53 protein-coding genes, 2 tRNA genes, 1 pseudogene and 2 riboswitches (1 of these 58 cut by a window edge) are annotated in these 56,262 nt (G+C 59.6%); of the genes and pseudogenes, 28 read left to right on the top strand and 28 right to left on the bottom strand.

Annotated features, from left to right (window positions below; translation table 11 throughout):
- Positions 1-518, bottom strand: partial view of a thiamine pyrophosphate-dependent enzyme gene (locus LRK71_RS05405; RefSeq protein WP_232401645.1) — the start only. Its footprint begins 1,672 nt before the window's first position; the window shows 518 of its 2,190 coding nt (coding positions 1-518); it begins with the start codon at positions 516-518; the stop codon falls past the left edge of the window.
- Between the two features lie 245 nt (positions 519-763).
- On the opposite strand from LRK71_RS05405, the gene LRK71_RS05400 reads away from it, so the two are divergent.
- Together LRK71_RS05400 and LRK71_RS05395 are read left to right on the top strand one after the other, a co-directional pair.
- Positions 764-1,405 carry a 3'-5' exonuclease gene (locus LRK71_RS05400; RefSeq protein WP_232401643.1) on the top strand — a complete coding sequence of 214 codons (642 nt, stop codon included), beginning with the start codon at positions 764-766 and terminating at the stop codon, positions 1,403-1,405.
- 169 nt (positions 1,406-1,574) lie between these two features.
- Positions 1,575-2,288: a substrate-binding periplasmic protein gene (locus tag LRK71_RS05395; RefSeq protein WP_232401641.1), complete on the top strand. Its 714-nt coding sequence runs from the start codon at positions 1,575-1,577 to the stop codon at positions 2,286-2,288.
- A gap of 127 nt (positions 2,289-2,415) precedes the next feature.
- On the opposite strand, the gene LRK71_RS05390 is transcribed toward LRK71_RS05395, so the two are convergent.
- A tRNA-Lys gene (locus LRK71_RS05390) sits at positions 2,416-2,491 on the bottom strand.
- A 186-nt stretch (positions 2,492-2,677) separates the two neighbouring features.
- Between LRK71_RS05390 and dapF the strand changes: the two genes are divergently transcribed.
- Entirely contained in the window at positions 2,678-3,517 is an 840-nt protein-coding gene (gene dapF, locus LRK71_RS05385) for a diaminopimelate epimerase (RefSeq protein ID WP_232401639.1), read from the top strand.
- Position 3,518: 1 nt separating this feature from the next.
- Complete coding sequence (mtaB, locus tag LRK71_RS05380; protein WP_232401637.1) at positions 3,519-4,775, top strand: tRNA (N(6)-L-threonylcarbamoyladenosine(37)-C(2))-methylthiotransferase MtaB; 1,257 nt, start codon at positions 3,519-3,521, stop codon at positions 4,773-4,775.
- A 156-nt stretch (positions 4,776-4,931) separates the two neighbouring features.
- On the opposite strand, the gene LRK71_RS05375 is transcribed toward mtaB, so the two are convergent.
- The 4 genes from LRK71_RS05375 to LRK71_RS05360 all read right to left on the bottom strand — a co-directional run bounded on the left by LRK71_RS05375 (position 4,932) and on the right by LRK71_RS05360 (position 8,455).
- Positions 4,932-5,723: a cytochrome c1 gene (locus tag LRK71_RS05375; protein WP_232401636.1), complete on the bottom strand. Its 792-nt coding sequence runs from the start codon at positions 5,721-5,723 to the stop codon at positions 4,932-4,934.
- 19 nt (positions 5,724-5,742) lie between these two features.
- Positions 5,743-7,074: a cytochrome b gene (gene petB / locus LRK71_RS05370; protein WP_232401633.1), complete on the bottom strand. Its 1,332-nt coding sequence runs from the start codon at positions 7,072-7,074 to the stop codon at positions 5,743-5,745.
- Positions 7,075-7,085: 11 nt separating this feature from the next.
- Complete coding sequence (gene petA, locus LRK71_RS05365) at positions 7,086-7,646, bottom strand: ubiquinol-cytochrome c reductase iron-sulfur subunit (protein ID WP_232401631.1); 561 nt, start codon at positions 7,644-7,646, stop codon at positions 7,086-7,088.
- 206 nt (positions 7,647-7,852) lie between these two features.
- The gene (locus LRK71_RS05360; protein WP_232401629.1) at positions 7,853-8,455 is read right to left on the bottom strand and encodes a glutathione S-transferase; all 603 of its coding nucleotides are present in this window, start codon (positions 8,453-8,455) and stop codon (positions 7,853-7,855) included.
- 147 nt (positions 8,456-8,602) lie between these two features.
- Positions 8,603-8,811, top strand: a riboswitch (FMN riboswitch).
- Positions 8,812-8,899: 88 nt separating this feature from the next.
- Between LRK71_RS05360 and LRK71_RS05355 the strand changes: the two genes are divergently transcribed.
- Positions 8,900-9,367, top strand: a complete 468-nt coding sequence (locus LRK71_RS05355; protein WP_232401627.1) for a 6,7-dimethyl-8-ribityllumazine synthase — start codon at positions 8,900-8,902, stop codon at positions 9,365-9,367.
- 59 nt (positions 9,368-9,426) lie between these two features.
- Here the strand turns inward: LRK71_RS05355 and LRK71_RS05350 are convergent, their stop codons facing one another.
- The 3 genes from LRK71_RS05350 to thiB are packed head-to-tail and all read right to left on the bottom strand — an operon-like array spanning position 9,427 to position 12,615.
- The gene (locus LRK71_RS05350; RefSeq protein ID WP_232401625.1) at positions 9,427-10,119 is read right to left on the bottom strand and encodes a thiamine ABC transporter ATP-binding protein; all 693 of its coding nucleotides are present in this window, start codon (positions 10,117-10,119) and stop codon (positions 9,427-9,429) included.
- The gene (locus tag LRK71_RS05345) at positions 10,106-11,662 is read right to left on the bottom strand and encodes a thiamine/thiamine pyrophosphate ABC transporter permease ThiP (RefSeq protein ID WP_232401623.1); all 1,557 of its coding nucleotides are present in this window, start codon (positions 11,660-11,662) and stop codon (positions 10,106-10,108) included. The genes LRK71_RS05350 and LRK71_RS05345 overlap by 14 nt, the downstream gene beginning before the upstream one ends.
- Complete coding sequence (gene thiB / locus LRK71_RS05340) at positions 11,638-12,615, bottom strand: thiamine ABC transporter substrate binding subunit (RefSeq protein ID WP_232401621.1); 978 nt, start codon at positions 12,613-12,615, stop codon at positions 11,638-11,640. The genes LRK71_RS05345 and thiB overlap by 25 nt, the downstream gene beginning before the upstream one ends.
- A 32-nt stretch (positions 12,616-12,647) precedes the next feature.
- Positions 12,648-12,743, bottom strand: a riboswitch (TPP riboswitch).
- 261 nt (positions 12,744-13,004) lie between these two features.
- Between thiB and aroC the strand changes: the two genes are divergently transcribed.
- The 4 genes from aroC (at position 13,005) to LRK71_RS05320 (ending at position 16,834) form a co-directional block, all read left to right on the top strand.
- Positions 13,005-14,111 (top strand): chorismate synthase, encoded by a 1,107-nt coding sequence (aroC, locus tag LRK71_RS05335; protein WP_232401619.1) that lies wholly within the window; start codon positions 13,005-13,007, stop codon positions 14,109-14,111.
- Positions 14,108-14,821 carry an HD domain-containing protein gene (locus tag LRK71_RS05330; RefSeq protein ID WP_232401618.1) on the top strand — a complete coding sequence of 238 codons (714 nt, stop codon included), beginning with the start codon at positions 14,108-14,110 and terminating at the stop codon, positions 14,819-14,821. Before aroC ends, LRK71_RS05330 begins: the two co-directional genes overlap by 4 nt.
- Position 14,822: 1 nt before the next feature.
- A complete protein-coding gene (locus LRK71_RS05325) occupies positions 14,823-15,767 on the top strand; it encodes an AEC family transporter (protein ID WP_232401617.1) in 945 nt (314 codons plus the stop codon).
- Positions 15,768-15,892: 125 nt separating this feature from the next.
- The gene (locus LRK71_RS05320) at positions 15,893-16,834 is read left to right on the top strand and encodes a DMT family transporter (protein WP_232401616.1); all 942 of its coding nucleotides are present in this window, start codon (positions 15,893-15,895) and stop codon (positions 16,832-16,834) included.
- Between the two features lie 65 nt (positions 16,835-16,899).
- Here the strand turns inward: LRK71_RS05320 and LRK71_RS05315 are convergent, their stop codons facing one another.
- Positions 16,900-17,337, bottom strand: a complete 438-nt coding sequence (locus LRK71_RS05315; RefSeq protein WP_232401615.1) for a MarR family winged helix-turn-helix transcriptional regulator — start codon at positions 17,335-17,337, stop codon at positions 16,900-16,902.
- Between the two features lie 123 nt (positions 17,338-17,460).
- On the opposite strand from LRK71_RS05315, the gene LRK71_RS05310 reads away from it, so the two are divergent.
- The gene (locus LRK71_RS05310; RefSeq protein WP_232401614.1) at positions 17,461-17,889 is read left to right on the top strand and encodes an organic hydroperoxide resistance protein; all 429 of its coding nucleotides are present in this window, start codon (positions 17,461-17,463) and stop codon (positions 17,887-17,889) included.
- A 114-nt stretch (positions 17,890-18,003) separates the two neighbouring features.
- Here the strand turns inward: LRK71_RS05310 and LRK71_RS05305 are convergent, their stop codons facing one another.
- Positions 18,004-18,870, bottom strand: a complete 867-nt coding sequence (locus tag LRK71_RS05305; protein ID WP_232401613.1) for a branched-chain amino acid aminotransferase — start codon at positions 18,868-18,870, stop codon at positions 18,004-18,006.
- Between the two features lie 172 nt (positions 18,871-19,042).
- Here LRK71_RS05305 and LRK71_RS05300 point away from each other — a divergent pair, with 172 nt between their 5' ends.
- From LRK71_RS05300 to LRK71_RS05270, 7 genes are all read left to right on the top strand, one after another.
- Positions 19,043-19,579, top strand: coding sequence for a MarR family winged helix-turn-helix transcriptional regulator (locus tag LRK71_RS05300; protein WP_232401612.1), 537 nt, complete (start codon positions 19,043-19,045; stop codon positions 19,577-19,579).
- Positions 19,576-20,277 (top strand): response regulator, encoded by a 702-nt coding sequence (locus LRK71_RS05295; protein ID WP_232401611.1) that lies wholly within the window; start codon positions 19,576-19,578, stop codon positions 20,275-20,277. The genes LRK71_RS05300 and LRK71_RS05295 overlap by 4 nt, the downstream gene beginning before the upstream one ends.
- Before the next feature lie 130 nt (positions 20,278-20,407).
- Positions 20,408-21,334 (top strand): histone deacetylase family protein, encoded by a 927-nt coding sequence (locus tag LRK71_RS05290; RefSeq protein WP_232401609.1) that lies wholly within the window; start codon positions 20,408-20,410, stop codon positions 21,332-21,334.
- On the top strand, positions 21,331-21,576 hold the full coding sequence (locus LRK71_RS05285; protein ID WP_232401607.1) for an exodeoxyribonuclease VII small subunit: 246 nt from the start codon (positions 21,331-21,333) through the stop codon (positions 21,574-21,576). Before LRK71_RS05290 ends, LRK71_RS05285 begins: the two co-directional genes overlap by 4 nt.
- 4 nt (positions 21,577-21,580) lie before the next feature.
- The gene (locus LRK71_RS05280; protein ID WP_232401605.1) at positions 21,581-22,462 is read left to right on the top strand and encodes a polyprenyl synthetase family protein; all 882 of its coding nucleotides are present in this window, start codon (positions 21,581-21,583) and stop codon (positions 22,460-22,462) included.
- 42 nt (positions 22,463-22,504) lie between these two features.
- The gene (dxs, locus tag LRK71_RS05275; RefSeq protein WP_232401603.1) at positions 22,505-24,433 is read left to right on the top strand and encodes a 1-deoxy-D-xylulose-5-phosphate synthase; all 1,929 of its coding nucleotides are present in this window, start codon (positions 22,505-22,507) and stop codon (positions 24,431-24,433) included.
- A gap of 22 nt (positions 24,434-24,455) precedes the next feature.
- Entirely contained in the window at positions 24,456-25,373 is a 918-nt protein-coding gene (locus tag LRK71_RS05270; protein ID WP_232401601.1) for a restriction endonuclease, read from the top strand.
- Here the strand turns inward: LRK71_RS05270 and LRK71_RS05265 are convergent, their stop codons facing one another.
- The 5 genes from LRK71_RS05265 to LRK71_RS05245 form a co-directional block, all read right to left on the bottom strand.
- Positions 25,374-26,246 (bottom strand): SDR family oxidoreductase, encoded by an 873-nt coding sequence (locus LRK71_RS05265; RefSeq protein WP_232401600.1) that lies wholly within the window; start codon positions 26,244-26,246, stop codon positions 25,374-25,376.
- Positions 26,247-26,450: 204 nt separating this feature from the next.
- On the bottom strand, positions 26,451-27,251 hold the full coding sequence (locus LRK71_RS05260) for a carnitinyl-CoA dehydratase (protein WP_232401599.1): 801 nt from the start codon (positions 27,249-27,251) through the stop codon (positions 26,451-26,453).
- Entirely contained in the window at positions 27,248-29,284 is a 2,037-nt protein-coding gene (locus tag LRK71_RS05255; RefSeq protein WP_232401598.1) for an acetate--CoA ligase family protein, read from the bottom strand. Before LRK71_RS05255 ends, LRK71_RS05260 begins: the two co-directional genes overlap by 4 nt.
- A 6-nt stretch (positions 29,285-29,290) precedes the next feature.
- A complete protein-coding gene (locus LRK71_RS05250) occupies positions 29,291-29,599 on the bottom strand; it encodes an Rdx family protein (protein WP_232401597.1) in 309 nt (102 codons plus the stop codon).
- A gap of 1 nt (position 29,600) precedes the next feature.
- Positions 29,601-30,764, bottom strand: a complete 1,164-nt coding sequence (locus LRK71_RS05245; RefSeq protein ID WP_232401596.1) for an acyl-CoA dehydrogenase family protein — start codon at positions 30,762-30,764, stop codon at positions 29,601-29,603.
- A gap of 78 nt (positions 30,765-30,842) precedes the next feature.
- Here LRK71_RS05245 and LRK71_RS05240 point away from each other — a divergent pair, with 78 nt between their 5' ends.
- Positions 30,843-31,799 (top strand): GlxA family transcriptional regulator, encoded by a 957-nt coding sequence (locus tag LRK71_RS05240; RefSeq protein WP_232401595.1) that lies wholly within the window; start codon positions 30,843-30,845, stop codon positions 31,797-31,799.
- 4 nt (positions 31,800-31,803) lie between these two features.
- Here the strand turns inward: LRK71_RS05240 and LRK71_RS05235 are convergent, their stop codons facing one another.
- Complete coding sequence (locus LRK71_RS05235) at positions 31,804-32,559, bottom strand: class II aldolase and adducin N-terminal domain-containing protein (RefSeq protein WP_232401593.1); 756 nt, start codon at positions 32,557-32,559, stop codon at positions 31,804-31,806.
- Between the two features lie 277 nt (positions 32,560-32,836).
- On the opposite strand from LRK71_RS05235, the gene ade reads away from it, so the two are divergent.
- From ade to LRK71_RS05215, 4 genes are all read left to right on the top strand, one after another.
- Positions 32,837-34,651: an adenine deaminase gene (gene ade / locus LRK71_RS05230; RefSeq protein ID WP_232401591.1), complete on the top strand. Its 1,815-nt coding sequence runs from the start codon at positions 32,837-32,839 to the stop codon at positions 34,649-34,651.
- Positions 34,648-36,132: an AMP nucleosidase gene (locus LRK71_RS05225; RefSeq protein WP_232401589.1), complete on the top strand. Its 1,485-nt coding sequence runs from the start codon at positions 34,648-34,650 to the stop codon at positions 36,130-36,132. The genes ade and LRK71_RS05225 overlap by 4 nt, the downstream gene beginning before the upstream one ends.
- 142 nt (positions 36,133-36,274) lie before the next feature.
- Positions 36,275-36,568 carry an HU family DNA-binding protein gene (locus tag LRK71_RS05220; protein WP_232401587.1) on the top strand — a complete coding sequence of 98 codons (294 nt, stop codon included), beginning with the start codon at positions 36,275-36,277 and terminating at the stop codon, positions 36,566-36,568.
- A 213-nt stretch (positions 36,569-36,781) separates the two neighbouring features.
- Positions 36,782-37,693 (top strand): DMT family transporter, encoded by a 912-nt coding sequence (locus LRK71_RS05215; RefSeq protein ID WP_232401585.1) that lies wholly within the window; start codon positions 36,782-36,784, stop codon positions 37,691-37,693.
- A 215-nt stretch (positions 37,694-37,908) separates the two neighbouring features.
- On the opposite strand, the gene LRK71_RS05210 is transcribed toward LRK71_RS05215, so the two are convergent.
- Positions 37,909-38,319, bottom strand: a complete 411-nt coding sequence (locus LRK71_RS05210) for a GFA family protein (protein ID WP_232401582.1) — start codon at positions 38,317-38,319, stop codon at positions 37,909-37,911.
- A gap of 308 nt (positions 38,320-38,627) precedes the next feature.
- Between LRK71_RS05210 and msrB the strand changes: the two genes are divergently transcribed.
- Both msrB and msrA read left to right on the top strand, forming a co-directional pair.
- Entirely contained in the window at positions 38,628-39,077 is a 450-nt protein-coding gene (msrB, locus tag LRK71_RS05205) for a peptide-methionine (R)-S-oxide reductase MsrB (protein WP_232401580.1), read from the top strand.
- Complete coding sequence (gene msrA, locus LRK71_RS05200; RefSeq protein ID WP_232401578.1) at positions 39,074-39,583, top strand: peptide-methionine (S)-S-oxide reductase MsrA; 510 nt, start codon at positions 39,074-39,076, stop codon at positions 39,581-39,583. The genes msrB and msrA overlap by 4 nt, the downstream gene beginning before the upstream one ends.
- Before the next feature lie 81 nt (positions 39,584-39,664).
- Here the strand turns inward: msrA and LRK71_RS05195 are convergent, their stop codons facing one another.
- From LRK71_RS05195 to LRK71_RS05165, 7 genes are all read right to left on the bottom strand, one after another.
- Positions 39,665-41,707: a hydantoinase/oxoprolinase family protein gene (locus LRK71_RS05195; protein WP_232401576.1), complete on the bottom strand. Its 2,043-nt coding sequence runs from the start codon at positions 41,705-41,707 to the stop codon at positions 39,665-39,667.
- Positions 41,708-41,746: 39 nt separating this feature from the next.
- The gene (gene queG, locus LRK71_RS05190) at positions 41,747-42,829 is read right to left on the bottom strand and encodes a tRNA epoxyqueuosine(34) reductase QueG (RefSeq protein WP_232401574.1); all 1,083 of its coding nucleotides are present in this window, start codon (positions 42,827-42,829) and stop codon (positions 41,747-41,749) included.
- Positions 42,830-42,910: 81 nt separating this feature from the next.
- Complete coding sequence (gene fzlA, locus LRK71_RS05185; RefSeq protein WP_232401572.1) at positions 42,911-43,576, bottom strand: FtsZ-binding protein FzlA; 666 nt, start codon at positions 43,574-43,576, stop codon at positions 42,911-42,913.
- Between the two features lie 69 nt (positions 43,577-43,645).
- A complete protein-coding gene (mtgA, locus tag LRK71_RS05180) occupies positions 43,646-44,389 on the bottom strand; it encodes a monofunctional biosynthetic peptidoglycan transglycosylase (protein ID WP_232401570.1) in 744 nt (247 codons plus the stop codon).
- A gap of 141 nt (positions 44,390-44,530) precedes the next feature.
- Positions 44,531-49,078 (bottom strand): glutamate synthase large subunit, encoded by a 4,548-nt coding sequence (gltB, locus tag LRK71_RS05175; RefSeq protein ID WP_232401568.1) that lies wholly within the window; start codon positions 49,076-49,078, stop codon positions 44,531-44,533.
- Positions 49,075-49,512 carry a GFA family protein gene (locus LRK71_RS05170; RefSeq protein ID WP_232401565.1) on the bottom strand — a complete coding sequence of 146 codons (438 nt, stop codon included), beginning with the start codon at positions 49,510-49,512 and terminating at the stop codon, positions 49,075-49,077. Before LRK71_RS05170 ends, gltB begins: the two co-directional genes overlap by 4 nt.
- A 32-nt stretch (positions 49,513-49,544) precedes the next feature.
- Positions 49,545-50,990, bottom strand: a complete 1,446-nt coding sequence (locus LRK71_RS05165; RefSeq protein WP_232401563.1) for an NAD(P)-dependent oxidoreductase — start codon at positions 50,988-50,990, stop codon at positions 49,545-49,547.
- 292 nt (positions 50,991-51,282) lie between these two features.
- Between LRK71_RS05165 and LRK71_RS05160 the strand changes: the two genes are divergently transcribed.
- The gene (locus LRK71_RS05160; RefSeq protein ID WP_232401561.1) at positions 51,283-52,089 is read left to right on the top strand and encodes an undecaprenyl-diphosphate phosphatase; all 807 of its coding nucleotides are present in this window, start codon (positions 51,283-51,285) and stop codon (positions 52,087-52,089) included.
- An 85-nt stretch (positions 52,090-52,174) separates the two neighbouring features.
- Here the strand turns inward: LRK71_RS05160 and LRK71_RS05155 are convergent, their stop codons facing one another.
- Complete coding sequence (locus LRK71_RS05155) at positions 52,175-53,164, bottom strand: complex I NDUFA9 subunit family protein (protein WP_232401559.1); 990 nt, start codon at positions 53,162-53,164, stop codon at positions 52,175-52,177.
- A 259-nt stretch (positions 53,165-53,423) separates the two neighbouring features.
- Between LRK71_RS05155 and LRK71_RS05150 the strand changes: the two genes are divergently transcribed.
- Positions 53,424-53,834, top strand: a complete 411-nt coding sequence (locus LRK71_RS05150) for a globin (RefSeq protein ID WP_232401557.1) — start codon at positions 53,424-53,426, stop codon at positions 53,832-53,834.
- A 118-nt stretch (positions 53,835-53,952) separates the two neighbouring features.
- Positions 53,953-54,039: transfer RNA gene (locus LRK71_RS05145), tRNA-Leu, on the top strand.
- Between the two features lie 867 nt (positions 54,040-54,906).
- On the opposite strand, the gene LRK71_RS05140 is transcribed toward LRK71_RS05145, so the two are convergent.
- Positions 54,907-55,131, bottom strand: a complete 225-nt coding sequence (locus LRK71_RS05140) for a hypothetical protein (protein WP_176248750.1) — start codon at positions 55,129-55,131, stop codon at positions 54,907-54,909.
- On the opposite strand from LRK71_RS05140, the pseudogene LRK71_RS05135 reads away from it, so the two are divergent.
- Positions 55,109-55,510, top strand: a pseudogene (locus tag LRK71_RS05135) (transposase); the annotation flags it as partial. The gene LRK71_RS05140 and the pseudogene LRK71_RS05135 sit on opposite strands and share 23 nt — an antisense overlap.
- 297 nt (positions 55,511-55,807) lie before the next feature.
- Here LRK71_RS05135 and LRK71_RS05130 read toward each other — a convergent pair.
- Positions 55,808-56,260 (bottom strand): hypothetical protein, encoded by a 453-nt coding sequence (locus LRK71_RS05130; RefSeq protein ID WP_217902974.1) that lies wholly within the window; start codon positions 56,258-56,260, stop codon positions 55,808-55,810.
- Between the last annotated feature and the right edge of the window lie 2 nt (positions 56,261-56,262).

Below are 56,262 nucleotides of genomic sequence, written 5' to 3'. Positions count from 1 at the left end.
ATGATCTTATGCTCGGGCGCATGGCGTTTGGCTGCCCCGATGGAATAGGCGGCACCTACCGCCTTGGGCAGGTGGCTGGCGATGGTTGAGGTCTGCGGCGGGATCATCAGCGCCTTTGATCCCAACACCTTGTGCCGCCCACCCGAGGTAGGATCTTCAGAAGAACAGGCAAAGGACAAAAGCATGTCCCAGGCGATGCGCTGCCCGGGCACCTGATCGGCACGGGCAATCTGAAAGGCAGCATCGCGGTAATGCAGAAAGGCCATATCATCCGGGCGCAGCGCCCTCGCCACAGCCGCCATACCCTCGTGCCCCGACGAGCCGATGGTATAAAACCCCTGCCCCGCCTTTTGCATCGACCGGCTGGTGATATCCAGCGCCCGGCTCAGCACCTGGGCGCGGTAGATACCCACGGCCTGCTCTGCTGGCAGATCACCGGTCGGCGCGGCGCCCTGCGGCAGTTGCCCGGCGCCAACCCGGTCCAAAAAGTTCTGATGCACGATCTGAGCGCGGTCCATTGGCTATCCTTTTGTCATATCTGTGCCCGTTATCAGCGAGAACAGCCATGACTTCCAATGACAATATTCGCCCAACACATGCAATTTTGGCATGAATAAGCCAGCGCAAACCAGGCAATTGCGCAATGCACCCCCGCAGCAGAACGACGGCAGCAGGGGCCAAAGCGGGGCGTGGGACAATATCTTTTTGCCGCAAGATCGCGTAGTCCTGCTATATCCGTGCAATATCGCAGCCAAGGACCACGATGCCCCACGCCCAACCGACCTCTCGCCCTGGATCGCCTGACCGCAAGCACGGCGGATCGCTGCCAAACGGGACCTTTAGGTTTATCGCGCTGGATGTGGAAACCGCCAGCCGTGACAGTGCCAGCATTTGCCAGATTGGGCTAGCCTGTGTCACCGCCAGCAGCCAGATCGTGACCTATAGCACCTATGTGAACCCCGAGCAGAGCTTTTCCCCCTTCAACACCGAACTGCACGGTATTGACGCACAGACGGTGACCTCTGCGCCCTGCTTTCCAGAGGCCTGGCAACGCCTGAAGCCGCTGCTGCAACTGCACCACTTGGTGCAACACAGCAGCTTTGACAGCAGGGCGTTGGACGCTGCCTGCCGCGCCTATCGCCTGCCCAATGCCGACCTCAGCTGGAGCGATAGCGTTCGAATCGCCCGCAAGGCCTGGCCCGAGTTCAAGGGCAATGGCGGCCATGGGCTGGCCAACCTAAAGCAGGAACTGGGGCTGTCTTTTTACCATCACGACGCCGAGGAAGACGCCCGCGCCGCAGCCCAGATCGTGCTCTTGGCAGAGGCGCGTCTGGGGCAGAGTTTTGACCAGATCAGCGGCACCGCGCGCAGAGCCCAGTTCAACCTGCCGCTAACAAAACCATAAGGCGCCGTGCCTGGTCCACGGTCCAAAGCGTCAACGCTGTCGATCTTGCCTCTAATTTGAAGTTCATTTTTGACGATCAACCGGGCTGCATTAACTCCGCGCTCGTTTTCCGCACATATCCTTTGCAAATGCTAACCCCCAACCCGGGCGACAAATTGCGGAGACAAGAATGAACCTTGGTAGAATAACATGCTCACTGGCGGCAACAATTGCGTGCAGCGCCTCGCTTCTGGCCACCCAGGCTATGGCCGACCCGGTGCAGCTCACCACATTGGAATGGCCCCCTTATGTGAATGCAGACGGGTCCGGCACCAGCACGGACCGGGTTGTTGAGATCCTGAAAGGTGCAGGTATCGAAGCAACAGTACGGGTTTTCCCCTGGAACCGAGCCGTCAATCTGGCCGCCAAGGATCCGGCATGGCTTGGCGTGTACCCCGAATACTACTCCGCGACCGATGATGCTGACAAAGGTGGCGAACGCTGCTTGTTTTCCAATTCGTTCGGGACCAGTCCGGTTGGCTTTGTCCAGCGTATCGATGCTCCGATCAGTTGGTCTGACCATGCTGACCTGACCGAATATTCCATCGGCGTTGTCGCGGGCTACCTGAACGAAGAGCGTTTCGACACCATGGTCGCCAATCGGGAAATCAAAACCGAGGAGGTGGCCTCGGATGAGGCAAATCTCAAAAAGCTTGGTGCAGGCCGCATTGATGCCGCCGTGATTGACCGTGAAGTCATGGCGCATCTGCTTGCCACCATGCCAGCGCTTGCAAGCCAATTGGAATTCAACGCCCAGCCGCTGGCCGAGCACGGGTTGCATATCTGCTTTGAAAACTCAGAAGCGGGCCGCAATCTGCGGGATAAATTCAACGCCGCATTTTAACGCAGGCGACACACTGTCCTACAAGGGGCCCGGATTCGTCTGGGCCCTTTCGACTTTGAGATTTGCGCAAAATCCATGGCTGAAAATGAGAAAGCCTCAGGCGTTTCCGCCTAAGGCTTTGATAAAGTGGTGAGCCGTGATGGGTTCGAACCATCGACCTACTGATTAAAAGTCAGTTGCTCTACCAGCTGAGCTAACGGCCCACTTTATAATCGCTGCTTAAGTGCTTTTTCTAAGGTGATCAAGCACTTAATTTGCTATCGTCTGACAAGTCCGTATCGTTCTTGCCGTCTCGATTGGCGGCTGTCTACGGTTAGCAGGGTAAGGGGTCAAGCCCTTTTTTGAACTTTATACGTCACAGACTGGATTCATTTTCATCGCAGGTCTATATGCCCGGTATGAGTATGTATTCAGATCCCCAATTTCCCTTCATGAAGATGCATGGGCTTGGCAATGATTTTGTCGTTGTTGATGCGCGCGCGCGAAAGCTGGCGATCACCCCGGCTCTGGCCAGGGGAATCGCCCACCGCCAGTTTGGAGTCGGCTTTGATCAGTTGGCGCTGATTGAACAGGGCACCGGCGATGCGCATCTCACCTTTTATAACGCTGATGGCTCGACTTCGGCGGCCTGTGGCAATGCCACCCGCTGCATCGCCCGCCATCTGATGGATGAAACGGGCAAGGATAGCCTGCATCTGACCACCGATCGCGGTGATCTCTTTGCCCGCGATGCCGGCGATGGGCTGACATCGGTCAATATGGGCCTGCCGCAGCTTGCCTGGGATGAAATCCCCCTGACAGAAGCGATGGATACTCTCGAACTCCCCATCGAAGGCAGCCCAACCGCCACTGGCATGGGCAATCCGCATTGCACCTTCTTTGTCGAAGACGCCGATTTGATTCCGCTGGCCGAATTTGGCCCACGCTATGAACACCACCCGCTGTACCCACAACGTACCAACGTGCAGGTCGCCCATGTGGTCGGCCCCGATCACATCCGCATGCGCGTCTGGGAGCGTGGCGTTGGCGTCACCCTGGCCTCTGGCTCCTCGTCCTGCGCAACCGCCGTGGCCGCGCATCGCCTTGGCCTGACAGGGCGCAGGGTGCAGGTTGATCTGGATGGCGGCCGCCTCTGGATCGACTGGCGCGATGATGGTGTCTGGATGACCGGCCCCACCATGCATGTCTTTACCGGCAGCTTCACCACCGCCTTTCTCGAAAGCCTCTGACATGTCCGCACCCAAGTTCACCACCCTGGGCTGCCGCCTCAACGCCTATGAAACCGAAGCGATGAAAGAGCTGTCCCAGCATGCCGGTCTCGACAATCTGGTTGTGGTCAATACCTGCGCGGTGACGGCGGAAGCGGTGCGAAAATCGCGCCAGGAAATCCGCCGCCTGCGCCGCGACAACCCAGAGGCCCGCATCGTGGTCACCGGCTGCGCCGCCCAGACCGAACCGGAAACCTTTGCCCAGATGGCAGAGGTCGACACCGTCCTGGGCAATACCGAAAAGATGCAGCCGGAAACCTGGGCAGGTATGGCCGCTGATTTCATTGGCGAAACCGAAAAGGTCCAGGTCGATGACATCATGTCGGTGACTGAAACCGCCGGCCATTTGATTGACGGCTTTGGCACCCGTAGCCGCGCCTATGTACAGGTGCAAAACGGCTGCGACCACCGCTGCACCTTCTGCATCATTCCCTATGGCCGCGGCAACTCCCGCTCGGTCCCGGCTGGCGTTGTGGTGGACCAGATCAAACGGCTGGTGGATAAGGGCTACAACGAGGTTGTGTTGACTGGCGTTGATCTCACCAGCTGGGGCGCCGATCTGCCCGCCACGCCAAAACTCGGCGATCTGGTGATGCGTATCCTGAAACTGGTCCCCGATCTGCCGCGCCTGCGGATCTCCTCGATCGATTCGATTGAGGTCGATGACAACCTGATGCAGGCCATCGCCACTGAACCGAGGCTGATGCCGCACCTGCATCTGTCGCTACAGCACGGCGACGATCTGATCCTCAAACGCATGGCCCGGCGTCATCTGCGCGACGACGCCATCCGCTTTTGCGAAGACGCACATCGCCTGCGCCCCGAAATGACCTTTGGCGCCGATATCATCGCCGGCTTTCCAACAGAAACCGAAACGCATTTTGAAAACTCTCTGAAGCTGGTTACAGACTGCAACCTCACCTGGCTGCATGTCTTCCCCTATTCAAAACGCGACGGCACCCCAGCGGCTAGGATCCCCAATCAGGTCAATGGCAATACCATCAAATCCCGCGCCGCCCGCCTGCGCACCGCCGGAGAGACCCAGGTGGCCCGCCACCTTGCCAGCCAGGTCGGCAGATCACACCAGGTGCTGATGGAAAATCCCCATTTGGGCCGCACCGAACAATTCACCGAGGTGAAATTCGCCACCCCCCAAACCGAAGGCAATATCATCTCCGCCCGCATTCTTGGCATCGACGGCTCCCGGCTCACCGCCTGACGCCCGCAAAGCCTTTCATCTTGCCAAAAATACCTCGGGGTGAATGGGCGTTCACGCCCAGAGGGGCGGCGCCCCTGCGCCCGCCTGCCGCCCGGCCAAACAAAAGGCCCCTGCAAATTATCTTGCAGGGGCCTTTCCTAATCTTAAACCAGCCTATCAGGCGGTTTTCTTATTCTTATGCGGTGCCCAGAGCTTCTTGTTGGTCAGATAGAGCAGAACCGACAAGACAGTCAGAATCAGCACGCCAACGAATCCGGCCTGCTTGCGCGCCATCATCTTGGGTTCAGCTGTCCACATCAGGAAGGCCGCAACGTCCTGCGCCATCGCCTCGACATTATTTTCATGCCCATCGGCGAATTCGACCTGCTCATCAAACAGGGGCGGTGCCATTGAAATCCAGCCGCCAGGGAAGGCAGTGTTTTCATAAAAGAGCGTCCCCGCCTCTTCCTTTTCTTCGCCGGTATAGCCGTGCAGCAATGACGCGATATATTCCGCGCCGCCAATGCCTTTGAACAGCTGGTTGATACCGGATCCATAGGGACCATGGAAACCGGCCCGTGCCTTTGCCATCAGGCTCAGGTCAGGGGCGCCAGCGGCGGTATTGGCCGGAAAATGGTCAATCGGCTTTGCTGGACGATCTTCATCTAGTTCCGCGTCATAGACCGAGAAATTATCGGCAGCATAGGCGCGGACCTGGTCCTCGGGCAGCGCTGGGCCGCCCTCATCCGCCAAGGTGCGCAGCGGCACGAATTTCAGCCCGTGGCAGGCAGAACAGACCTCGGTGTAGATTTGTAGGCCGCGCTGCAGCTGGTTTTGATCATAGGCGCCGAATGGTCCTTCGAACGAGAACTGAAAGTCCTCGACGTGGCCGCTTCCGCCTGCCGCATGGGATGCGACAGGGGCAAGGGCAACAGCGAAGGCGGCACCGATTGCGAGTTTCTTCAACATTGGTAGCTGTCCTTCTCAGTTACTCGGCAGGAGTGGCTGCGTCGGATTTCTCGCCATAGTGGGCGTCGAAATCTTCTTCGATTGTAGCAGGCTCTGCCAGTGGCTTCTCGATGACACCCAGGATCGGCAGGATCACCAGGAAGTAGCCGAACCAGTAGGCCGATGCGATCAGTGAGAAAGAGGCATAGGGCTCTTCCGCAGGCATCGCGCCCAGCCACATCAGGGCAAAGAAGTCAAAGACCAGCAGGTAGAACCACCACTTGAACATCGGACGATAGCGACCGGAGCGCACGCGGCTGGTATCCAGCCAAGGCACCAGCGCCATCACGGCAATCGCACCAAACATCGCCAGAACCCCAAAGAACTTGGCGTCGACAATGCCACCGGTCACAAAGGAGGCAATCTGCACAACCCAGACTTCCGAAGTGAAGGCCCGCAGGATCGCGTAGAAGGGCAGGAAGTACCATTCAGGAACGATATGCGACGGGGTCACCAGCGGGTTTGCCTCGAGATAGTTATCGGGGTGGCCCAGGTAGTTTGGCATAAAGCCGACAATAGCCCAGAAGATCACCAGAACCACGGCCAGGCCGAGGAAATCCTTGATCACAAAATAGGGCCAGAACGGCAGGGTGTCTTTCTCGGCTTCCGCTTTCGACCCCTTGCGCACATCAACCCCGGTTGGGTTGTTGTTGCCAGTGGTATGGAAGGCCCAGATATGGACCACAACCAGCGCCGCGATGACAAAGGGCAGCAGATAGTGCAGCGAGAAGAAGCGGTTCAGCGTGGCGTTGTCCACCGCAGGCCCGCCCAGCAGGAAGGTCTGCAGCGCGTCGCCAACAAAGGGAATCGCGCCGAACAGGCCAGTGATCACGGTCGCACCCCAGAAGGACATCTGCCCCCAGGGCAGAACGTAGCCCATGAAACCAGTGGCCATCATCAGCAGGTAGATGATCATGCCGATAATCCAGGTGATCTCACGCGGGGCCTTGTAAGAGCCATAGAAAAGGCCGCGGAAGATGTGGATATAGACGGCGACAAAGAACAGCGAGGCGCCGTTCGCGTGCACATAGCGCAACATATGGCCACCATTCACGTCGCGCATGATGTGCTCAACGGAGGCAAAGGCCATATCGGCATGGGGGGTGTAGTGCATCACCAGCACAATGCCGGTTACAATTTGCAGTACCAGGCAGAAGGCCAGCACAATGCCCCAGATCCACCACCAGTTCAGGTTCTTCGGGGTGGGGATCATGATGGTGTCATAAACCAGGCCGACGATGGGCAGGCGGCTATGCAGCCACTTTTCTGCGCCCGTCTTTGGTTCGTAATGGTCGTGCGGAATACCGGACATTTGGCGTCTCCTTATCCCAGCTTAATGGTTGTTGCGTCGGTGAACTCTGCGACGGGAACGTGCAGGTTCTGGGGCGCGGGGCCTTTGCGGATCCGGCCAGCGGTGTCGTAGTGCGACCCGTGACAGGGGCAGAACCAACCGTTGAAATCGCCAGAACCGTCGCCCAGCGGCACACAGCCGAGGTGGGTACAAACACCCATCATCACCAGCCATTCGCCGTTCTCATCCATGGTGCGGTTTTCATCCGCAGCATCGGTGCCAGGCTTGTTGGGGTTCTCCGACGAGTCGTCGATCAATACGGACACATCGACAGCGCGGGCTTCGTCGATCTCTGCCTGAGAGCGACGGCGGATGAACACGGGTTTCCCCAAGAACATCACACTGATCTGCGTTCCAACCTCTACGCCACTCACATCCACCAGGATCGAGGACAGCGCCTTGACGTCAGCCGAGGGGTTCATCTGGTTGACCAAGGGCCATACGGCGGCACCCGCGGTCACTGCCCCGGCGCCGGCAGTGGCGTAGTAGAGGAAATCTCTCCGGGTTCCTTCGTTGTCTTCTGCGTGGGACACGAGGTTTTCTCCATTTCCAGCGCCCGTTTAGGGCAAACATGCGCATGCACCACGAAAACGCGGTGATCATCGCGGGTCATAAACAGGTGAAAGGCGTTCGTCCAGCGGTCAAAGCCGCGCAGGTCCCTACAGTTTCAAGTTTCTTTGCAACGGCGCTTTCAAAGCAACAGCCAGCTGCCGCCAGCTGTCGCGAAATAAAGATGGCTTTAACCTTTTGGCGGCCGCGTGGCCTGCATAGAGGCGCGCGATTCGAAGCCTTCGAACCAAGCGGCCAGCGCTAGATTGTCGGCCCGCCAATCAAGTGTTGGATGGCGGAAATCCACATAGCCAAGACCACAGGCCACCGCGATCTGTCCGATATCCAGCATCCCCTCCAGATGTGGCATCCACTGCGCATTCAGCGCCGTGCAGGCCGCCAGGACCTTACCGTGCTGCGCCTTGATCCAATCCTGCGACTGCTGATCTTCGGGGCGCAGGCGCAGTTCATAAGCGGCAAGAACAGCCGCATCCATCAGGCCATCGGCCAGGGCCTCTAGCACTTTGCTGTCCCAGCCCTTGTTATAAAGATCCGCCCCAGCGCGCATATTCAGGTAATCACAAATCACCCGGCTATCAAAAAGCACCCCACCGTCTTCACGCTCCAACGCCGGGATTTTTGCCAGTGGGTTCTGTGCCTGCACATCAGCGCTGGGGGCAAAGGGCGAGGTCACCACCTGGTTAAGCGTAACCTGATCCAGCGTTTCGGTTTCGTGCAATAGCACCATAACCTTGCGCACAAAGGGGGAAGTCGGGGCATAGTGAAGTTTCATCGCGCTCTCCTTGTCGATTGGTCGCAGCCTAGCCACTTGGCGGCAAATGGAAAACCCAACAGACCATGATCCTGCCAATTCCCCAAAAGCCCTGCGTCACATCTGCACTTCCTGTCTTGCGCGCCGCGCAACTTCTTGGCAGGGTCATGCTGTTCTCAGGGCGGGGTGAAATTCCCCACCGGCGGTAAGCGGGGTTTCCCCGTAAGCCCGCGAGCGGCTTTTGCGTTTGACGCCTCCACAGCCCGAAAAGTGGGAACCGGTTTTCGGACTGTGCTGTGGAGCAAACAAGGAAGTGTCTAGCAGATCTGGTGAGATTCCAGAGCCGACGGTCATAGTCCGGATGGAAGAGAACGTACGACGAAACTGCCTTTGGCTGCCGCCAGATGTGGTTTGTGTTGTTCGTTATCGCCTTGGGTGACGTGTCAAAACCTATAGGAGAGACCCATGACACACACCCGCTATGCCTTTATCAAGGCGCAATGGCATGCCGATATCGTAGACCAGGCGCTGACTGGTTTCACCCAACTCATCCCAGCTGAACAGGTTGATGTCTTTGACGTGCCCGGCGCGTTTGAGATGCCTCTGATGGCGCAAGAGCTGGCCAAGACAGGCAAATACGCCGCTGTGGCCTGCGCCGCACTGGTGGTCGATGGTGGTATCTACCGCCATGATTTTGTCGCCCAGGCCGTTGTCGACGGGCTGATGCGCGCCGGCATGGACAGTGGGGTGCCGGTTCTGTCGGTCTCGCTGACACCGCATCATTTCCAGGAAACAGATCACCATAGCGCCATCTACCGCGCGCATTTCATCGACAAGGGTCGCGAAGCTGCCCAGGCCGCGCTGATGATCACCAAGACACGGCAGCAGGCGCTGGCAGCTTCTGTCGCCGAAACCGGTCAGGTCGCCGCCTGATCCAGCGGCGCGCATCCAGAACCGGTGCGCGCCCTTTTCTGGCCTCTCAGCCCAGGACATTAACCCAGATAGGCCTTCAGGGCGGGTGGCGGGTTGTCCAACAGGGCAGCTGTGGGCTGCGGCGCATGGGCCTGCCCCTCTGCCACCAAGATCACCTGATCAGCGATTCGGCGGGCATCCTGCGGGTCATGGCTGACCATCAGCACCGTGGCACCGGTTTCGCTGGCGATTTCCGCCACCAGATCCAGCATTTCCGCCTTCAGCGCCGGCCCCAATGCGGCAAAGGGTTCATCCAGCAGCAGCAGATCGCGCCGCTGCAACAAGACCCGCGCCAGCGCCACCCGGCTTTGCTGCCCACCCGACAGCGCGGCGGGTTTACGCGCGGCCAGATCAGCCAGGCCAACCCGATCCAGGGCGCGTTGCACCTTTGTCTGCTCTGGCAGGGTCAGGCGCAGATTGGGTCGCAGCCCAAGCCCCGCGTTCTGCGCCACAGTCAGATGCGGAAACAGATTGCCATCCTGAAACAGCATCGCCACGGGACGCTTGCCCGGATCCATTGCGCTCAGATCCTGCCCCTGCCACAGAATACGCCCCTGTGTCAGGGGCAAGAATCCCGCGATTGCTTCGATCAGGGTTGTCTTGCCCGCCCCCGAGGGGCCAACCACCGCCACCCGTGATCCAGCCGCGATCTGCAGATCTGCGCTGACCTTAAAGACACCATTGGCGATCTCACAATTCTCAAGCCTCAGCATGCCAGCGGCCTCCGCGATCCAATAACCAGAATGCCCCCATCGACAGCAGCAGCAAAAGCAACGCCGCGCCCGCTGCGGCCTGCATCTGATAGGCCCCCATCAGGCGATAAACCTGCAGCGGCAGGGTCGCAACCTCCGGGTCAGCAAAAAGGGCGATCACCCCCAGATCCCCCATCGACAGCGCCGCAGCCAGCCCCGCAGCAAAGCCGATCTGCGCCCGCATCCGCGGCAAAAACACCCGCCAGACAAACGCCGTGCCCGCCATATCAAGCGAAAGCGCCAACCGGCCGTAGCGCATCGTGATCTCACGCGCACGCGGTACTAGAATGCGCAGCGCAAAGGGCAGCGCCATCACCGCATTGACCAGCGCCGTCACCGGCAAGGCCAGCAAGAACGGGTCTGCAATCGGATAGATCACAATGAACAAACCGGTCCCGATCACCAGGGGCGACGCCGCCAGCCCCAGAATACCCGCGCCCTCAATCGCTTTCCACCGCCCCAGCGCCACAGCCGCCGCCATCGGCAGCGCCAATCCCAGCAACAACAGGGTGCTGATCACCGCCACCAGCACCGAGGTCAGCGCCGCTGCCCAGACTCCGCTTGGCAAAAGCAAAAGCCCCGGCAGACCAGACAGGACAACCGCCGCCAGCGGCAGAACAAGGAACAGCCCCGCCAGCGCGATCCATCCTGCATCCAGCAGGCGCGCCGTGACCCCCGCGCCATCCCAGCGCCGCAGCACCCGGTCCAGACCGGCCCCCATGCCCTCCCCGGCAGAGACCCGCAGCGCCACATAGGCGGCACAGCCCGTCAGCCCCAGCTGCAACACCGACAAGAGCGCCGCCCGGCCCAGGTCAAAATCAAAGCGAAAAGCCTGATAAATCGCCAGTTCGATCGTGGTGGCCCGCGGCCCGCCCCCAAGGGTCAGCGCCACGGCAAAACTGGACAGACAAATGGCAAAGACCACCGCCAGCGCCCCCGGCACCACGCGCCGCAGCATCGGGGCCTCCAGAAGCTGCCACATGGCCCCAGGCCCCGCGTTCAACTGGGCCGCCAGGCGAAAGCGCTCCGCCGGAATTTCCTGCCAACCCTGCAAAATCAGCCGCGTCGCCAATGGCAGGTTAAAAAACACATGCGCCAGCACCACGCCGTGCAGCCCGTAGATCTGCAGGGGCTCCGCACCAAAATAGATCATCACCTGGCTGACCCAGCCCGCCCGGCCAAACACCGCCAGCAGACCCAGGATCGCCACAATCACCGGCAGGATAAAGGGCGCGCCCAGCAGGGCAATCAGCACCGATCGGCCCCAAAACCGCCGCCGCGCCAGCGCCCGCGCCAGACCAGTGGCAAGACCCACACTAATGCCAGCCGACAACAGCGCCTGCACCAGGGTAAAGCGCAGTGCCGCCCAATCACTGGCAGCAAAGCCGCGACCAGGCTCCGCCCGTAGGGCCACCGCCGCCAGCGTTCCAAAGATCAGCGCGGCCACCAACAGGGCCGCGCCAATACCCGGAAATGCGCCTATTGGCTCAGCGCGTCGAGCCATTCGTCCAATGCACCATCACGCAGGGCTGCAGCATCCTCTGCCGACAACAGCAAAGACTTGGCCGGGGTGATCAGGGTCTCAAACCCAGCTGGCAGGCCGCCAGCCGGTGTCACCGAAGGATACATCCAGTTGGTGGTTGGGATGACCGACTGGAACTCTTCACGCACCATGAACTGCATGAAGTCACGCGCCAGCTCCGGCTGATCGCTCCCGGCAAGAATACCGGCGACTTCCACCTGCATATAATGCCCCTCATCAAAGGCAGCCGCCGCTTTTGAGGCATCTTCCTCAGCGATCAGATGATAGGCGGGCGAAGTGGTATAGGACAGGACCATATCAGCCTCCCCATCCAGGAACAGACCATAGGCCTCGGACCAGCCCTTGGTCACGGTGACCACATTGTCCGCGAGATCCGCCCAGATCACTGGTGCTTCATCACCATAAGCGGCCTTCACCCACATCAAGAGCCCCAGGCCAGGGGTCGAAGAGCGCGGATCCTGAATGACAATCTTCATATCGCTGGCACCCAGCGCCTTGAAATTGGTTGGCGCCGTGGCATCGACATTGTGAACAAAGGCAAAATAGCCCCAGTCATAGGGCGCAAAGATCGCATCATCCCAGGCAACCGGCAGGTCATATTCAGCGCTGACACCATGTTCGGCAAACAGGCCGGTGTCCTTGGCCGCTGCGGTCAGATTGGTATCCAGCCCCAAGACCACATCCGCATCCGATCGCGCTCCTTCCAGCTTGATCCGGGCCAGCAAGGCCGCGCCATCGCCTGCCCCCACCAACTTCAGATCGCAGCCGCACTGCGCCTCAAAGGCTTTTTCCACCAGCGGACCAGGGCCCCAGTCGGAAACAAAACTATCGTAGGTATAGACAGTCAGCTCTGGCGTATCGGCATAGGCCGCCGTCGCGCTCAAGAGTGCCGCTGCAAAAACGGAATACTTCATGGCATCCTCCTTTGCGGCATCGGGCAAGGGTGGAATAACTCCAAAACCTTCCCTCCGCCGGTTCTAGCCGGTTCAGGTTCTACGGGTGTGCTCTCAGCGTGATCTCTCACGCACCCCGAGGTACCCTGTTTCCTAGGTGCCAAGACCCCTAAAGGCAAGCCCAACCAGGATCCTGCCTGCGCCGCCTGCCTATGATCCCGACAGCCGCACCCCAGCTTCATTTGGCGCAAAATATACCGGGGGAGCCGCCGCAAGCGGCGGGGGCAGCGCCCCAGCACCCCCTCGCCGCGCGCAGCTTTTGCAACCGTCCGCCAAACACATCACCACGCAATAGCCCTTGAGCCATCGCCGCCGCCTCGCTAAGCACGTCTCGCAAAGGAGATCTCCCAATGTCGATGAACAGCTTTGGCCATCTTTTCCGTGTCACCACCTGGGGCGAGAGCCACGGGCCTGCGCTGGGTGCCACCGTGGACGGCTGCCCGCCGAATGTGCCGCTGGACCCTGCGATATTGCAGCACTGGCTGGACCGCCGCCGCCCCGGCCAGAACAAACACACCACCCAGCGCAATGAACCGGATGCGGTCAAGATCCTGTCGGGTGTGTTCGAAGGAAAATCCACCGGCACGCCGATCCAGCTGATGATCGAAAACACCGACCAGCGGTCCAAGGATTATGGCGATATCGCCCAGACCTTCCGCCCCGGTCACGCGGATATCACCTATTTCCAGAAATACGGCAATCGTGACTATCGCGGCGGTGGACGCTCTTCCGCCCGCGAAACCGCGGCCCGTGTCGCGGCCGGCGGGGTGGCCCGCGCTGCGATCCAGGCGCTGGTGCCGGGGATGCAGATCACCGGCTACATGACACAGATGGGCGAGATGGAGATCGACCGAACCCGTTTCGACTGGGACGCAATCGGCCAGAATGATTTCTGGATCCCTGACGCCGCTGCGGTTCAGGACTGGGAAAACTACCTGCTGGGCCTGCGCAAGGCGCATGATTCCGTCGGCGCCGTGGTTGAAGTCGTGGCACGCGGTGTGCCTGCGGGCATTGGTGCGCCCGTATATAGCAAACTGGATACCGATTTGGCCGCCGCGATGATGTCGATCAATGCGGTCAAGGCAGTTGAAATTGGCGAAGGCATGAACGCGGCGCGCCTCAAGGGGTCGCAAAACGCAGATGAGATCTTCATGGGCAATGATGGCCAGCCGGTCTATTCCTCCAATCACGCCGGCGGCATCCTGGGCGGTATTTCAACCGGACAGGATGTTGTGGTGCGCTTTGCAGTGAAACCAACCTCCTCTATCCTGACCCCACGCCAGTCGATCCGTAAGGATGGCAGCGCCGCCGAAGTGATCACCAAGGGCCGCCATGACCCCTGCGTCGGCATCCGTGCCGTGCCGGTGGCCGAAGCGATGATGGCCTGCGTAATTCTGGATCATCTGCTGCTGCATCGCGGCCAGATCGGCACCAATCAGGGCACCATCGGCGCATGAAGGCGCTGCAGGCGCAGCTGCGCCGGATTACCGAAGTGCAGATGGCACAGGATCCGGCGCATGACATCGCGCATCTGGACCGGGTCTGGGCCAATGCCCAGCGCATCGCCCGCGATGAAAACGCTAGGACGCCAGGCCGGGTCAATCTTCGGGTGCTGCTGGCCGGGGCCTATCTGCATGATCTGGTGAACCTGTCCAAAGACCACCCGGATCGCCATCTTGCCTCGACTCTCTCGGCCCAAAAGGCCGCGCCGCTGCTGGCCGGGCTGGGCTATGACCCAGACGAGGTCAGCGCCGCCCAGCATGTGATCGCCGCACATAGTTTCTCTGCCGGGATTGCCCCCGAAAGCTTTGAGGCCGAAATCCTGCGCGACGCCGATCGGCTGGATGCGCTGGGGGCGGTGGGGATCGCCCGCACCTTCATGGTGGCGGGGGCGATTGATCGCGCTCTTTGTGACCCGAACGATCCCTTCGCTGCCAACCGGCCGCTGGATGATCAGCTCTGGTCGATTGATCACTGGCATCTGAAGCTGCTGAAACTGCCCGGCGATATGGCCACCGACAAGGGCCGTAAGATTGCCCGCAAACGGGCCCGGCTGATGCTGGCCTATCTGCGGCAACTGGCCAAGGAAATGGACACCGAGTTGCCCGAACACTGGGCCAGGCAGCTGGATCAGCCACTCGCGCCAAAGCCTAAGGGACGGCGCTGACATGACCGCCATCCTCGCCATCACTTTTCCCATCTATGCGGCTTTGGCACTGGGTTATGGGGTGGTCTGGAAAGGCTGGTTCAACGCGGCGGATATGCGCAGCTTTGGGCGCTATGTGCTGAATATCGCGCTGCCCGCGATGATTTTTTCCGCCCTTGCCTCGCGCAGCCCTGCCGAAGTGTTCCAACCCGGGTATGCCGCAATCTATACCCTTGGCGGGCTGATCACCATTACGCTGTCCTACCTGTTGTTGACCCTGCGCGGCACCGATCCCAAGCGGCGTGCCCTGGGGGTGATGGGGTCAACCTGCCCCAACAATGGCTTTATCGGCTATCCGATCATGCTGCTGGCCTTTCCCGATCAGGCGGGGCTGGTGCTGGCGCTGAACCTGACGGTCGAGAACCTGGTGTTAATCCCGATCTGCCTGCTGCTGGTTGAACTGGCCGATGCCCCCCCTGGCCAACGACTGCTGCCACGACTGGGGCGCATTCTGGGCGACCTGGCAAAGATGCCGATGATCATCGGCCTGGCGCTGGGGCTTTTGGTTTCGCTCAGCGGGGTGCCGCTACCCGGCCCATTGCTGAAATTTGTCGAGATGCTGGCGGCGACCGCCGGAGCGCTGGCGCTGCTGGTCATCGGCGGATCGCTGGTGGGGCTACCGCTGCATGGCAATCGGGCGCTGGCGGCACAGATCAGTGCCAGCAAGCTACTGCTGCATCCGGCGCTCACGGCGCTGGTGGCGGCGGTCTTGATGACAACCGGGATTGTCACCCTGTCACCCGCCCTGCATAGCGCCGTTATCCTGTCAGCCGCGATGCCGATGTTTGGCATCTACACGGTGCTGGCCCAGCGTCAGGGGCTGGAGGGGGCGGCCAGTCTGGCGATGCTCACAGCGACCAGCGGTGCCTTTGTCACCCTGACGCTGCTACTTTGGATTTTAGTCTAGAGCCACGCTCCCCCCCCCCAAAAAAAAGAACTTCAAACGCCCTGCCCGATGCCCCGGCAAGAGGCGATAAAAATGGCCACATTCAGCCCATTGATCTTTCTGTCGCAGAAGCGCAGTCTGCCGCCATGGCAAACTCCTTAACATCGCATCGACCCATGATGGCCATCAGCCTGAAGGTCGCAGCCATTGGCATGTTCACCGGCCTGTCGGCCCTGATCAAGGCGGTTTCAGAAGTGGTTCCGGCCGGAGAGGCCGTGTTCTTTCGCTCTTTCTTTGCCATCCCGGTGATTGTTATCTGGCTGGCGATGCGCGGCGATCTGCGCCATGGCCTGCGCACACTAAAGCCGATGGGCCATGTCTGGCGCGGCCTGGTGGGGACCTCTGCCATGGCAATGACCTTTATGGGGCTGGGCATGCTTCCCCTTCCCGAGGTCACCGCGATTGGCTATGCCACGCCGATTTTCACTCTGATTCTGGCAGCGGTTTTCCTGGGCGAGCGAATCCGTCTGGTGCGGATCAGCGCCGTGGGCATTGGGCTGCTGGGGGTCTTGATCATGATCTACCCGCGCCTGTCCGGCAGCGCAGATATGTCCGACACAGCCACGCTGGGGGTTGTGCTGATTCTTGCTGCAACATTCGCGCGTGGCTTTGTGCAGATCCATATTCGCCGCATGGTGATGACCGAACATACGGCTGCAATTGTCTTCTACTTTTCTGTTACGGCTTCGATTCTGTCGCTTTTGACGTTGCCTTTTGGCTGGGTCATTCCCGACCCGACAACCCTGGCGCTGCTGATTGGTGCCGGGCTGCTGGGTGGGGTGGCGCAGATCCTGATTACCTCGTCTTATCGCTTTGCCCCGGCCTCCATGCTGGCGCCCTATGACTATGTCTCGATGCTCTTTGCCATCATCATCGGCTATCTCTGGTTCGAAGAGCTGCCGACCATGGTGATGCTGGCCGGTGCGACGCTGGTGATTTGCGGTAATATCCTGGTGATCTGGCGCGAAAGCCGCCTTGGCCTGGTGCGCGGCAAGGCAAAATCCCTGACGGATCCCAAAGGAGGGTAACGCGGGGTCGCAAGACGGACTGTGTAAGCGCCGACTGCCCCCGGGGGAGGGCGGCGGCGGGAAGGCTACTGCGCCGTCTGCAACCGCGCCGTCAGGGTCTGGATACGATCGCGCAGGCGGATCAGCTCTGCCACGTCCTCCCCCGCCGCCTCCAGAATGCAACGTGAAATCTCTGCCGCTGCTTTTTCCAGCCCGCGTCCCTTGGCGGCCAGGGTGACAATCACGCTGCGCTCATCTTCTTGGCTGCGCTGGCGCTGGACCAACCCGGCCTGCTCCATCCGTTTCAGCAAGGGGGTGAGCGTGTTGGATTCCAGATTCAGCGCCACCCCAAGGTCAGTCACCTTTTGACCATCACGTTGCCAGAGCGCGACCAGGACCAGATATTGCGGATAGGTCAGCCCATGGCGCGCCAGCAGCGGCCGGTACAGGCGCCCCATCGCGTTATTGGCAGAATAGAGCGCAAAGCAGAGCAGATCATCAAGGGAAAGGGGACGGTCAATCATGGCGCTAATTAAATCGCACGCGATTGAATCACAACCCCTTGCAAGGATGAGACTGGTGGCCTAGTTGTATCGTGCACGATTTATTCACTAGCGACTCAAACATCAAAAGGCGAGGACACCCAGATGACCATATCCCCAATCTACACCGCCCAGGCCCAGGCAACCGGCGGCCGCAACGGTCGCGCAACAGTCGAGGACTCTGGTCTTGATCTGGTTCTGGCAGCGCCGAACGCCCTAGGCGGGGATGGCAAAGGCAGCAACCCAGAGCAGCTGTTTGCCGCAGGCTATGCCGCCTGTTTCATTGGCGCCATGCAATTTGCGACCACCCAAGATGCCAGCCTGGCCAAGGTGCCGACAGATGTATCGGTGCAGGCCAGCGTCGGCATCGGGCCGCATGCGGAAGGTGGGTTTGGTCTGACCGTTGACTTGGCGGTGACACTGCCTGGCCTGGACACGGCAGACGCGAAGCGGGTGACCGAGGCAGGCCACAAGATCTGCCCCTATTCCAAGGCCATACGTGGCAATGTCGAGGTCACCACACAGGTGGTCTGACCGGGGCAAGTCTTGAATGCGAGGCTCTGCCTCGCGCTCCGAGGTATTTTCAGCAAGATGAAGATGCGCCCGACTTTGGGCGTATCTTCGGTATTTTGAGGCCTGTATCGAAGACTAGCTACGCACCAGGGTTTCGTATTCTGTTGCGATATCTCGGGTCATTTGACCAACTTCGAACCTGTAGGGGCCAATTTCGCCAACTGGGGTGACCTCGGCGGCGGTGCCGGTCAGCCAGCATTGTTCAAACCCCGCCATTTCCTCGGGCAGGATGTGGCGTTCGTGGACGGTGATACCCTTGTCTTTCAGCATGGCGATGACTGTCTGGCGGGTGATCCCGTTGAGGAAGCAATCGGCCAGCGGCGTATGGACCTCGCCATCTTTGACAAAGAAGATGTTGGCACCGGTGGCTTCGGCCACATAGCCCCGATAATCCATGAACAATGCATCCGAACAGCCCTTGGCCTCGGCCTTGTGCTTGGAGATGGTGCAGATCATGTAGAGGCCAGCCGCCTTGGCATGCACCGGGATGGTCTCTGGGCTGGGCCGTTTGTATTCTGCAATATCGAGCTTGGCGCCCTGCATTTTAGCCTCACCGTAATAGGCGCCCCAGCCCCAGACCGCGATGGCCATACGCACCGGGTTTTGCGCCGAAGCGACGCCCATGTCTTCGCCAGAGCCACGCCAGACCAGGGCCCGCACATAGGCATCTTCCAGCCCGGAGGCTTTCAGGGTCTCGGCCTTGGCGGCCTCGATGTCATCCACCGAATAGGGCATTGGCATATCCAGGGCTTGAGCGCTGGCGATCAGGCGTTCGGAATGTTCGCGGCTTTTGAAGATCTTGCCGTTATAGGCGCGCTCGCCCTCAAAGACGGAAGAGGCATAGTGCATCGCATGGGTTAGGACATGCACCTTGGCATCCCGCCACTCGATCAGCTCTCCATCCATCCAGATCACACCGTCACGATCATCATATCCAGCCATGCCACAGCCTCCTCAAAGCAGTCATTAATTCCAAAAGTTGCGTCGCAAATGACCGAAACGGACATAATATTGCGCCAAAGCTGCGATTCGATACATCTTCGCCCTTGGAATGTCAATATCGCTGACATAAACTGGGCAATAGACACCGAAGACAAGCAGAAGGGGCAGCACCATGGCAAAAGGCAGCACAGACGGGCGGTCGATGGGGCGGTCTAGCCAGGGGTTTGGCGGTGAAAACCTGCTATTTCTCACCGATGAGCAACTGCGCCAGGGGATCGAAGCGATGTTCTTTGCCTATCGGGGGTTCACCGCCGATCCTGACCGCATTCTGGCAGAGATCTCTTATGGGCGGGCGCATCACCGCGCCATTCACTTTATCAACCGCGCCCCCGGCACCACGGTGAACAATATGCTGACCCTCCTGGGTGTGACCAAGCAATCGCTGAACCGGGTCTTGCGCACCCTGATCAGCGACGGGCTGGTCGAGAGCCGGGTTGGCGTGACAGACAAGCGCGAGCGGCACCTGCATCTGACCGAGGCGGGCCAGCAGCTGGAGGCCAAGCTGTCGGATGCCCAGCGCGCCCGCATGCGCGCCGCCTACAAGGATGCCGGCCCCGAGGCGGTGCAGGGGTTCAAAAAAGTGCTGGAGGCGATGATGGATGCCGATATGCGCCGCGCCTATGTCAACCTGCGGGAAACCGGCGCATGAGCACATTTGAGTCCCACCTTCTGATTGTTGATGATGACGAGCGCATTCGCGGATTGCTGAAGAAATTCCTGATGCGCGCCGGTTTTCTGGTCTCGGCAGCGCGCGATGCAGCCCATGCCCGGCGGGTCCTGGCCGGGCTGGATTTCGACCTGATCATCATGGATGTGATGATGCCGGGCGAAGATGGAATATCGCTGACCAGATCGCTGCGCGAAACCATGACCACCCCGATCCTGCTCTTGACCGCCAAGGGCGAAACTGACGACCGCATCACAGGGTTTGAAGCCGGGGCGGATGACTACTTGCCCAAACCCTTTGAACCCAAAGAGCTCTTGCTACGGGTCAATGCCATCCTGCGTCGGGTGCCCAATACCTCGGCCCAGGATAACGCCCCGAAGGTGCTGCACCTGGGTGAAATCCGCTATGATGTTGAGCGTGGAGAGATGTGGCAGGGCAATGATCTGGTACGGCTGACCGGGACCGAAAGCCAGCTGATGAAGATCTTTTCAACCTGCCCCGGAGAGCCAGTAAGCCGCACCAAGCTGGTAGAGGATCTGGGCCGGGACCGGGGCCAGGCGCAGGAACGCGCGGTGGATGTGCAGATCACCCGGCTGCGGCGCAAGATCGAACCCAACCCAAAACAGCCCCAGTACCTGCAAACCGTACGGGGCGCGGGCTATATGCTAGCCCCCGATTGATTGCACGTCCGCACCATGTCTGATGGGGAACAGTTGCGTATCAGGGCAGGTTGCCGCTTGTGGGTTGGCGCCAATGGATCTTAAGCTTTGGCCAAGACCCTGCTTTATGCCAAACCCTGGGACATGCCATATGACAACAGCTCTTATCACCCATGCGGATTGCCTGCGACACGAAACACCGACAGGCCACCCGGAACAGGTGGCGCGCCTTAAACATGTGCTGCACGCGCTGGAGCCGCTCGCGCTTAGACGGGTAGGTGCGCCGCTGGCCGCCGAGGACGACATTCTGCGCATTCACCCCATCGACCACCTGCGCGCCCTGCGCAACGCCCTGCCGCAAGCAGGCTTTGCGAAGATCGATGGCGATACATTCCTGTCGCCAGGCTCTCTGGATGCGGCCTTTCGGGCGGCGGGGGCCGTGGTGCGCGCAGTGGATATGGTGCTGGGCGGCGAGGTAGACAACGCCTTTGCCGCCATTCGCCCGCCCGGCCATCACACCGAGAGCGAGACCGCCATGGGGTTTTGCCTGTTTGGCAATGCGGCGCTGGCAGCCAAACACGCACTGGATCATCACGGGCTGAAACGCGTCGCGGTGGTGGATTTTGACGTCCACCATGGCAACGGCACCCAGGATCTGCTGTGGGATGAGCCACGCGCGCTGGTGATCAGCAGCCAGCAGATGCCCCTATGGCCCGGAACCGGCCGCGTTGAGGAAGATGGCGTGCATGGGCAGATCCTCAACATGCCCTTGCCCCCGGATTCAGATGGCGCAGCCATGCGAAGCGCCTACGAGGAACAGGCTTTCCCACGTCTGCGCGCCTTTAACCCAGAGCTGATCATCATCTCGGCCGGGTTTGACGCGCATCGCGACGATCCCCTGGCAAACCTCAACTGGAGCACCGAGGATTTTGCCTGGCTCACGGCAGAGCTCTGCTCCCTGGCAACGGCGCTCTGTGCGGGCCGTATCGTCTCGACTCTGGAGGGCGGATATGATCTGAACGCCCTTGCGCAGGCCACCCGCGCACATGTGGAAGAATTGATAAAGGCAGCACCATGACCACCGACACCCCCGTGAACGAGATGAGCTTTGAGCAGGCCATGCATGAGCTGGAAACCGTGGTTGGCCAGCTGGAGCGCGGCGATGTGGCGCTGGATGCCTCTATTGCGCTGTATGAACGCGGTGCACAGCTGAAAAAGCGCTGCGAGGACGAACTGAAGCGCGCCGAAGAAAAGGTCGCGGCGCTGACCCTAGATGCCAGTGGCACGCCCACCGCCACGCAGCCCCTGGACGCAGGCTGACACCATGACCACAGTTGATGCACCGGGCCTTGGGTTTGCCGCCGCAATGCAGCAGGCGCAGGGGCAGATTTCACAACACCTGACCCTGCGCCTTGCCGGAGAAGACCCGCTGCATCAGGCCATGCGCTACGCAGTGCGCGGCGGCAAGATGTTGCGCGGGTTTCTGGTACTGGAAAGCGCCCGGCTGCACGGTGTAGACCCAAAGGCCGCGCTGGATGCGGCTCTGGCGATCGAATGCCTGCATGCCTATTCGCTGGTGCATGACGATCTGCCCTGCATGGATGACGACGATCTGCGGCGCGGCCAGCCCACCCTGCACCGCAAATGGGACGAGGCCATGGCGGTACTGGCTGGCGACAGTCTGCAAAGCCTGGCCTTTGAACTGTTGGCCACGCCCGATCTGGGGCCCCATGCGCTGGCGCTGATCCGGGGGCTGGCACAATCCGCCGGCAAGGGTGGCATGGTCTCGGGGCAGATGCTGGATATCGCCGCCGAAACCGCCACGAAACCGCTGACGCTGGACGAAATCACCCGGTTGCAAGCGCGCAAAACCGGCTGTCTGATCCAATGGGCCGCCACCGCCGGGGCGGTGCTGGCCGGGGCAGACTGCACCCCCCTGCGACACTACGCAACCGCACTTGGGCTTGCCTTTCAGATCGCAGATGACATCTTGGATGTAGAAGGCGACGCCGCGAAGGTCGGCAAAGCCGTGCGCAAGGATGCCAAGGCAGGCAAGGCGACATTTGTGTCGCTGCTGGGGCTGGAGCCCGCAAAACAGCGCGCACGGGACCTGGCTGATGAGGCCTGCGCGGCGCTAGCGCCCTATGGCGCAACCGGAGAAACCTTGAAGCAAGCCGCTCGTTTCGTTATTGCGCGAGACAGCTGACACCGGGGCCCGCCCCGCCCCTGACCGCCACAAGGAAACATCATGTCTGACCGGCCCTCTACCCCGCTTCTGGACCAGATTTCGCGCCCTGCGGATATGAAAGGGCTGAGTGATGCCCAACTGGTGCAGTTGGCGCATGAGCTGCGGCAAGAGACCATCTCGGCGGTTTCGACCACTGGCGGGCATCTGGGCGCCGGTCTGGGCGTGGTGGAACTGACCGTGGCGCTGCATGCCATTTTTGACACCCCGCGCGATAAGTTGATCTGGGATGTCAGCCACCAGTCCTACCCGCATAAGATCCTGACCGAGCGTCGCGACCGTATTCGCACCCTGCGCACCAAGGGCGGGCTGTCGGGCTTTACCAAACGCAGCGAGAGCCCCTACGACCCTTTTGGCGCCGCCCATAGTTCAACCTCGATCAGCGCCGCGCTTGGCTTTTCAGTTGCCCGCGATCTGGGCGGTGTGGTGCCCGAAGGTCTGGGCGATGCTGTTGCGGTGATCGGCGATGGGGCCATGTCGGCCGGCATGGCCTTTGAGGCGATGAACAACGCCGGCCACCTAAACAAACGCCTGTTTGTCATTCTCAACGACAACGAGATGAGCATCGCCCCCCCGGTGGGCGCGCTGTCGTCCTATCTGTCGCGGCTCTATGCCGAAGAACCGTTTCAAGAGCTGAAAGCCGTGGCCAAGGGCGCTGCCTCGCTGCTACCCGAACCCTTCCGCGAGGGGGCCAAACGGGCCAAAGACATGCTCAAGGGCATGGCCGTTGGCGGCACCATGTTCGAATCCTTGGGTTTTTCCTACATCGGCCCGATTGATGGCCATGACATGGACCAGTTGTTGCCGGTCCTGCGCACCGTCAAGGCCCGCGCGCGCGGGCCGATCCTGATCCATGTGCTGACAAAAAAGGGCAAGGGCTATGGCCCCGCCGAGGTCGCCCGCGACAAGGGCCATGCCACTGCCAAATTTAATATGGTCACCGGAGAGCAGAAAAAAGCGCCCTCCAACGCGCCGTCCTACACCGGGGTCTTTGGCGATGAGCTGGTCAAGCTGGCAGCCAAGGACGACAAGATCTGCGCCGTCACTGCCGCCATGCCCGATGGCACCGGGCTGGCCCTGATGGCGGAACGCTATCCCTCGCGTTGTTTTGATGTGGGCATTGCCGAACAACACGGCGTCACCTTTGCCGCCGCGCTGGCCGCTGGCGGGATGAAACCCTTCTGTGCCATGTATTCGACATTTCTGCAGCGCGGCTATGATCAGGTGGTGCATGACGTCGCCATCCAGCGCCTGCCGGTCCGTTTTGCCATCGACCGCGCCGGGCTGGTGGGGGCGGATGGTGCCACCCATGCGGGATCTTTCGACATCGGATTTATGTCCAACCTGCCCGGTATGGTGGTGATGGCCGCCGCCGATGAGGCCGAGCTGGTGCATATGGTCCATACCGCCGCCGCCCATGACGAGGGGCCCATCGCCTTCCGCTATCCCCGTGGCGAAGGCGTAGGCGTCGATCTGCCCGAAGTGCCACAGGTGCTGGACATCGGCAAGGGACGCATGATCCAGGAAGGCAAGCGCGTGGCGCTGCTCTCCTTTGGCACCCGTCTGGGCGAAGTCCGCAAGGCCGCCGAGGCGCTGGCAGCCAAGGGCATCACGCCGACCATCGCGGATGCCCGCTTTGCCAAACCGCTGGACCGCGAGATGATCCTAGACCTGGCAGAGAACCACGAGGCGCTGATCACCATCGAGGAAGGCGCCGTGGGCGGCTTTGGCTCTCATGTCGCGCAGCTCTTGGCGGATGAGGGCGTGTTTGACGCAGGCCTGAAATACCGTTCCATGGTGCTGCCCGACACCTTCATCGACCAGGCCAGCCCCGCCGATATGTACGAAACCGCCGCCATGAACGCCCCCCAGATCGAAGCCAAGGTGCTAGAGGTGCTGGGGGTGGCGCAGATTGGGGAAAAGCGGGCTTAGGGCTCTTACAGAGGATTTCGGAATGTCTCTTCCAAACATGAACGACGTGATGTTTCCTTGCTTAGTGCTGCTGTCTGAAGGCGCCACGAATGCCAAAGAGTGCCAACCAGGACTAAAGTCCCATTTTTCCCTATCTGACGCCGAGATGGACGAACGCATTCCCAGTGGAATGAGAACCCGAGTATTTGATCGTGCAGACTGGGCAATTTTTCACATGATGAAAGCTGGGCTTATTGAGCGGCCCAAACGCGGTTACTACGTCGTTTCCCAACTGGGTATGAAAGCAATATCAAACGGGTCTGCTCGGTCCTTAAGCCTTTCCGCTCTAAAGGAATTCCCCTTATACAAACGCTGGAAGTCAGAAGGTACCGCTTCTAAAGAAGATGTCGAAACAGGTGGAGACAAAGACCTGGGAGCCACGCCAAGAGAGCAATTGGAGACTGCGTTTAAGGTCATCGACGAGGCCCTAGCCAATGACGTTCTGGCTGCTGTTCTTTCACTCTCGCCAGCGCGTTTCGAGAAGCTTGTCGTAGATCTACTGCTATCTATGGGGTATGGTGGCGGCGCGCTTGAAAGAGGCCTGCAAACGAACGTGTCCAACGATGGCGGAATAGACGGGATCATCAATGAAGATGAACTCGGCTTAGATGCGGTCTATATTCAGGCCAAACGGTATGCTTCTGAAAACAAGGTAGGGCGACCTGCTTTAAATGCCTTCGTTGGATCACTGACCGGTGAGGGAGCCAGCAAAGGCGTGTTTGTGACAACTTCTGACTTCTCTAAAGATGCCATGGAGTATGTAGATCGGGTTCAGCACCGTATTGTCCTGATCAACGGGGACCGTCTTGCCCGGCTGATGATCAAGCATGAGGTTGGGGTAAGGGCGCGAAAAACACTCGTTCTCAGATCGGTTGATGAAGACTATTTTTCCGAAACCTGATCACAGCGCCGGCGGTTCTGAAGGCGGCACAAAGCGCTCCATATCTTCTGCTGCAAGCACAGCCTGCAACCCTTCGCGGTAGCTCGGGTAGAGCAGCTGCACACCCAAGGCATCCTTGATGCGATCATTGCGCACCCGCTTATTTTCACCATAAAAACTGCGCGCCATTGGGGTCATGCCTGCCTCATCAAAGGGCACTTCGGCGGGGACTGGCAGCCCCAGCAGCTCTGCGGCGTAGCCCAGAACATCCTGCGGCGGTGCCGGGTCGTCATCGCAGAGGTTGTAGATCGCACCCGGGTTGGGCCGGTCGATCGAGGCCAGCAGCGCCTGTGCGATATCCTCTACATGAATGCGCGAGAACACCTGCCCCGGTTTGACAATGCGCCGCGCCTTGCCGGCCATCAGCTTGGCAAAGGGGCCGCGTCCGGGACCGTAAATCCCCGCCAGACGAAAGATATGCAGCGGCAGATCCTGGATCTGCTGCCACTGCGCTTCGGCCTCGGCGCGCCAGGTGCCGCGTTCGCTGGTGGGGGCAACTGGCGTGGTTTCATCCACCCAATCGCCGCCCCGATCGCCATAAACGGCGGTGGTCGACAGATAGCCCACCCAGGCAAGATCAGGTGCCACAGCGGCGATCTCATCCCGCAAGTGCGCCAGCACCGGGTCGCCCTTGGCATTGGGCCCGATCGAGCTGAGGATATGGGTGACACCCGTTAGGGGGATATCTTGCCCCGGCCAGATGATCATCTCTACGCCAGGCACATCCGCAGCTTCCCGCGCCGTGCCGATCACCCGCCAGCCCCGCGCCAACAGAGCCGGCGCCAGAGCGCGCGCAGTATATCCACATCCAAGACAAAGAAGCGTGTTTTGCATCTGTCCTAAATGGGCAGAAGACGGACAAGGTGCAAGACCTGTTCCTCTCCCCCGGCAGGCCGTTTTGCCGCCGCGCCTAATATCCATGCAGTTCCCACAGGAGCGACGGGCACCACGCGTCAGCGAGGTGCCCGGCCCAACCCTAAAGTGGCAATCTGTGATTGCTACGGCAGGGGCGGGAGCCCCCCGTTTTTCTGACTGAGCTTAGCGACCTTTCCAGACAGGGTCGCGTTTTTCAGCAAAGGCGCGGGCACCTTCCAGCTGGTCCTCGCTGGAATAGAGCACATCCACCGCGCGCAGCTGCCGCTGAGTGATATGGTTCATCGCATCCTGGAATTTGCAATCTTCCGCATCGCGGACCACTTCCTTGATCGCCGCATAGACCAGCGGCGGCCCCGATGCCAGCAGCCGCGCCAGATCCCAGGCGCGGGTCATCAGCTGATCGCCTGGAACAATCTCATTCACCAGCCCCCAGCGTTCAGCCTCTGCGGCATCAAACCAGCGTCCGGTCAGCAGCAGTTCCATGGCGATATGATAGGGGATGCGCTTGGGCAATTTGATCGAGGCCGCATCCGCCACGGTGCCAGACCGGATCTCGGGCAGCGCAAATGTCGCGTGGTCCGCCGCCAGGATCATATCGGCAGAGATCGCCAGCTCCAGCCCGCCACCACAGGCGATACCATTCACAGCTGCAATCACCGGCTTGTTCATCTCTCGCATCTCTTGCAGGCCGCCAAAACCGCCAACCCCGTAATCGCCATCCACCGCATCGCCATCAGCGGCAGCCTTCAGATCCCAGCCGGGGCAAAAGAACTTTTCGCCACCGCCAGTCAAGATCGCCACACGCAGGTCGGGGTCGTCACGGAAATCGCGAAACACCTCGCCCATGATCTTGCTGGTGGCCAGATCAATCGCATTGGCCTTGGGCCTATCCAGTGTCACCTCCAGAATGGCGCCCTCGCGTCGGGTTTTAACCGGTCCGTGGTCCTGTATCTTGTCACTCATCTCATAAAGTCCTTTCTCCGCATCAGCGCATCCGCCGCCACCGCATCATCAGGCGTGCAAAGCAACGGGTTGATTTCAATTTCTTCCAGGCCCTCTGCCTCGGCCAGAACATAGGCCTGCACCGCCTTGATCGCCGCCAGAATAGCGGCGCGATTCGCACCAGGACGCCCCCGGAACCCCGCCAAGATCGGCGCAATTTTCAGCCCCTCCAACGCAGCCTCAATCGAAGCCTCGCTGGCTGGCAATAGCAATGAGGCACTATCCTGCAGGATCTCGGTCAGGGTACCGCCCGCCGCCAGGGTCAGGACAAAGCCATGCGCCGGATCCTTTACCACCCCAATCAGCAGTTCGGCCACCGCGCCGGGTACCATTTCTTCCACCAGAAAATGCTGAGCGGGCATCTGGCTGGCCGCCGTACTAACATCGCTGCCCGTTGTCAGCCCCAGCACCACCGCGCCGACCTCGCTTTTGTGGGCGATACCCTCGCCCTTCAACACCACCGGAAAGCCGATATCAGCTGCGGCAGCCCGGGCCGCACCGGGGGATTTTGCCTGAATCGACTGTGGCACCCGCAATCCATAATCCGACAGGCGCAGCTTGGCTTCGGCTTCGGGGATCAGGCTTGGTTCAACGGTTGGAGTTGGCAGCAACAGCGGCGCGGCATCATTCGGCAAGGGTTGGCTAGCCGCAGCGCAGGCCGTCAGTGCCTCGCGCAGACCGCAAAACGGCACCACCCCGGCAGCCATCAGCTTTTCAGCAACGGCTTCCGGCAGCAGTTCCGGCAAGGTTGCCACCATGGCGACATTGCCCCCCGTGGCCTGATGTGTGCCAATGGCCGCATCAATGGCACAGTCCCAATCACTGGCCGAGCACCGATCACCGCGCGGGAAATCAACCACCAGCAGGGTCATCGCCAGCGACGGATCCATCATCGCCGAAAAGGCCCGGATCATCGCCTCGGTGTCACGCCAGATATAGGTGTGATAATCTAGCGGATTAGCCAGTGCCACCATGGGCCCAAGCGCGGCACGCAGATTGGTACTCTGGCTGTCGTTCAGCGGCGGAAACACCACGGGCAGCGCATGCGCGGTATCGGCCGCAAGGCTGGCTTCGCCGCCAGAACAGCTGATAGAGCCCAGCCGGTTGCTGGCCAGCGGCCCGGTCACATGCAGCAGTTTCAGCGTTTCCAAAAAGGCGGGCAAATCCTCCAGACGCGGGATGCCAAGCCGGGCAAGCAATGCCGAAGCCCCCGCATCCCCACCTGCAAGCGAAGCAGTATGAGACACCGTTGCCGCCTGGGCCTCGGCGGATTTTCCGACCTTCAGCGCGATGATCGGCTTGCCCAGGGCGCGGGCCTTGGCGGCCAGGGCCTCGAATGCGCGCAGATCGCCAAAGCCTTCGATATGCAGGCCCAGAGCGGTGACGCGGTCATCCTCCAGCAGGGCTTCGCCAATCTCGGCAATGCCAGACTGCGCCTGATTGCCGGCTGCCACCACATAGGCGATGGGCAGGCCGCGCGTCTGCATGGTCAGGTTGATGGCAATGTTTGAGCTTTGGGTGATCAGGGCGACGCCCGTTTCGACCCGTTTTCCGCCATGCTGGTCGGGCCACAACAGCGCCCCATCCAGATAGTTGATAAAGCCATAGCAATTGGGCCCCAGGATCGGCATCTCGCCCGCTGCCTCCAGCAGCTGCACCTGAAGTTCTGCGCCCTCGGCATCCTCGGCCTGGGCTTCCAGAAAGCCCGAGGCAAAGCAGACCGCTCCGCCCGCCTCGCGGGCTGCCAGATCCCGCACCACCTCGATGGTGGCAAAGCGGTTAACGCCGACAAATGTGGCATCGGGCGCGCCGGGCAGGCTGGCGATATCACGGTAAACCGGCAGGCCTGCCAGCTCTTCTGCCTTGGGGTGGACTGGCCAGATCACCCCATCGAACCCCATCTTCTGACACTGTTCGATCACCAGTCGGCACCAAGCCCCCCCGCCGACGACGGCGATGGTCTTGGGCCTAAACAGCCTGTTTAGAGACTTCATTTCTATCTATTCATCCCTTGTGACCCGGTCGATATGGCCCAGGTCTTGTTGCGGGTTGATCTGATCACGCAGGCGGGACTTCAGTTCTTTCACATCCGGAAAGCCCCCATCGCGCTTGCGCTCCCAGATCAGCGTATCATTGACCGAGATCTCAAAGATCCCGCCGATCTCTCCCGGGACCAAAGTGACCGCGCCCAGCTGATCCTGAAAAGTCGCAAGCAATTCCTGCGCCATCCAGGCCGCGCGCAGCATCCAGTTGCAGCCGATGCAATAGGTGATCGTGACTTTGGGTTTGTGGGAAAGGGTCGCCGTCATCTTAGCCTCCAAGAGCGCGTAGCATTTCGCGGCTGATGATATGACGCTGGATCTCGCTCGTCCCCTCCCAAATGCGTTCAACGCGGGCGTCACGCCAGATACGTTCCAAGGGCAGCTCATCCATCAGGCCCATGCCGCCGTGGATCTGGATTGCCTCATCCGCAACCATGGCCAGCATTTCGGTCGCCTTCAGCTTGGCCATCGACATGTCGGATTCGGTGACGCTGCCCTGGTCGAACTTCCAGCCGGCCTCCCAGGTCAGCAAATTTGCCGCCTTCAGCTCTAGCGCCATATCGGCCAGTTTGAAGGAAACCCCCTGGAATTTGCCGATCTGCTGGCCAAATTGCTTGCGTTCGGCAGCATATTCCACCGCATGCTGCAGGGCGCGATCCGCCCGGCCCAGGCAGGTTGCGGCAACTTGCAAACGGGTGGCCCCCAGCCAGGTGTTGGCCACATCAAAACCCTTGTCGACCTCGCCCAGAATCGCCGAAGACGGCAGGCGACAATCATCAAATTCCAGCACCGCATTGGTATAGCCACGATGGCTGACATTGCCGTAGCCGTCGCGCACCTCAAAACCGGGCGTGCCCTTGTCGACAAAGAAGGCGGTGATCTTCTTCTTGGGGCCGCGCGGCGTGTCCTCAACCCCGGTGGCCATAAAGCAGATGGCAAAATCGGCGATATCCGCATGGCTGATGAAATGCTTGGTACCGTTCAGGATCCAGTCATCACCATCCTGGCGCGCTGTCGCCTTCATGCCGCGCAGGTCGGACCCCGCGTCTGGCTCGGTCATCGCCAGACAATCCCATTTTTCACCCTTCATGCAGGGGAACAGATACTTTTCCTTCTGTTCTTCGGTGCCGGCCAGCAGGATGTTCGATGGGCGGGCAACACCGGTCCAGTGCAGCGCGTAGTTGGCCCTGCCCAGTTCTTTTTCATACATCAGCCACGACAAGGTATCGAGACCGGCCCCGCCGACTTCTTCGGGCATGTTTGCAGCGTAAAGCCCTGCCTCAATTGCCTTTTTCTGGATATCTTTGATCACCTCCATATCGAGGTGACCACTGCGCTCGACCTCCAGCTCGTGGGGGTAGAGCTCTTTCTCTACAAAGGCACGGGTGGTTTCGACGATCATCGCCTGTTCTTCTGTCATGCCAAAATGCATCGCGCATATCCTCTTCTTTGACTTGCCGAGCAGTGTAGCGCCGGACTAGAGTCACTTCGTGCAAAAACGGCGGATACCATGCAGAGATGGGTCAAAGATGATGCTGCGATGCAGCAAGTAGATTTGCTGCTGTTTGATGATTTTTCCGGTCATTGCCTGGCCAATACGATTGAACCGCTGCGCGCCGCCAATACGCTGGCGGGGCGACAGATCTATGCCTGGCGCTTTCTCACCCTTGATGGGGCACCGGCCAGCTCTTCAGCGGGGATGGAGGTCAACCCACATGATCGCCTACCCCGCTGTCAGGGCGATATGCTGATTGCCATGCCATCCTATCGCTATCGCCCGCTGGCCACCGAGCAGGCCAAGGCGGCGCTGCGGGCGGCGGCGCTGCGGTATCGGGTGATGGCCGGGTTTGACGCCGGTGCCTGGCTCTTGGCAGCGGCCGGCCTGCTAGATGGACGGCGCGCCACCATCCACTGGGAGGAACTGGCCAGTTTCGCCGAGGATTTCCCGCAGATCGCGGTGCAGCGCCTTCGCCATGTACAAGACGGCAATCGCATAACCTGTACCGGGGCGCTGGCGGCCTTTGATCTGATGATGGAGCTGATCGGCCAGCGCCACGGTCAGGCCCTAAGACTGGAGGTTGCGGCCCTGTTCATGAGCCCCGAAGTCACCGAAGCAGAGACCAGGCCCCTTTCCATAGGCTCTGCCCGCAGCCGATCTGTGGCACGCGCCCTGGCCCTGATGCAGGCCCATATCGAGGCGCCGCTGTCGATTGCCGAGATCGCCCGCCGGATTGGACGCAACCGCAAAGATCTCGAACACCGCATGAAGGCGCAGCTGGGTGCCACCCCGCAGGCGATCTACCGGCACCTGCGGCTAATACAGGCTCGAAAGCTCATATTAGAGACTGATTTATCCGTCGCCGAGGTCGCCCTGCGCAGTGGATATGAGAACCCCAGCGCCATGACCCGCGCCTATCGTACCGAATTTGGTGCCACCCCGCGCCAGATGCGCAACGGCACAGGGTAACAGGTTAGCTGGCGTAGGTAGAACCTTCTGCGTCAAGAACCAGCTTGATCTCGCGCAGATGCGCCTCTGCCTGGCTTGGGTAGTCTTCCAGTTCCTGCGCGGTTTTCTCGGCGATCTCATCCGACAAGACGCGCAGCTTCTGGCCAGTTTGCAGGGCGCGGATATAGGTTTCGGCGGCGCGTTCAAAATAATACAGCCTATTCAGGGTATCTGCCGGATCAGAGCCGATCACCAGCACCCCGTGGTTACCCATGATCATCACTTTTTGCTTGGGGTCCGTCAGCATCGCCGCACAGCGCGCGCCTTCGTCTTCAAACGCCAACCCGCCATAGCCATCGTCGATCACATAGCGATTAAAAAAGGTCGCGGTGTTCTGATCGATCGGCGGCAGGCTGCTATCGGCCAGAGAGGCCAGAACCGTGGCATGGATCGAATGCACATGCATCACGCAGCGCGCCTGCGGGCACAGCCGGTGGATAGAGCCATGCAGCCCCCAGGCCGTTGGATCCGGCGCGCCGGGTTTGGTCATGGTTTCCGGATCATTGGCATCCAGAAACAATAGATTAGAGGCCGTGATACGGGCAAAATGCATCTGATTGGCATTCATCAGGAACTGCGTGCCTTCGTCATTCACCGCCAGGCTGAAATGATTGGCGACGCCTTCATGCATATTCAACCGCTCAACCCAGCGAAAACTGGCCGCCAGATCTATGCGCTCTTGCCAGTGGTCCATATTGGGGCGCGGCTCGGGGGTGTGCATCTCGGGTCTCCTTGGATGAGCAGGGGTAAATCACATTGGCCAAAACCTGATCTACCACAGTCGATTTGACCAGATCCAAATTACCCACCGGTTGCTGCGCCATCTCTGGGCTGCCCCTGCAGTCCTTCCGCTTCGCAAACAGGCGCAACAGCGGTCGGTTATTTTGTGCCACCTTGGCTGGGCACTGGGGCTATCCTCTTGGCTTGGCTATAGCTGTTTCAACACAGGCAGGGATTGCAGGGCTTGCACTTGCCGGAACAATCGGAACAATTGGCACATGACAGAGAATGCATTCCCCAGCTGGCCCGACATCGCCCCGCAATTGATCAATGTTGCCGCAGGCCGCAGCCCTGCGGATACGGTGATCCGGCAGGGTAAATGGGTCAATGTCCATACCCGAGAGGTGCTCGACGGGCATGACATCGCCATCGTATCCGGGCGCATCGCCTATGTGGGACCGGATGCCAGTTACTGCATCGGCGCTGACACTCAGGTGATAGAGGCAGCCGGGCGCTATATGATCCCCGGCCTGTGCGACGCGCATATGCATATTGAATCCGGCATGCTCACCCCCGCGGAATTTGCCCGCGCCGTGATCCCGCATGGCACCACCTCCATGTTTACCGATCCGCATGAAATCGCCAATGTGCTGGGCCTGGAAGGCGTACGGCTGATGCATGACGAGGCCCTGTTGCAGCCGGTCAATATCTTCACCCAGATGCCATCCTGCGCGCCCTCGGCGCCGGGGCTGGAAACCACCGGATATGAAATCACCCCCGAAGACGTGGCCGAGGCGATGTCCTGGCCTGGTATCGTCGGCTTGGGCGAGATGATGAACTTTCCCGGTGTTGCCAATGCCGACCCCAAGATGCTGGCCGAGATCGCCGCCACCCAGCGCGCCGGGAAAACCGTTGGCGGCCACTATGCCTCTCCCGATCTGGGGCGCGATTTTGCCGCCTATGTTGCAGGCGGCCCGGCAGATGACCATGAAGGCACCTGCGAAGCCGATGCCATCGCCCGGATGCGTCAGGGGATGCGCGCCATGGTGCGGCTAGGATCAGCCTGGTATGACGTCGAAGCGCAGATCACCGCGATCACTGAAAAAGGCCTGGACCCGCGCAATTTCATCCTATGCACCGATGACTGCCACTCTGGCACCCTGGTCAACGACGGCCATATGAACCGGGTGGTGCGCCATGCCATTGCCTGCGGCTGTGATCCGCTGATTGCCCTGCAGATGGCAACGATCAACACCGCCACGCATTTTGGCCTGGAACGCGATATCGGCTCTATCACGCCGGGACGGCGCGCCGATGTGATCCTGACCTCGGACCTGACGCAACTACCGATCGAGCTGGTTGTGGCCCGTGGTCAGATCGTTGCGGAAAGCGGCTCTATTAAGGTGGATTGCCCACATCTTGACTGGCCCGACAGCGCCCGTGGCACCGTGCATCTGGGCCATGACCTGACGGCGGCTGATTTTGAAATTGCCGCCCCAGAAGGTGCCAATGCGGTCACCGCCAATGTCATCGGCATGGTGGAAAACCAGGCCCCAACCAAGGCACTGAAGGCAGAACTGCCGGTGCATGACGGCTTGGTCGAAGCCAGTCTGGCCGCCGAGGCCGGGACCTGCCAAATCGCCCTGGTGGAACGCCATCAGGCAACCGGCGGTGTCACCAATGCCTTTGTCTCGGGCTTTGGCTATGAGGGTAAGATGGCCATGGCGTCGACCGTGGCGCATGACAGCCACCATATGATCGTGGTGGGCACCGATCGGAACCAGATGGCTCTGGCCGCCAATCGCCTGGCCGAGGTCGGCGGTGGTGTAACCATCTTCCGCGATGGCAAAGAACTGGCGCTGGTTGAACTGCCCATCGCGGGCCTGATGTCCGACAGCCCCGCAACCGAAGTTGCCGCCAAGGCGCAGAAACTGGGCGCCGCGATGGAGGCCTGCGGCTGCGCGCTGAACAACGCCTATATGCAGCATTCTCTTTTGGCCCTGGTGGTGATCCCCGAGTTGCGGATTTCAGACCTTGGTCTTGTTGACGTGCGCACATTCGAAATGATTCCGGTGATCGAGCCCCTGACATGACCCAAACCAGCCACCTTGCGGAAATCACGCAGCCCAAGCCCCCCGCCCCCGAGAACTTTACCGATGCCGCCGCCGCTGTGGCCCGGCTGGAAGAGCTTTATACCCAAGCCACCACATTTCTGTGTGATGCCTTCATCGCCAGCATGGCCGAGGCAAAAGACGGGAAAAGACGCATCCGCGCCTTCTATCCCGAAATCCGCTTTACCACCTCCAGCTTTGCCCAGGTGGACAGCCGACTCAGCTTTGGCCATGTCTCTGCCCCCGGCACCTATGCCACCACGGTGACCCGACCGGATCTGTTTCGCCACTATCTGACGCAGCAGATTGCCTTGTTGATCAAGCATCATGGGCAACCTGTGACCATTGCCGCATCAGATACGCCGATCCCGGTGCATTTTGCCGTGGGCTCTCGCCCGGATCTGACCGTACCGCAAGAGGGCGCCGCCGGGTTCACCCTGCGCGATGTCTTTGATGTGCCGGATCTGGCCACCACCAATGACGATATCGTCAATGGCACCTATCAGCCCGAAAACGGCATTGGGCCGCTGTCGCTGTTTACCGCCCAGCGGGTGGATTATTCGCTGGCCCGGCTGGCTCATTATACCGCCACCGCAGCCGAGCATTTTCAAAACCACGTATTGTTCACCAACTATCAGTTCTACGTCGCCGAGTTTGAAGCCTATGCCCGCGCCCAGTTGGCCGATCCCGACTCGGGTTACACCAGCTTTGTCAGCACCGGCAATCATGAGATCACCAGCCCGGATGCCGAGCTGCCCGCCGTCGCCAAACTGCCGCAGATGCCAACCTACCATCTGAAGCGCGCCGACGGCAAAGGCATCACCCTGGTCAATATCGGCGTCGGCCCCTCCAATGCCAAAACTGCCACCGATCACATCGCAGTGCTGCGCCCGCATGCCTGGATGATGGTGGGGCACTGCGCCGGGTTGCGTAATACGCAGGCGCTGGGGGATTTTGTCCTGGCCCATGCCTATCTGCGCGAAGACCACGTGCTGGACGATGACCTGCCCGTCTGGACGCCAATCCCGGCTCTGGCGGAAATCCAGATCGCCCTGGAACAGGCCGTGGCAGAGGTCACCGAATTTGAAGGCTACGATCTCAAGCGCATCATGCGCACCGGCACCGTCGCCACCATCGACAACCGCAACTGGGAACTCCGCGACCAGTCCGGCCCGGTGCAGCGGCTCAGCCAGTCGCGTGCCATTGCCCTGGATATGGAAAGCGCCACCATCGCCGCCAATGGCTATCGCTTTCGTGTCCCCTATGGCACGCTGCTCTGCGTGTCGGACAAACCGCTGCATGGCGAACTGAAGCTGCCGGGCATGGCCACTGACTTTTATCAGACACAGGTTGCACGCCATTTGCTGATCGGCATAAAAGCCATGGAAAAACTGAGATCGATGGCGTTGGAACGGCTTCACAGCCGAAAATTGCGCTCTTTTGACGAAACCGCCTTCCTCTAATCGGCCGTTTTTACAGTTTTCGGCAAAAAACCTCTGGTTTCTATGGTCTTTTGTCACACTACGCGTTGTGTTCCGACACAACATAACGATAATGTTGCCCGATGAGGCCCCACAGTTCGGGCAGTTTTAAGGAGATCTGAGAGTGTCCAAACCGATGACAAAAACCCAGCTTGTTGCCACTCTGGCTGAGGAAATGGGCGAAGATAAAAAGACCGCAGGCGCTGCTCTTGAAGCCGTCTGTGCCTTGATCACACGCGAAGTTTCCAACGGCGGTGCCGTGACCCTGCCTGGTGTCGGCAAAATTTATTGCCGCGAGCGCCCCGAGCGCGAAGTGCGCAATCCCGCCACCGGCGAAAAATTCATGAAAGAGGCGGACAAGGTTGTGAAAATGACCATTGCCAAGGCTCTGAAAGACAGCGTGAACGGCGAAGCCTGATCCCAACCTTTTTGGGAATCTAGCCAAGATAATCAGGGTCGCCTTTGGCGGCCCTATTTTTTTGTGGCCGCGCCCTTTGCTGTGGGGGCACCGCGATGGGTTGCGTGCAAAAGCGGAACAACCCAGAGAATTCCATTTCCTGCCCCGGCCCGCCTTGCTAAAGATCCGTAACAGGGCTGGCAGGCGATCTGCCCGATAGGAAAGGCCAGGGTCATGGATATTCGCACAATAGCAATGGGGCTGACCTTTGCCCTGATGTGGTCCTCTGCCTTTACCTCGGCGCGGATCATCGTGATGGATGCCTCGCCGCTGTTTTCGCTTGCGGTGCGTTTTCTGATTTCTGGCCTGATCGGCGTCGCCATTGCCCTCGCCCTGGGTCAAACTTGGCGGCTGAGCCGCGGCCAGTGGCGCGCCACGGTGATCTTTGGCCTATGCCAGAATGCGCTGTATCTGGGGCTCAACTTTGTCGCCATGCAATGGATCGAAGCCTCGCTGGCTGCCATCATCGCCTCAACCATGCCGCTCTGTGTGGCGCTGGCCTCCTGGGCGATCTTTGGCGACAGGATCAAGCCGCTGGGCCTGCTGGGCCTGATGGCAGGTGTGGCCGGTGTGGCGCTGATCATGGGCACTCGGATCAATGCCGGGGTAGATCTCTTTGGCCTTATGCTCTGCTTTGGCGGAGTCGCGGCCCTGACGGTGGCAACCCTGGCGCTGCGCGGCGCCACATCGGGTGGCAACTTCATGATGGTGGTGGGGCTGCAGATGCTAATTGGATCGGCCATCCTGTTTGTTGCGGCGCCACTCAGCGAAGAGATCTTTGTTACCCCCACCCTGCGGCTGGGACTGGCCTTCGCCTATACCACCCTGGTGCCCGGCTTGATGGCAACCTTTATCTGGGTGCTGCTGTTGAACCGTATCGGTGCCATTCGCGCCGCCACCTTTCATTTTCTCAACCCGGTCTTTGGCGTCGCCATCGCCAGCCTGCTTCTGGGAGAACGCCTTGGCCTGCTGGATGTGCTGGGGGTCGGGGTGGTAACCCTAGGCATTCTGGCAGTGCAACTCTCGCGCCAACCCAGCGTCAGCGCCGCAGCCGCACCAGAGACCGCCCGCCCACAGCCCAGATGACGCAGTATGAAATGCGCGCCACTTTGGCTTTATACCGCCTGGTTTTCTGAAAGAGAATCACGCCTGCGCCTGAAATAACGCCCAAAATATCAAGCACATGCCCCCCAGACCAAACCTTCGCCAGCCAGCCCGCAACGACCAGAAAGCGGGACGAAGCCAACTGCCGCTTCACTGTCGTCTGGCTGTTGTTCGAGATGCGTCGCCGGATCGACAGCTCATCCGGGAAGCCCGTTGATTCTTTCGATGGAGGCCAGGTCGTTGTCCCAGTTCGCGCGACTGGAAAAGCAGATATGCGCGTTGGGTCGTATGTCGATCGGACTATCAAGGGACCCTGCTGGCACGACAAGAAAGCCGACGTCTGCTTGAGAAACCGGCAGCGCGGAGCCGCAATCCATACAAAAGCTCTTCACGTGTCGTGACCCAGGAAGCTGGAATGTCTTGATATTTGCCTCGCCTGACACCCAGATTATCTTTGCCGTGGACGAAAACAGGTTTGCCGAATGGACCGAACCGCTGTCCTTGCGGCAGCGGCCGCAGTGGCACAGGAAAAAGCTCTCGAACTCTCCCGATATACTGAACTTCACAGTGCCACATAGGCACTGTCCGGTGGCCAGATTGTCGTTCATTCACACTCCTCTCGACATGCAAGCACCCTGCCGCCAGTCGAATGCAATTTCATTGAGCCCTTGTATCCGCGCGTAGGATCACGGTCAAATTTGACGCCAACCGGACCTTTAGCGCACCTGGGCGATAGGTCCGCTTTTCCAGCGTTTGGATCAATTGATCACGTGCCGACCAAAACGAGCTATCGGTAGACACGCGCCTGTGAACAGAAATTGCAATTTTCCAACCGCACCCCATCTTTCACCCCGTGGCCACCCGCGCCGCCAGAGGTTAAAACCATTCTGGAATACCGCACAGGACGGAGGATTTCATGACCAAATACAGCAAAGACCCCGCGGCCATTGCCGCCCTCTCTGAGGAAGAATTCTACGTCACACAACGCGCCGGCACCGAACGCCCCGGCACCGGCAAGCTGCTTACCAACAAAGAGGTCGGCATCTATGTCGACATCGTCTCGGGCGAGCCACTGTTTGCATCTGGCGACAAATACGATTCCGGCTGCGGCTGGCCCAGCTTTACCAAACCAATCGAACCCACCCATGTCAGCGAACTGGAAGATCGTGGCCTTGGCATGATCCGCACCGAAGTACGATCAACCCATGGCGACAGCCACCTGGGCCATGTCTTTCCCGACGGGCCAGCAGAACATGGCGGGCTGCGCTATTGCATCAACTCTGCCTCGCTGCGCTTTATCCCGCTGGCCGACATGGCAGACGAAGGCTATGCAGACTACATCAACCAGGTGGAGGAAAGATCATGAGCGAACGCGCTGTTCTGGCAGGGGGATGTTTTTGGGGCATGCAGGATCTGATCCGCAAGCGCAAAGGCGTGCTGCAAACCCGCGTCGGCTATACTGGTGGCGATGTGGCCCATGCCACCTATCAGAACCACGGCACCCATGCGGAAGGTATCGAAGTAATCTTTGACCCCAGCCAGACATCCTATCGGGATCTACTGGAGTTCTTCTTTCAGATCCACGATCCCACAACCGAAAACCGCCAGGGCAATGATCTGGGGATGAGCTACCGCTCGGCGATCTACTATGTCGATGACACCCAGAAGGCCACCGCGCTCGACACCATCGCAGATGTCGAAGCCTGCGGCCTCTGGCCTGGCAAAGTGGTCACCGAAGTCGAGCCTGTCGGCGATTTCTGGGAGGCGGAGCCAGAGCATCAAGACTATCTGAAGCGTCGGCCAGATGGCTATACCTGCCACTTTGCCCGCCCCGACTGGGTGTTGCCAAAACGCAAAGACGCAGCTGAATAACCAAGGTTAGAGCCGCACTAAGACCCGAGTCCCGCGCCATTTCGGCGCGGGCCATTTCGTCTCTGGCTGTTGTTCAGCCCCTCAGCCCTTGGCGACCCGGGGACGCCCACTGGCCTCGACCGTCACCATTGCTTCGACAAACACATCGCGCGCCTCGACTGTGGCGGTGCGAATGTCGCGGCTGATATCAATGTGGATATCCTGCGCACCGGCCAGTTCGGCGTCGCCGCGCGCCTGCCCCTGCAAGGCCTGTTCCAGCACCTGCAGCGCCGCATCAGAGCTGGAAAAGTCCTGCAGTCCACTCTCCAAATGGACCCGAAATTTCCCCTCGGCCGGGCAGGTAACACTGCCGCTGCGCCGCATGGTGACACGCCCGACAACCGCACCAATCGCATTGGCGACCCCGGCGTGTTGCGGCAGCAGCATGCGGCACTTCAACCGCTCCCCGACCGCCGGGTAATAACTGGGTGCCGAGGCCCCAAGCCCGACAACATCGACATTGATCGCAGCATTCAGCGCCAGAATGCCCCGGTGCGCCGCCAGCCCACGCTGAGTCAGGACATGGCGTGCCAGATCACGGGCCCGATCTGCACCCTGATCCTTGGCCGCCCCCTCGGGTGGCAGGCCAAAATCAGCGCCATCCTCAAAGAATGCAGTCTCTAACAAGGCCAATGAGGTCTGTTCAGTCAGCTGATCTACAATCATCTGCGCCAGGGTCTGGGCATCCGGGGCCAGGGGCTCTCCGCTACCAATCCGGCGACGGGCAAACAGCGTCAGCGCCTTTTCGGCCGCCAATCGATCCCAGACCTGCACCCGGCCCAGCAGATGGCTCGCATCCGAGGGCGTGATACCGGCAACCTGCACCAACCCCCGATCCAGCAGGCGGTTCAACGCCCCCTGATCCATCCGGTTCCGAAGGATCGTGCCCAGGGGGTGCACCTCTGTGCCGATGCGCTCCAACAGGGCGCGCTCTCGCGGGCCAATCCCGGCAGCGGGCAGGCCAGGAACCGCGCGCAGAAACCGACCATCATATTCCCCCACAACCGGCGCGTTTAGCTGCCTGTCCAAGGCACCATGCACCACCTCTGCGGCCTCAACCGCCATCAAGGAGATGGGCACCACCCGGCGCGGACCCAAAACCACCCCGCCCTGCAGGCCGCTGGCGCGCACATGCACCTGGCTGTCACCCCCCAGCCCAGTGGTGCGCATCGCCACCGCCTCGACCATGGTGCGGAAATCGCCCACCCGTGCGCCTGCAGGATCAATCGCCGGTTTCCCATCGCGGATCAGCGCCACATCGGTGGTGGTGCCGCCAATATCGCTGACCAAGGCATGATCCACCCCCGTCAACCAGCGCGCCCCCACAAGCGAAGCCGCCGGACCGCTCAGGATGGTTTCAATCGGACGTGCCCGGGCCTGTTGCGCCGACATCAGCGCACCATCACCGCGCACCACCATCATCGGCCCAGTAATACCCAGCTCGCCCAGCCTGTCTTGCGCCCGGCCAATCAACCGGTCAATCATCCCAATAAGCCGCGCATTCAGCACCGCCGTCAGGGCCCGCTTGGGTCCATTCAACCGGGCTGAAAGCTGATGCGAACAGGTCACGGGCTTTCCGGTTACCTCAGCAATAAGACTGGCAGCCGCCAGCTCATGCGCCGGATTACGCGTGGCAAAGAGCGAAGCCACGGCAAAGCCAGAAACCTCTGCCGCCTCTGTCTCTAAAAAGCTCTTTAGAGACAGAAAATCCAACGCGGTCACCTCCCCCCCCGCATGATTGTGCCCCCCCGCCACAACCAATGCCGGATCTCCTTTCAACGCCTCTTTCAACCCATGACGATCCAGATCGGTCGCTTCAAATCCAATGTAAATAAGCGCAATCTGACCGCCCTGCCCTTCGACCAGCGCATTGGTGGCCAGGGTGGTCGACAGGGCCGCCATACTGATCTCGGCTGCGTCACATCCCGATTGCAGCAATACCTCCCCTACAGCAGAGCCTATGCCAATGGCCAGATCCCCGCGCGTCGTCAGGGCCTTGGCGCTGGCGATCACCTCCACCTCATCGCGGATCAAAACCGCATCCGTATAGGTCCCGCCGGTATCGACCCCAAGCAATAGCGCCATGCCACCCTCTCCATTCCGTTCGCATGTCGGGTGTAACGCCTATTTGCGCCGGGTCCATCCTGTTTGCGTCATGTCCAGACGTTGAACAGCCCATCGTGCCGCATCTGCCACCGTGGGGTCTGGATCATCAACCAGGCCAGCCGCTACGGCACGCAGATCGGGCTGGTTGGAATTGCCAATTGCATAGAGCACATTCCGCACAAACCGATCCCGCCCCACCCGCTTGATTGGCGAGCCCGAAAAATACGCGCGAAACGCGGCATCATCCAGCACCGCCAGCTCTGCCAGTCTTGGCGCCTGTAATTCGGCGCGGGCTGCATAGCGCAGATCGCTGGCTGCGACGGCAAACTTATTCCAAGGACAGGCCGACAGACAGTCATCGCAGCCGTAAATCCGATTGCCCAGCTTGCGGCGCAGCTCTGGCTCAATCGGACCTTTGTGCTCAATCGTCAGATAGGAAATGCAGCGCCGCGCGTCCATCTGGTAAGGCGCAGTAAACGCCTCTGTCGGGCAAGCGGTCAAACAAGCCGAGCAAGAGCCACAGCGATCCGGTTCAGGCGCATCCACCGGCAGCTCAAGCGTAGTAAAAACAGAGCCTAGGAAGGCCCAATTTCCCCAATCTCGGCTCACCAGATTAGTATGTTTCCCCTGCCAACCCAGCCCTGCCGCCTGCCCCAGCGGCTTCTCCGGCACCGGTGCGGTGTCAACAAAAACCTTCACCTGCGCCGCCTCACCCTGCTGCTTTGCCGCGTCGATCAACCAGCGCGCCAGACGCTTCAGGCGCTTCTTGACCAGATCGTGATAATCCTTGTTGCGGGCATAGACCGAAACCGCACCACGATCAGCGCAGCCCACCACCGCCATCGGGTCTTCCTCCGGGGTGTAGCTCTCGGCCAGCATGATCACCGATCGCGCCTCCGGCCACAGCGCAGCGGGATCACCCCGCCAATGGCATCGCTCCGCCATCCAGCCCATCTGCCCGTGATAGCCCTTGTCAATAAACTGCTGCAGCCGGGCGGGCACCTGCGGCACATCACCGGGCCGACAGATCTTGCAGGCTACGAACCCCTCAGAAAGGGCCTGTGCAACCAACCGTTCCTTCAGTTCGGACCCATTCTTCATTTGGCCAACAATATCCTCAGGGGTGAATTGCCTTTGCAAAAGGCAAGAGGGGGCGGACAGCCCCCGCACTGCACGAACCGCTCAGAAGTCGAGATCGGCATAATGGGCGGGCGGGCGAAAACCGGCAATCTGATCCGCAAGGATTGAACGAAACGCTGGGCGCGATTTGATCTTGGCATACCAGTCTTTCACCACAGCCGAGCGGTTCCAATCGACATCTGAAATATAATCAAGCGAAGACAGATGCGCGGCGGCGGCAAAATCAGCCAGGCTCATCTGATCACCAGCCAGCCAGCGCCGATGGTCCAGCAGCCAGGTCATGTAATCAAGATGATACTTGATCGCCTTAGCCCCCGCCTTGACATTGCGACTGTCGGGATAACCTTCGCCGGTGACCTTCTTGTTGACCCGCTCATAGAGCAGCTTTGACGTTACCTCGCTGTGGAACTTGTCGTCAAACCAGCTGACAATACGGCGCACCTCATAGCGGCCATCGGGATCAGCGGGCATCAGGGGCGGCGTCGGCCGGGTCTCTTCCAGATACTCGCAGATCGCAGCGCTCTCAGCCATCATCTTGCCATCCAACCGGATGACCGGAACCTTGCCCGCCGGATTGCGGCGCAGAAAATCCGGATCCGCCTCCCAATAGCGTTCTTCTACCAGCTCGACTTCAATCTTTTTTTCCGCCAGCGACAGGCGAATTTTCCGACAAAAAGGTGAAAGCGGGACATGATAGAGACGGGCCATGGGAACTTTTGAAACTCCGGGTCGAGCTGCAGGAATGATTTCCAGCAATGCCCTGTGTGTCACAAAACTTCAATCCTCGAAACAGCCGGCCCGCCCATCTGCGCGGATGGTGGCTGCCCCGTCGCGGATACTGGCCGCCCGGCGCACCATAAACTTGCTTGGCCGTGCGGCAGACCGTTGCTTTGGATTGGGCAAAACCGCAGCAATCAGCGACGCCTGGCGGGCACTCAGTTGATCCGGGCCGACGCCAAAATAATGCCGTGCGGCGGCCTCGGCACCAAAGATGCCTTTGTCCATCTCGGCCACGTTGAGATAGACTTCAAGAATACGCTTTTTGCTCCAAAACACTTCGACCAGAGGGGTGAGCAGGGTTTCCAGCGCCTTGCGCGGCCAGCTGCGACCCTGCCACAGAAAGACGTTTTTTACCACCTGCTGCGACAGGGTAGAGCCACCCCGCTGGCCACCCTCGGCCAGGGCGGCGCGAATGGCCTGCACGTCGATCCCCCAGTGCTGGCAAAACCGCGCATCCTCGGCCGCCACGACAGAGCGCACCAGCACTGGCGCCATGTGATCTAGCGGCACCCATTCCTGATCTATCTGTCCCAGGCGGCGCTTTTCGCTCCAGATCGTGTGGGTGGTGGGCGGGTTCACCACCGAAAACAACAGCACCAAAAGCGTGGCCACGGCGGTAAAGCCCAGCACGGCGCGTAAAACCCACCGCCGAAGCCAGCGCAGCGGCATCGCCAGCCGCGTCCGAATCCAGCTGCCTGCGGGTTTTGCCTGCTTTTTGGTTTTTTTTGCTGCCTTTGCCATGCCTCTCTATAGAATAGCAGCGTCGGCAGAACCAACTGCAAAAGCCGCCTGCTGTGCGAGGATCCGCCGGATTCTCCAGGAAAAAATGCCCCGCAGGCGGTGAACCTACGGGGCATTTCAATTGGTGCTATCGGCGTGGGTCTATTCGGCGGGAACCGCCGCCTGCTCAGTGCTCAAGGGATGCGGCAGTTTGTCCAGCATTTCGGTTGGGCAAACCTGCAGGAAATTCCCCTTCTCCAGATCCCAGTTCTGCAGAATCTCTGCCGCCTTGCGACTGCCGGTTTCCGCCAGGTGGCGTTCGATCAGGCCCTTCATCTCTGCTTCCCAATGGGCCACCGTCACCGGACAGACCACCAGGCCTTCCATGTTCATCATGGTTTCCGCCTGGCCATCAGGATCATAGAGATAGGCCATACCGCCGGTCATGCCTGCGCCAAAGTTGGCCCCAATACTGCCAAGAATGACCGCAACGCCGCCCGTCATGTATTCGCAGCCACAGGCCCCACAACCTTCGATCACCACCTTGGCACCCGAGTTGCGCACACCAAAGCGTTCACCTGCGCGACCCGCCGCAAACAGGTAGCCATCGGTGGCACCATAGAGCACGGTATTGCCGACAATGGTGTTTTCGCTGGCAACCAGAGGCGAAGCCATCGGCGGACGCACCACAATGGTGCCACCTGACAGACCCTTGCCAACATAGTCATTGGCATCGCCCGACACTTCCAGCTTCAGCCCTGGCGCCGCAAAGGCCCCCAGAGATTGCCCGGCAGAGCCCTGCAATTTCACCGTCAGGTGATCCGGCTGGAAGGCATTGCGCATGCCAAAGTTGCGCACAATATGGCTCGAAGTGCGGGTTCCCACAGACCGGTGGGTGTTTTGCACCGCATAAGACAGCTGCATCTTTTCGCCATCCTGCAGGAAACGCGCCGCGTCGCGGACAATTTCGCTGTCCAGGGTATCTGGCACCGGGTTGCGCTCCTTGTCGCGGTTGTAAACGATATTGGCAGAGCCATCGACGGTGATCAGCAGCGGGTTCAGATCCAGATCATCCAGATGTGCCGAGCCACGCGACACCTGCGCCAACAGATCGGCACGGCCGATCACCTCGTCCAGGCTGCGCGCACCGATAGCGGCCAGGATTTCCCGCACTTCCTGCGCATAGAAGGTGATCAGATTGACCACTTTATCCGCCGAGCCGGTGAACTTGTCCCGCAGGGCTTCGTCTTGGGTACAGACGCCAACCGGGCAGGTGTTGGACTGGCACTGGCGCACCATGATGCAGCCCATGGCGATCAGCGCCGCGGTGCCGATGCCGTATTCCTCGGCCCCGAGCATCGCCGCCATGACGATATCGCGCCCGGTGCGCAGCCCCCCATCGGTCCGCAGGGTGACGCGTTCGCGCAGGTTGTTCATCGCCAGCACTTGATGCGCCTCTGTGAGACCCATTTCCCAGGGCAGACCAGCGTATTTGATCGAGGTCGCAGGCGACGCCCCGGTACCACCATTGTGGCCGGAGATCAGGATGATATCGGCCTTGGCCTTGGCCACGCCAGCAGCGATGGTGCCAACCCCGGAGGAGGCCACCAGTTTCACTGTCACTTTGCAGCGCGGGTTGATCTGTTTCAGATCGTAGATCAGCTGCGCCAGATCCTCGATCGAATAGATATCGTGGTGCGGTGGCGGAGAAATCAGGGTCACGCCCTTGGTCGAGTGGCGCAGGCGGGCAATCAGGTCAGTGACCTTCATCCCCGGCAGCTGGCCGCCCTCACCGGGCTTGGCTCCCTGGGCCACCTTGATTTCCAGCTCTTCGCATTGGTTCAGATATTCGGCAGTGACGCCAAACCGACCCGAGGCCACCTGTTTGATCTTGGCAGATGGGTTGTCGCCATTGGGTTCCGGCACAAAATGCGCCGGGTCTTCGCCGCCCTCGCCAGAGTCAGATTTGGCCCCGATCCGGTTCATCGCCACGTTCAGCGTTTTATGCGCCTCAGGCGACAGGGCACCCAGGCTCATGCCCGGAGTGACAAAGCGTTTGCGGATCGAGGTGATGCTTTCCACTTCCTCAATCGGCACCGATTTGCCAAGCGGCTTGATGTCCAGCAGATCACGCAGATGGATCGGCGGGTTGCTTTGCATCTTGGCAGAATACTGCTTCCACATCTCGAATGAGGCGCGGTTACAAGCCATCTGCAACATATGCATCGAGGTGGCTTCCCAGGCATGGGTCTCGCCGGATTTGCGCGCTTTGTAAAAGCCCCCAATTGGCAGGATATTTTCAGCGCTCTTCCACCCTCTGGCGTGGATTTCTTCCGCCTTGACCTGGATCCCGCTGACGCCGATGCCGGAAATACGGCTTGTCATGCCGGGGAAGAATTCGGCGCACATGGCGCGGCTCAGGCCCACGGCTTCGAAGTTGAGCCCACCACGATAGGAAGAGATCACCGAGATCCCCATTTTCGCCATGATCTTGAGAAGGCCCTGGTCGATGGCATTGCGGTAGCGCGCCACATTTTCGGTCAGGGTGCCATCCAGCAAGCCGCGTTCAATGCGGTCGGCCAGCGAATCTTCGGCCAGATAGGCATTGACCACGGTGGCACCACAGCCGATCAGCACAGCAAAATAATGCGGGTCCACACATTCGGCGGCACGCACATTGATCGAGCAGAAGGTCCGCAGGCCCTTGCGCGTCAGATGCGAATGCACTGCCGATGTCGCCAGAATCATCGGCATGGCAACACGGCTGACATCAGAATATTGATCGCTCAGCACCAGATGCCCGGCACCTGAACGCACCGCATCTTCGGCTTCGGCGCGGATACGGTCCAGCGCCTGGCTAAGCGAACCCTCGGCCGGATCAAAGGAACAGTCGATTTCCGCCAGTGGGGCAGTGAATTCACTGACCAGCTTGTCCCATTGGGCATTGCCGACAAAGGGGCTTTCCAGCACGACGATTTCGGTCTGACTGCTGTCTTCATCCAGCACGTTTTTGAGGTTGCTGAAGCGGGTCTTCAGCGACATCACCCGGAATTCACGCAGTGAATCGATCGGCGGGTTGGTCACCTGGCTAAAGTTCTGGCGGAAGAAATGCGACAGTGGGCGGTACTGTTTCGACAGCACGGCCGAGGGCGTGTCATCGCCCATGGATGCCAGGGTTTCCTTGCCATCTTCGGCCATTGGCGACAGGATCTGCTCCAGCTCTTCGATGGTATAGCCCGCAGCCACCTGACGGCGACGCAGCTCTTCTCCGGTAAAGAGCGGCGCTTCGGTGACGGTGGCTAGGGTGGCATCCACATCGTTGATCTTGCTCACCCAGTCGCCAAAGGGCAGCGCTGCAGAGAGTTTATTCTTGATCGCGGTATCGTGGTACAACTTGCCCTTTTTCATATCCACAGCCAGCATCTGGCCAGGGCCAAGCGCGCCTTTTTCCACCACGGTGGCCTCGTCGATTGGCACCATCCCTGCCTCGGAACCGGCAATCACCAGCCCATCGCCAGTGACCACATAGCGCATTGGGCGCAGGCCGTTGCGGTCCAGACCAGCGCAGACCCAGCGGCCATCGGTCATCGCCAACGCCGCCGGACCATCCCAGGGCTCCATCACCGAGTTGCAGTAGGAATACATGTCACGCCAGGCTTCGGGCAGCTCAACCGCCTGTTTCGACCAGCTTTCGGGCACCAGCATGGTCTTGGCCATCGGTGCCGACCGGCCAGCCCGCACCAGCACTTCGAACACACCATCCAGCGCCGCAGAATCAGAGGCTCCGCCGGCGATGATCGGCTTGATATCTTCGGCGTGGTCGCCAAAGGTGGTGCTGGCCATGCGGATTTCGTGGCTTTTCAGCCAGTTCATATTGCCGCGCAGGGTGTTGATTTCGCCGTTATGTGCCAACATGCGGAAGGGCTGGGCCAGCCACCACTGCGGGAAAGTATTGGTGGAATAGCGCTGGTGATAGATCGCAAAGGCGCTCTCAAACCGTTCATCCATCAGATCGGGGTAGAAGACAGCAACCTGTTCCGCCAGCATCATGCCTTTGTAGATGATCGAGCGGCAGGACAGCGAGGCAAGATACAGCTCGCCGATCCCGGCAGCGGCAGCGGCCTTCTCAATGCGACGGCGGATCACATAAAGCTCGCGCTCAAAGGTTTCCTCATCCACGCCCTTGGAGTTGGAGATCAGGATCTGTTCGATTTCGGGGCGGGTTGCATTGGCCTTGCCGCCAAGGCAGGTCACATCCACCGGGACATGGCGCCAGCCATAGATGTAATAGCCCATACGCAGGACTTCGGTTTCAACGATGGTCCGGCAGGTTTCCTGGGCGCCGAAATCGGTGCGCGGCAGAAAGACCTGGCCCACGGCCATCAACTGATCTTCGCGTGGCACATGGCCGGTGCGCTTGATCTGATCATAAAAGAATGGCACCGGGATCTGCACATGAATGCCAGCCCCGTCCCCGGTCTTGCCATCGGCATCAACCGCACCACGGTGCCAAATCGCCTTGAGCGCATTAATACCGGCCTCAACGACGCTGCGGCTGGCCTTGCCATCCACCGCCACCACAAGCCCAACCCCGCAAGAGGAATGCTCTTCTGCTTCGGTATAAAGACCGTTTTCCGCCATCCACTTACGCTTGGCTTCTTCGGCGCGCACCCAGTCCGCGTCATAGTTGACTGCATCACGATTGGTCATTGGTCGTCTCCTTCTGCCGCGCGGCGAAACGCTGTCATTACATCCGCTTCGGTCATCTGCCGTTGCGTTCCAGTAAAGGCGTAGCCTTCGGGTTTCTTGTCGATATAGAATTCCAGGTCGAGAGTGTTCCCGCCGTTATTTTCAAAGAGGCCAGCAGCCATTTGGACCTGGCCGTGCATGTCACCGGGCGCGGTAATGCGATACCAAAGCGCCGAGCCGCAGGTGCTGCAAAAGGCGCGTTCTGCCCAGTCGGACGACCTATAGGTCGTTACCGACCCCAGTGCTGCATAGCCCGAGGCAGCCGGGATGGTCATCAACGCCGAGCTGGTCCAGCGGCGGCACATATCACAGTGACAGGCCCGCAAAGTATTTTGCGCTGGCGTCATTGACACGGTAACCGCGCCGCACATGCATTGGCCTTGCAACTCGCTCATCTACCCTGGCTCCCTTGCGGTGGCTTTTGTGACTACTCAGCTGCGACCAAGGCAGCAGCACTGTTAAAACGCTCAACCAGCGCATCGGCGCAGTCGCGGCCATCCTTGATCGCCCAGACCACCAGCGAGGCACCGCGCACGATGTCGCCAATGGCATAGACACCATCCAGATCGGTCGCGCCGGTACGGAACGCCGCCTTGATGGTGCCCCAGCGGGTCACGGGCAGATCGGGCTGGTCCCACAGGGTTGGCAGCGCTTCCGGCTCAAAGCCCAGCGCCTTGATCACCAGATCGGCCTCTTCCACATAATCGGCACCCTCGATCACCTCGGGAGCCTGACGTCCGGTGGCATCGGGCTGGCCTAGGCGCATGTTTTGCACCATAACGCCCGAAACCTTGCCGCCTACATCCGCAAAGCCTTTGGGCGCGGTCAGCCATTCAAACTGCACACCTTCTTCTTCGGCATTCTGAGTTTCACGCTGCGAACCGGGCATATTGGCGCGGTCGCGGCGGTACAGACATTTGACCGAAGTAGCCCCCTGACGGATCGAGGTGCGCAGGCAATCCATCGCGGTGTCGCCACCGCCGATCACCACAACCTTCTTGCCCTCTGCATTCAGGGTGCCGTTTTCAAACTCTTCCACCGTGTCGCCAAAGTTCGACGCGCGGTTGGCAGCTGTGAGGAAATCAATCGCCTTGACGATACCAGAGGCACCAGAGCCGGGCATTTCCAGATCACGCGATTTATAGACGCCGGTAGCAATGATCACCGCGTCATGCTTGGCGCGGATCTCTTCAAAACTGATGTCTTCGCCAATATTGCAATTCATCACAAAGGTGACGCCGCCCTCGGCCAGCAACGCGTTACGGCGCATCACCACGTCTTTTTCCAGCTTGAAACCCGGAATACCATAGGTCAGCAAGCCGCCCGCCCGGTCATAGCGATCATAAACCGTGACCTGGATGCCCGCACGGCGCAGCATATCCGCTGCCGCCAACCCGCCAGGGCCCGCGCCGATGATACCAACGCTTTCGCCGCGTTCCTGTATCGGGACAATCGGTTTGACCCAGCCCTTATCCCAGGCGGTATCGGTAATGTATTTTTCAACCGCACCGATGGTGACGGTGCCATGGCCCGACTGTTCAATCACGCAGTTGCCTTCGCACAGACGGTCCTGCGGGCAGATGCGGCCACAGATTTCGGGGAAGGTATTGGTGGCCTGGGAGGTTTCATAGGCCTCTTGCAGGCGACCAGTCGCCGTCAGATGCAGCCAGTCGGGGATGTTATTGTGCAGCGGGCAATGGGACTGACAATAGGGCACCCCACATTGGCTGCAGCGGCTGGCTTGCTCTTCGGCCTTGGCGGCAGCGTATTCCGCATAGATTTCGTCAAAATCTTCCCGCCGAGTATCAGCGGCGCGCTTTTGCGGCATATCGCGTTCGATCTTCACGAATTTGAGCATCGGTTGCTTGGCCATGGGCGAACTCCCTAGTTTGGCTGGCTGCGACAGGTCCGGCTGGAGCGCTGCGAGATTAGGTAAACATTGCTGACCCATATTGAGCAGCTTCAGCCCGTGATACTGGTTTCTTCAGAAATGTACAGGAATTTTAGGACCACATCGGACCCAAAACCACCCTTCCCTATCTCGCTGCAGGATTTATACAAGAAGGCATTGCTTTCACCCCTGACATCCCGCCAAACCCTGGGCCAAGCACCAGGGGAAATACCGCGCCAAAGTTCCGTGACATCTCTTTTCAGGACCCCCTATTATGCCACTACTGCAACTTATTCTTGTCGCGCTGATCCAGGGGATAACTGAATTTCTACCGGTTTCCTCCTCCGGGCATCTGATTCTCTTGCCCGGTCTGACCGGGTACGCCGATCAGGGACAGGTGATCGACGTGGCAGTCCATGTTGGCACCCTTGCGGCAGTCGTGATCTACTTCTGGCAGGATGTGCGTATCGGGTTGATCGGACTTGACCGACTGGCGCGGGGCCGGGCAGATACCCCTGGCGCGCGGCTGGCGCTCGGGCTGATCGTCGCCACCATCCCCACGGTGCTGTTTGGGGCCTTTCTGCATTTCACCCATCTCAGTGATGCGCTGCGCACCCCGGCAGTGATTGGCTGGACCATGCTGATCTTTGGCATCGTGCTCTATGTGGCGGACCAAAAGGGCGACACCCAAAAACAGGCCAAAGACTGGGGGCTACGCGATGCGCTGATCATGGGGCTGTGGCAGATAATTGCCCTGATCCCGGGCACCTCTCGGTCTGGCATCACCATCACCGGGGCTCGGCAATTGGGGTATGACCGCGAAGATGGCGCCCGGATTGCCATGCTGATGTCGATCCCGACCATCATCGCTTCGGGCCTTTTGCTGGGAACCGAGGTCGCGCTAGAGGCCAATATGGATCTGATCCGCGACGCAGCCCTTGCCGCCCTTCTGGCCCTGCTCTCTGCCCTCGCAGCGCTGAGCCTGATGATGCGGTTGCTGCGCTCGGTCAGCTTTACGCCCTATGTGATCTATCGGGTGCTTCTGGGCCTTGCCTTGCTGGGCTATGCCTACGGGACCTGACCACCACACACCCCACCGCACAAAAAGAAAGGGGCGCCGGATCTCTCCGCGCCCCGTCTTGATCTATCGCCGCAAAGGCCAGACCTCAGGTGTCGCCCTTAAGATTCCGCGCCGAGGCGGTCATCTCGTCATACTGACCAGAGGGGCGGAATTTCCACAGATAGCTTGGCAGGATCGGGCCGAGCATTTCCGGGGTAATGCCAAGATCCACAAAGCCAAGCGCGCCGTCAGAAACCACATTGTCCCGGCCCAGGTTTTTCAGCTGGTCGCGGGTCAGCACCTTGTTTTCGATCAGTTGCAGACTGATAGTCTGTAACATGTCAAAGCCAAAGGCGATGGGCCAAGCCGAAAAGCCCGGCAACGACAGCACCAAGCGACGGCGTAGGATGACATCGCACATCTGCTTCATCAGCGCCGCAAAGCTCTTTACCTCGGGGCCACCCAATTCATAAATGCCGGGCTTGGCTTCGCCCAGCACCCCCATGACCGCAGCGCGGGCCACATCATCGACATAGACTGGCTGGAACAACGTCTTGCCCTTGGCAATCGGCAACACCGGCGACAGGCTGGCCATGCCGGCGAACCGATTAAAGAACTGATCTTCAGCGCCAAAAATAACCGAAGGACGCAAAATCACCGCATCCGGGAAGGCTGCAAGAACGGCCGCTTCGCCCTGTGCCTTGGTGCGGGCATATTCGCTGACACCTTGGGGATCGGCACCCAGCGCTGAAATATGCACCAACTGTCCAATTCCCTGGCTTTGAGCGATCTGCGCCACCCGCGCCGCGCCTTCTGCCTGGACCGCAGAGAACGTGTTCTTGCCATACGCGTTCAGCACGCCAACGCAGTTCACCACCGCATCCGCGCCCTGCATCACAGCCGCAACCGAGCCCGCATCGCGGATATTGCACAGAACCGGCTCGACCTGACCTGGCACGCCGTAGGGCTTTACATGCATGGCCTCATTGGGTCTGCGAACCGCAACCCGCACCCGCCAGCCCTCTTTTGCCATGCGCCGTGCGATGTAACGGCCGACAAAACCAGACCCGCCATAAATCGTGACCAGTTTGGACATCTCTTGGCTCCTGAAATAGCTATGCCACCGATCTACCGCTCCTTCGCCTTTCAAACAAGGCGCAAAACATATCGACAGCGGCACAATGGCAGCAGTTTCTGCATTTGCCCGTCACGCAGGCTGCGAAGCTTTCAGTTGCCTCACGCTCTATTCAGGACTACCAAGATTACCCAAGGATCGTCACCTAATGCATTATAAAGACGCAATTAAAAGTCATCTTTAACAAGGCCGACACGCGCATAGCAAAGAGATACAAAAAATGGCAGCAATTCCTGGAAGATCCCAAGTGCTTACCAGTCTTGAAAGCGACCGAATGGACCTGGAGAGCTTCATCACGGAATTCTACCGCATCTTCTTTGACCTGTCGCCGCAGGTCCGGCCACTTTTCCCAACTGATACAGGGCGGCTAGAGGCAAAGATGATGGCCACCCTGACCCATCTGGCCGAGGCACTGGACAGCAACACGCGGCTAGATGCGATCCTTCGCAAGCTGGGCGACGAGCATCGCGGCATGCAGATCTCTGATGCCCATTTCGAAAGTTTCATCCAGAGCTTCATCACTGCGCTTTCCAGAACACTTGGCCCGGATTGGAACACAGAGAGCCATCAGGCCTGGGACAATTTCCTGCGTTTTGTGGCCAAAAGGATGAACTATTCAGCCGAGGCCTAACCCCCATAACAACGCAAAGACCGCGCCACCTAACCCGGCAAAAATAGTTTTTACAAAAAACTGAAAAATCTATTTGACGCCCCCCGCGCTGGGGCCTATACGCCCCCTCACGACACCTGCCCAGGTGGCGGAATTGGTAGACGCGCTAGCTTCAGGTGCTAGTATTGGCAACGATGTGGAGGTTCGAGTCCTCTCCTGGGCACCAGTTGATCAGATTTTTTTCGTTGAGTTTCGGTAGGACGGATTAGACCTCATATCGCCAGCCTCCCCCCTCAAATCAGCTCGAGAGCACCATAAGATCGGCTACGCCAATTTGGTCACGAATGATCTGACTTCGGCTGGCAATCCCTCCATTTTTCATGGGATCTATCAGTAGAATCTAGGCTGCTTTTAGTTTCTGTATTCGCGTCATAGCTTCGATGCCCATGTTGGGGTCGGACAAATGGAGCTTACCTTGTCCGGCTCCCCGCCTCCCGCGCTTGAGCGTAGCTTCAAGTGGAACCTGATACCATCGGACTGGAGGCGAAAATGCCCCTTAGAAATCACCATTGGTGCGTGCATTTGTAAGAATGTAATAATGAATCCAATAGCCTAATTGCAGCGGAGGGGCCTAGAACGCTCGTGTGCGTATTCATGGGCAATGGCTATAGACTGACCTAAAGTGGCTTGAAGATTCACTCGAGTTTGAAAGGGAAGCGGCAAACTTGGCGCGAACTCCTAAGCTCGGCTTCTTGGGAAAAATCACGCAAGATATCGAATAAATAGGGTTTCATATTTTTATGTATTATCCGCGACGCACAAAGTTATGTACGCCGCGCAATTGTATCCGCTTCCCTAAAAGCGATTGTAGGGCAGCGCGAAGCACTTCATTTCCGCTACTGAACTTAAAGAAGAAATTATCCACTTGCCGCCCAAAGAGTTTCGCAGCGATTGCGCATAGTATTTCGCAACTGCCTCATACTTCTTCGCCACAGACCACTGGATTTAATCGTTTCTCCCATCAGAGAACGAACCAATATTCTTGATCACTGGATAGCACAGCTGTTGGTTATCTGGAAGAAAAAATCGGTATTCAATCATCCTCACCCCCGAGCGAAAGAAGTTTAGAGTCGAAAACTTCCGCAGGATTATGGACTAATTTTTCGTCCAGAAGTTGATCAGACTGGCAAGCGGCAAGCATGATTGCAACCCAGTGCGCGGTGCCGTCTGTAACCACACAATCAAAGAGGTCGCGACCGACGGCAGCTAAGCAGACAAGAAGCTTATCGATGTTCGTTGCGATGCGGTTGATGACCATCCCCGGCGTTGGCCCTATTGCAGCCCTCACATTCAAGGCGGCTGTCGACGATCCGAGCCGGTTCAAACGTTCGCGTACAGATGGAGCACACTTTGGCCTGACTCCAAGGCGCTTTCAGTCTGGAGAGCATGACAATCCCGGGAGAATATCAAAGGCTGGGGATAGAGATGTTCGCGCAACTCTTTACGCCGCTGCCAACGCATTGCTCATGCGAACGATGGCAGGGTTACAAATCAAATCATGGGGCATGCGATTGATGCGCACCAAAGGTCGCCGACGCGCTGTAGTTGCCGTCGCCCGCAAGCTCGCCGTTCTGCTCCACCGTATGTGGATCGACGGCAGTGAATTCCGTCAGGAATCAGTTGGAGGTACGGCATGAAAAAGTAGCCTACCAACTAACCTGACGGGATCGTCCAATCCGGACGAGGTTCGTGGATGAAGCCGAAAATGTCTGCTGCGCAACTTGAAGCGCGCCGGAAAGCGGGGCTCTCCACTTCCGATCCGACACATGCATGCAGCGGTGCCATTTCGAGCGCCAAACCAGACTGCGAAGAGAAGCGTGACCCGGACAAACGATCCTTGATCATTCAAAAGAAGGAAAACGAGCTTGACCCAGACACCCAATTAGATAAGCGGTCGTTCGCTGCATCTGCACGACGATTGCAAGCATGGGATGTTAAGGCCGAGGCGGGACTTCGAGCTGCGGGCTGATCAACTCTGACCGGTACAGCGTTGCGAATTCATCCAGTACCATTTCCAACGTTGCGACGAAGGTGGTTAAGTTGAATGATATCCCGTGCTCTCGCTTTTCATGAATGTATCGCCATTCAACGAAAGCGTTGGCATGCTGGTATAGCACGTCTCTGATCCCATAGTCCGATCTCAAGCAATCTGGGTGGTGCGGTGCCACATTTTTCCTAAATTCGAGATCAAGACGTTCCTTACTGGTGTCGCCAAGTAGCTCGAAAAGCTTCAAAAGATCATGGATTCTCTTGGTTTTGAGCGTGTTGTGATCCCAAACGAACCAAGCCTTCAGCGCAAATTCCATCGACAGCGCCAAAAGCATTGGTTCGACGCCGGTATGTTCCTCATGAAGCATACCAAATTCACGCGCATTGGCTTTCGCCATTG

Source organism: Pseudophaeobacter flagellatus, assembly GCF_021228235.1.
Lineage (GTDB): Bacteria > Pseudomonadota > Alphaproteobacteria > Rhodobacterales > Rhodobacteraceae > Pseudophaeobacter > Pseudophaeobacter flagellatus.
Note: the sequence above shows the minus strand (reverse complement) of the source record. Positions and strands in the feature narration are given on the sequence as shown.

Excerpts from the sequence above, each read along its gene's own strand:
- LRK71_RS05400 (WP_232401643.1), top strand. The coding sequence starts at position 764 with ATGCCCCACGCCCAACCGACCTCTCGCCCTGGATCGCCTGACCGCAAG.
- LRK71_RS05395 (WP_232401641.1), top strand. The coding sequence starts at position 1,575 with ATGAACCTTGGTAGAATAACATGCTCACTGGCGGCAACAATTGCGTGC.
- dapF (WP_232401639.1), top strand. The coding sequence starts at position 2,678 with ATGCCCGGTATGAGTATGTATTCAGATCCCCAATTTCCCTTCATGAAG.
- mtaB (WP_232401637.1), top strand. The coding sequence starts at position 3,519 with ATGTCCGCACCCAAGTTCACCACCCTGGGCTGCCGCCTCAACGCCTAT.
- LRK71_RS05375 (WP_232401636.1), bottom strand. The coding sequence starts at position 5,723 with ATGTTGAAGAAACTCGCAATCGGTGCCGCCTTCGCTGTTGCCCTTGCC.
- petB (WP_232401633.1), bottom strand. The coding sequence starts at position 7,074 with ATGTCCGGTATTCCGCACGACCATTACGAACCAAAGACGGGCGCAGAA.
- LRK71_RS05360 (WP_232401629.1), bottom strand. The coding sequence starts at position 8,455 with ATGAAACTTCACTATGCCCCGACTTCCCCCTTTGTGCGCAAGGTTATG.
- LRK71_RS05355 (WP_232401627.1), top strand. The coding sequence starts at position 8,900 with ATGACACACACCCGCTATGCCTTTATCAAGGCGCAATGGCATGCCGAT.
- LRK71_RS05350 (WP_232401625.1), bottom strand. The coding sequence starts at position 10,119 with ATGCTGAGGCTTGAGAATTGTGAGATCGCCAATGGTGTCTTTAAGGTC.
- LRK71_RS05345 (WP_232401623.1), bottom strand. The coding sequence starts at position 11,662 with ATGGCTCGACGCGCTGAGCCAATAGGCGCATTTCCGGGTATTGGCGCG.
- thiB (WP_232401621.1), bottom strand. The coding sequence starts at position 12,615 with ATGAAGTATTCCGTTTTTGCAGCGGCACTCTTGAGCGCGACGGCGGCC.
- aroC (WP_232401619.1), top strand. The coding sequence starts at position 13,005 with ATGTCGATGAACAGCTTTGGCCATCTTTTCCGTGTCACCACCTGGGGC.
- LRK71_RS05330 (WP_232401618.1), top strand. The coding sequence starts at position 14,108 with ATGAAGGCGCTGCAGGCGCAGCTGCGCCGGATTACCGAAGTGCAGATG.
- LRK71_RS05325 (WP_232401617.1), top strand. The coding sequence starts at position 14,823 with ATGACCGCCATCCTCGCCATCACTTTTCCCATCTATGCGGCTTTGGCA.
- LRK71_RS05320 (WP_232401616.1), top strand. The coding sequence starts at position 15,893 with ATGGCAAACTCCTTAACATCGCATCGACCCATGATGGCCATCAGCCTG.
- LRK71_RS05315 (WP_232401615.1), bottom strand. The coding sequence starts at position 17,337 with ATGATTGACCGTCCCCTTTCCCTTGATGATCTGCTCTGCTTTGCGCTC.
- LRK71_RS05310 (WP_232401614.1), top strand. The coding sequence starts at position 17,461 with ATGACCATATCCCCAATCTACACCGCCCAGGCCCAGGCAACCGGCGGC.
- LRK71_RS05305 (WP_232401613.1), bottom strand. The coding sequence starts at position 18,870 with ATGGCTGGATATGATGATCGTGACGGTGTGATCTGGATGGATGGAGAG.
- LRK71_RS05300 (WP_232401612.1), top strand. The coding sequence starts at position 19,043 with ATGGCAAAAGGCAGCACAGACGGGCGGTCGATGGGGCGGTCTAGCCAG.
- LRK71_RS05295 (WP_232401611.1), top strand. The coding sequence starts at position 19,576 with ATGAGCACATTTGAGTCCCACCTTCTGATTGTTGATGATGACGAGCGC.
- LRK71_RS05290 (WP_232401609.1), top strand. The coding sequence starts at position 20,408 with ATGACAACAGCTCTTATCACCCATGCGGATTGCCTGCGACACGAAACA.
- LRK71_RS05285 (WP_232401607.1), top strand. The coding sequence starts at position 21,331 with ATGACCACCGACACCCCCGTGAACGAGATGAGCTTTGAGCAGGCCATG.
- LRK71_RS05280 (WP_232401605.1), top strand. The coding sequence starts at position 21,581 with ATGACCACAGTTGATGCACCGGGCCTTGGGTTTGCCGCCGCAATGCAG.
- dxs (WP_232401603.1), top strand. The coding sequence starts at position 22,505 with ATGTCTGACCGGCCCTCTACCCCGCTTCTGGACCAGATTTCGCGCCCT.
- LRK71_RS05270 (WP_232401601.1), top strand. The coding sequence starts at position 24,456 with ATGTCTCTTCCAAACATGAACGACGTGATGTTTCCTTGCTTAGTGCTG.
- LRK71_RS05265 (WP_232401600.1), bottom strand. The coding sequence starts at position 26,246 with ATGCAAAACACGCTTCTTTGTCTTGGATGTGGATATACTGCGCGCGCT.
- LRK71_RS05260 (WP_232401599.1), bottom strand. The coding sequence starts at position 27,251 with ATGAGTGACAAGATACAGGACCACGGACCGGTTAAAACCCGACGCGAG.
- LRK71_RS05255 (WP_232401598.1), bottom strand. The coding sequence starts at position 29,284 with ATGAAGTCTCTAAACAGGCTGTTTAGGCCCAAGACCATCGCCGTCGTC.
- LRK71_RS05250 (WP_232401597.1), bottom strand. The coding sequence starts at position 29,599 with ATGACGGCGACCCTTTCCCACAAACCCAAAGTCACGATCACCTATTGC.
- LRK71_RS05245 (WP_232401596.1), bottom strand. The coding sequence starts at position 30,764 with ATGCATTTTGGCATGACAGAAGAACAGGCGATGATCGTCGAAACCACC.
- LRK71_RS05240 (WP_232401595.1), top strand. The coding sequence starts at position 30,843 with ATGCAGAGATGGGTCAAAGATGATGCTGCGATGCAGCAAGTAGATTTG.
- LRK71_RS05235 (WP_232401593.1), bottom strand. The coding sequence starts at position 32,559 with ATGCACACCCCCGAGCCGCGCCCCAATATGGACCACTGGCAAGAGCGC.
- ade (WP_232401591.1), top strand. The coding sequence starts at position 32,837 with ATGACAGAGAATGCATTCCCCAGCTGGCCCGACATCGCCCCGCAATTG.
- LRK71_RS05225 (WP_232401589.1), top strand. The coding sequence starts at position 34,648 with ATGACCCAAACCAGCCACCTTGCGGAAATCACGCAGCCCAAGCCCCCC.
- LRK71_RS05215 (WP_232401585.1), top strand. The coding sequence starts at position 36,782 with ATGGATATTCGCACAATAGCAATGGGGCTGACCTTTGCCCTGATGTGG.
- LRK71_RS05210 (WP_232401582.1), bottom strand. The coding sequence starts at position 38,319 with ATGAACGACAATCTGGCCACCGGACAGTGCCTATGTGGCACTGTGAAG.
- msrB (WP_232401580.1), top strand. The coding sequence starts at position 38,628 with ATGACCAAATACAGCAAAGACCCCGCGGCCATTGCCGCCCTCTCTGAG.
- msrA (WP_232401578.1), top strand. The coding sequence starts at position 39,074 with ATGAGCGAACGCGCTGTTCTGGCAGGGGGATGTTTTTGGGGCATGCAG.
- LRK71_RS05195 (WP_232401576.1), bottom strand. The coding sequence starts at position 41,707 with ATGGCGCTATTGCTTGGGGTCGATACCGGCGGGACCTATACGGATGCG.
- queG (WP_232401574.1), bottom strand. The coding sequence starts at position 42,829 with ATGAAGAATGGGTCCGAACTGAAGGAACGGTTGGTTGCACAGGCCCTT.
- fzlA (WP_232401572.1), bottom strand. The coding sequence starts at position 43,576 with ATGGCCCGTCTCTATCATGTCCCGCTTTCACCTTTTTGTCGGAAAATT.
- mtgA (WP_232401570.1), bottom strand. The coding sequence starts at position 44,389 with ATGGCAAAGGCAGCAAAAAAAACCAAAAAGCAGGCAAAACCCGCAGGC.
- gltB (WP_232401568.1), bottom strand. The coding sequence starts at position 49,078 with ATGACCAATCGTGATGCAGTCAACTATGACGCGGACTGGGTGCGCGCC.
- LRK71_RS05170 (WP_232401565.1), bottom strand. The coding sequence starts at position 49,512 with ATGAGCGAGTTGCAAGGCCAATGCATGTGCGGCGCGGTTACCGTGTCA.
- LRK71_RS05165 (WP_232401563.1), bottom strand. The coding sequence starts at position 50,990 with ATGGCCAAGCAACCGATGCTCAAATTCGTGAAGATCGAACGCGATATG.
- LRK71_RS05160 (WP_232401561.1), top strand. The coding sequence starts at position 51,283 with ATGCCACTACTGCAACTTATTCTTGTCGCGCTGATCCAGGGGATAACT.
- LRK71_RS05155 (WP_232401559.1), bottom strand. The coding sequence starts at position 53,164 with ATGTCCAAACTGGTCACGATTTATGGCGGGTCTGGTTTTGTCGGCCGT.
- LRK71_RS05150 (WP_232401557.1), top strand. The coding sequence starts at position 53,424 with ATGGCAGCAATTCCTGGAAGATCCCAAGTGCTTACCAGTCTTGAAAGC.
- LRK71_RS05140 (WP_176248750.1), bottom strand. The coding sequence starts at position 55,131 with ATGGTCATCAACCGCATCGCAACGAACATCGATAAGCTTCTTGTCTGC.
- LRK71_RS05130 (WP_217902974.1), bottom strand. The coding sequence starts at position 56,260 with ATGGCGAAAGCCAATGCGCGTGAATTTGGTATGCTTCATGAGGAACAT.